Here is a 55,237-nt window from a genome sequence, read left to right as displayed (position 1 = left end):
CGGCCGCCGTCACCGTCGCCCTCGCCGCCCTCGCGGTCGTCCCCTTCGTCTGGCTGCTGCTGCGCGACCACCCGGCCGACGTGGGCCAGAAGCCGTACGGCGCCACCGAGTTCGTACCGAAGCCGGCACCGGTCACCGGGGCCGCCCGCCGTACCCTCTCGGTCCTGTCCTCCGCCGTCCGCACCGGGCCGTTCTGGCTGCTCGCCGGCACCTTCGCGATCTGCGGGGCCTCCACCAACGGCCTGGTCCAGACCCACTTCGTGCCGGCCGCCCACGACCACGGGCTGCCGGTCACCACGGCGGCCTCGCTGCTGGCGGTCATCGGCGTCTTCGACGTCGTCGGCACGATCGCCTCCGGCTGGTTCACCGACCGCTTCGAACCGCGCCGCCTGCTCGCCGTCTACTACGCCCTGCGCGGCATCTCGTTGCTGTTCCTGCCGATGCTCCTTGGCCCGTCGGTCCACCCCTCGATGATCTTCTTCATCATCTTCTACGGCCTCGACTGGGTCGCCACCGTCCCGCCCACCCTGGCCCTGTGCCGGGAGCGGTACGGCGACGACAGCGCCATCGTCTTCGGCTGGGTCCTCGCCTCCCACCAGGTCGGCGCGGCTCTCGTCGCCTACCTCGGCGGCGTCGCCCGTGACGTCTTCGGCACCTACGACATGGTCTGGTACGCCTCCGGCACCCTGTGCGCGGCGGCGGCCCTGATGGCCCTGCTGATCCGGCGACGGCCGGTGACCGCGGTGCCCGCCCTGGCCGTCTAGGGTCGAACAGGCCCTAGGGGCCCAGCGTGCCGAACCGCCCCCGGTGGAACAGCAACGGTCCGCCGGGGGTCTCGCCCGTGCCCAGTGCGGTCACCCGGCCGACCACGATCAGGTGGTCGCCGCCCGTGTGCACCGCGTGGACCGTGCAGTCGATCCAGGCGGCGGCGCCCGCCAGCCGGGGGGAGCCGGAGGCCGGGGCCGCGTCGTGCGGGACGCCGGCGAACTTGTCCGCGCCGCTCACCGCGAAGGCGCGGCACAGCTCGCCCTGGCCCGCGCCGAGGACGTTGACGCAGAAGACGCCGGCGCGGGCGATCCGCGGCCAGGTGGCCGACGTACGGCCGACCATGAAGCAGACCAGGGGCGGGTCGAGGGAGAGGGAGGAGAAGGACTGGCAGGCGAAACCGGCGGGGGAGGACTCGCCCTCGGCGGCCGGTGCGGTGATCACGGTGACCCCGGTCGCGAAGGAGCCGAGCACGCGCCGGAACTCCGTCGGGTCGACCGGCACCCGCTCGTCCGCGCGCACGCACCGCAACTCCGGGCGCGGCAGCGCCTCCACGGGCCCCGCCGCGGGGACCGACCTCAGATAGCGGACGGCGGCCGCGGCCGCCCCTGCGTGTCCCATCACCCCTTCATTGAAAGTGACGGGGCGTCAGATGGGAAGGGGTGGGGGCCCGGTATCGACGTCATCGGTCCTGGGATTCCTCTTATCGGCCCTGGAAACCGGGGCTTCTGCGCTCCACGAAGGCCCGTACGCCCTCCTGGGCGTCCCGGGTCGTCATGTTGATCTCCTGGGCGGCCGCCTCGGCGGCGAAGGCAGCCGCCCGGTCGGTGTCCAGGGACGCGTTGACCAGCTGCTTGGTGAGGGCGAGGGCACGGGTGGGGCCGGCGGCCAGGCGGGCGGCCCAGTCGCGGGCCGTCTTGGGCAGGTCCGCGTCCGGGACGACCCGGTTGACCAGGCCGAGGCGTTCGGCCTCCGGTGCGGAGAGGGCGTCGCCGAAGAACATCAGCTCCTTCGCGCGGTGCGGGCCGATCAGGCGGGGGAGCAGGTAGGCGCCGCCGCCGTCGGGGACCAGGCCGCGCCGGACGAACACCTCGATGAACCGGGCCGATTCGGCGGCCAGGACCAGGTCGCAGGCGAGCGCGAGGTGGACGCCGAGACCGGCGGCGGTGCCGTTGACCGCCGCGATCACCGGCTTCTCGCAGTCGAGGACGGCGGCGACCAGGCGTTGGGCGCCGAGGCGGATGGTGCGGGCCACGTCACCCGGCACCCGCTCGGCCGTGGCGCCGTCGGCGCCGTCGGCCGTACCGCTGCCGCCGCGCAGGTCGGCGCCCGCGCAGAAGCCGCGGCCGGTGCCCGTGATGACCACCGCGCCGACCCCCGGGTCCGCGGAGGCCTCGCCGAGGAGGTGGATGACGTGGTCGCGCTGGTCGGGGGTGAGGGCGTTGAGGGCGTCGGGGCGGTCGAGGGTGAGGTGGGCGACCCGCTCCGCCGTCACGTACCGGACGGTGTCCATCAGCGGCACACCGCCAGCGCGTCCAGCGCCACCGCGCCCTGGCCCTGCTCCAGCACCATCAGCGGGTTGATGTCGAGTTCGGCGAGCTGGCCGCCGAGTTCCAGGGCCATCCGCTCCACGCGCAGGATCACTTCGACGAGCGCGTCCAGGTCGGCCGGCGGGCGGCCCCGGACCCCGTCCAGCAGGGCCCGCCCGCGCAGTTCGGCGAGCATGTCCCGGGCCTGGTCCTCGCCGAACGGCGGCACGCGTACGGCGGTGTCCCGAAGGACCTCGACCAGGACGCCGCCGAGCCCCACGGTCACCGTCGGGCCGAAGAGGTCGTCGTGGGTGACGCCGACGACCATCTCCACGCCCCACTCCACCATCTGGCAGACGAGTACGCCGTCCAGGGCGACCCCCTCGTAACGCGCGATGTCGGTCAGCTCGCGGTACGCGTCCCGGACCTGGCTGGCCGAGGTCAGGCCGATCTTCACCAGGCCCAGCTCCGTCTTGTGGGCGATCTGGCCGCCGGACGCCTTCATCACCACCGGGTAGCCGACCAGCCCGGCCGCGCGCACGGCCGCCGCCGCGCTGGTCACCAGCTGCTCGCGCGGCACCCGGATGCCGTACGCCCGCAGCAGCTGCTTCGCCGCGTGCTCGCTCAGCTGCTGTCCCGGCCGCATCAGCGCGAGCGCCTTGCGGTAGGAGGGCGAGGGGGTGCGCGGGGCCTCGTCGAAGGGGGAGCGGTAGGTGCTCACGAAGCGGTGGTGGTCGAGGTAGGCGCGGACCGCGGTGAGGCAGTTGCCGACCGTGCGGAAGGTGGCCACCCGGGAGGAGCCGAGCAGGACCTCGCGGTAGGCGGCCTCGGTGCCGACCGGCGAGCCCCACACCACGCACACCAGCTTGTCGGTCGCCTCGGCCGCGTCCACCAGGTCCTGGACGAGCTTGTCGCTGAGCGGCGGGAAGGGGCCGGTGATCGGGCAGATCAGCACCCCGACCTCCGGATCGGCCAGGATCGAGTCGATGATCTTCCGGCCGCGCCAGTCGCCCACCGGGTGCCCGCCGTTGTCTACCGGGTTGGCCACGCTCAGGTACTCCGGTATCCACTGGTGCAGCTCGGCCTGCCGGGCCTCCGACAGCACCGGCAGCCGCAGCCCCAGGCCGGCGGCCAGGTCGGCGGCGTGCGCGCCGGTGCCGCCCGAGATCGAGTAGACGACCACCCCGTCGGCGCGCGGCGCCCGCGCCCGGGCCAGCAGGGCGGCGGTGTCCTGGAGTTCGTCGAGGCCGTCGACGCGGATCACCCCGTACTGCCGCAGCGCCGCGTCCACCACGTCGTCCGCGCCGGTCAGCTTGCCGGTGTGGGAGGCGGCGGTGCGGGCGCCGGCCTCGGTGCGGCCGACCTTCACGGCGACCACCGGCACCCCGCGGCGGGCCGCGCGGTCGGCGGCCAGCAGGAAGGCGCGGCCGTCCTTGAGGCCCTCGACGTAGCAGGCGATGGCGCCGACCTCGGGCCGCTCGGCGAAGTAGGAGATGAAGTCGGCGGTCTCCAGGTCGGCCTCGTTGCCGGTCGGCGCCCAGTGCGAGAGCCGGATGCCGAGTTCCTGCGCGGCGAAGACCGGCCTCCCCTGGTGGCCGGACTGGGTGATCAGCGCGATCGCCGGGCCGTCCAGGTCGTCGCGGAAGCGTTCGAAGGCGTTCAGGTTGGTGTTCGGGCCGAGCAGCCGGAGCCCGGACCGCCGTACGGCCGCCGCGAGCCGGGTCTGGGCCGCCGCGCCCTCCTCGCCGGTCTCCGCGAATCCGGAGGCGAAGGCGACCGCGAACTTCACCTTGGCCTCGGCCAGTTCCTCGATCACCGGCAACGGGTCGGCGACCAGCAGGACGGCGAGGTCGACCTGCTCGGGCAGGTCGGCGATGGAGGGCACGCAGGCGATGCCGAACACCGACGGCCGGGTCGGATGCACCGGGTGCACCCGGGCCCCGACCCGCCCGGCCCAGTCGAGCAGCTGCCGGGTGATGCCGGTGTTGGGCCGCCCCTCGGCGTCCGAGGCGCCGATCACGGCGACGGACTCGGGGCGGAAGAACCTGTCCAGATCCGGTACGTCCGCATACAGCGGCCGTCCGCTGACGTCCAGCTCCTCCGTGTCGGCCGCGCGGCCGTGGACGGCCGGCCCGGGACGCTGCTCACCGCAGGCGATGACCCGGGCCCGGCGGGAGTCGGTGGTGAGGGTGCCGTGGGTTGATCCAAGCATCGTTCCGCCCGCTCCTGTGTGGACAGCACAATTAACTGACGCAGTGTCAGATTACTGAACTGACACTGCGTCAGGAACTGGTCTGCACGCAAAGTTGAGCGCCGAAACAGCTCTTCTTCTCAGCCGAGGGCGGCGAGCACCTCACCCGAGGGCGGCCAGCACCTCCTTCGCCACCCGTTCGCCCGACCGCACCGCCCCGTCCATGAACCCGGTCCAGAACGTCGACGTCTCCGTACCGGCCCAGTGGATGCCGCCCGCCGGCGCGCGCAGCGCGGCCCCGTACCCGGTCAGCACCCCGGGCGGCGCGAAGGCCACCGGGCCGCCCCGCGAGAAGCCCTCATTGTCCCAGCGCTGCAGCACGAAGGAGGTGGGCGATTTGGCCTTGTCGCCGAAGTAGTTGACGTAGTCGGCCAGGACGGCCGTCTTCACGTCGGCCTCGCTCGCCGCGTCGTACGCCCGCATCTCGTCGGCCTCGATGAAGCCCATCAGGGCGCCGTAGGAGCCGTCCGGCGGGGAGTTGTCGAAGGTCGAGCGGACCACGCCGGAGTCGCTGACCGCCTGGCCGTTGAGGCCGTCGGCCCGCCAGAACGGGGTGTCGTAGACGGCGATGGCCTTGCCGATCGAGCCCATCGGCATCCGCTGGGTGAGCTGGTCGCGGGCGGCCGGCAGGAGCGGGTCGTAGGTGATGCGGGCGGCCAGTGGGGGCGGCAGGGCGACGACCACCCGGGTGGCGTTGACCGTGATGCCGTCGGCCGTGACGACGTACGTGCTCCCGGACTTGACGACGGAGCGCACCGGCGCGCTCAGCACCACCCGGTCGCCGAGGGTCGCGGCGAGCTTGATCGGGACCTGCTGGGAGCCGCCGACGAAGCGGGACTCCTGGGCGCCGCCCGCGGTGTCGGTGAGGCGTTCCAGGGTGCCGGCGTGGGACTCGTCGCCGGCCGCGGCGATGTAGTAGAGGACGTAGAGCAGGGAGAGTTCGCGGGGCTGGGCCGAGAAGATCGACGTGCAGGCCAGGTCCAGCAGGAACTTGGCGGACGGGATGACCGCGTTGGCGTTCAGCCAGCTCTCGAAGGTCTGCTTGTCCCACTCGGCGGCCTTGGCGGCCGTCCAGGGTGCGTCCACCGGGACCTGCGCGGCCATGCTGTCCAGCTCCGACTGCACGATCGCCGCGTTGGCGAGGCCGGCCGCGTCCACCGGCGGGACCGAGCCGAGCAGGCCGCTGGTGTCGTACGGGGTGCGCTTGCCGTCCTTGTAGAGGAGGTTGTTCCCCGTGTTGTAGGTGGTGAAGGTGGCCACGCCCAGGGAGTCGGCGAGCGCCTTGATGCGGTTCTGGGTGGGGCCGATGAACTCGCCGCCGCCCTCGGTGAAACCCCCGTTGGCCAGCTTCAGGTTCACCACCCGGCCGCCGACCCGGTCCCGGGCCTCCAGGACGGCGACGGTCCTGCCGCCGGCCACCAGGTCGCGGGCCGCGGTGAGCCCGGCGATGCCGCCGCCGACGATCGCGACGTCGACGGTCCGGGAACTCGCCGCGGCGGCCGTGCCGGCGGTGACCGCGGTGAGGCCGACGGCCCCGGCGGCGGCCCCGCCGAGGAGGGAACGGCGGGAGAGCCGGGAGGAGGTCCCGGGGGAGGTCCGGGGGGTGAGCTGTCTTTCACGTGCCACGTGCGTCCTCCGTGCTGAGCGAGAGGGTGGAGCCGGAAAGTTGAGCAGGGCTCACATTCTGAACTCGCGCACGGGTGCAGGGCTACCGCCGGTAACAAACAACTGCCGTCGCATCGGTCACATGCGTAACAGAGTTTGTACGTAAGGAGGTTGAGGCTTTCTACGCCACCCGCCGACGCTTGGCGACCGCCCTCGCGATCTTCTCCGCGTCGATCGCCATCTCGCGGATGTTGCCGCTGATGGGGTTGGTGTAGCCGGTGAAGTAGAGGCCGGGGGCGTTCTTCGGGGTGCGGCCGCCGTGGGTGACGGGGCGGCCGCGGTCGTCGAGGACGTCGAGGTGGCCGACCAGGCCCTCCAGGGCGCGGACGTACCCGGTCGCGGCGATCACCGCGTCGGGGGAGATGCGGGTGCCGTCGGCGAGGAGGACCTTGCCGTCCTCGAATCCGTCGACCGCGGCCACGATCTCGACCTTCCCCTGCCGCACCGCGTCGATGAGGCCGACGTCCAGGATCGGGATCGCGCCCTCCTTCACCCGGCTGTAGAGACCGCTGACGGGGCGGGGCAGGCCGTGCGCGGCCAGATCGGGCACGCTGACCTTGGCCATCGTGCGGGCCAGCCGGTCCACGAGGGCCGTCGGCAGCCGTCGTACCAGGATGGAGTTGTACTGCGCGGCCCAGCCGGCGGCGGATCGGCGCACGATGTGCGGGACCGTGCGGACCGCCAGCCGCACCCGCCCGGCGCCGCCCTCGGTCAGGTCGACGGCGATCTCGGCGCCGGTGTTGCCGGGGCCGACGACGAGGACGTCGCGGCCGGCGAACGGCTCGGCGTTCCGGTACGCGCCGGCGTGCAGGAACTCGCCGCCGAAGCCGTCCCGGCCCGGCCAGTCCGGGATGCGCGGGGTGTGGTTGAAGCCGGTGGCGACCACCACCGCGGAACCGGTCAGCTCCCGCCCGCCGGAGGCGTGCAGCAGCCAGCCCTCGCCGTCGGGGGAGCGTTCCACCCGGGAGACCTCGACGCCGGTGACGATCTCCAGTTCGTGGTGCTCGGCGTACTTCTCCAGATAGCGCACCACGTCGGCGCGGGAGACCCAGCGGCCGAAGCGGCGCGGCATGGGCAGCCCGGGGAGCGCGGACAGGCGCCGGGTGGTGTGCAGGTGGAGACGGTCGTAGTGGCGGCGCCAGGACGCGCCGACGTCGTCGGACTTCTCCAGGATCACGGCACGGATGCCCCGGGCCCGCAGCGCGTACGCGACGGCGAGACCTCCGGGGCCGGCGCCGATGACGTAGACGGGCGTAACGGTGGGGGAGAACACGGCCATGAGCGGGAGCGTAATCACGCTTCACGTTGTTGGGTCTCGGTCAAGACCGGAATTGGTTGCGGATTGATCACACCCGTAGGGGAAGTGCGTGGGACTTGTGGCGTAGCTCACCTCATCTGCCGGGAAACCGGCCGGAAACCGGTACGGAAACCGGCTGGAAACCGGTACGGAAACCGGTCCGGAAAGCGAAAGGCCCGTGACGTCGGGCCCCGGTGCGCTGGGGCCCGACGTCACGGGTGGGCGGTGTCCTTAGACAGACGGGAAAAAGGACACCGCGTTCGGGGAGGCTATCGCGGCTTCGAGAGCCCCATCACGATTGTGAGAGCTTCTTACTCACGCGGGGACCTGTCGGTTCCGCGGGGGCCTGTTCGTTCCGCGGCAACCCCTCAATTCCGCTTGCCCTTCTTGCCCTTGCCATAGCTCGTCACCGTGGCGATCCAGGTGATGAAGTCACCCGGGTCGGTGTTGGCGCCATGGCCCTCGTCCCAGTAGTAGAGGTGGTTGACGTCGTCGCCGAGGTTGTCCAGGCGGGCCGCCAGGTTCGCGGAGATGACGTGCGAGGTGTCGGAGTCGCTGGTGCCGAGGCGGATCCACCAGTGCTTGGAGCGGCGGTCGTTGACCTTCTCCACCAGGTGGAACATCGGGTTCATCAGGTTCAGCTTCTCGGGGATGTCGGCGGCGACCCGCTTGGTGCTGAGTCCGGTGGAGTCATTCTTCGCGCCGTACGCCGTGAAGTGGCGGGTTTCGGTGGTACCCGCTCCGAATTCATTGTTCTCGCCGGCCGACAGGTCGAAGGCGTCGAAGGCCGGGGTGTCCTTCTTGCGGGCGCCGACGTGGGTGAGGAAGTCGTCCCAGGCGAAGGTGGCCCTGCCGCCGGACCAGGTGATGAAGGTGTTCTTCGCCAGGTACGTCTCGCGGTCCGAGTCGGAGAGCGCGGCGAGGTACTTGGTGGCCGACGGCTGGAGGTACTGCTCGACCAGGTAGTCGTCGTAGTTGCGGGCGGTCAGCGGGCCGAAGCCGTCCAGGCCGCGCAGCTTCAGGCCCGCCTGGTACTCGGCGAACTGGGCCTTGAGGTCCTTGGAGACGGACTGGTCGACCTGCTTGCCGGTGGAGAGGTCGTTGGTGCCCCAGTTCCACTCGTAGGCGCCGTCGGCGTGCTCCAGGTCGGTGATCGGGCACCAGGCGCCGACCGCGAAGATCGCGTCGGAGGCGTCGGCCGCGCCGAGCTCCTTGAGGTACTTGTCGTAGATCGGGCTGTCGCCGGACGCGCCGAGCAGCGAGGAGAGGGCGCCGCCCGCGCTGGTGCCTGCAGAAACGATTCGCTCGACATTGCCGGGGATCAAGCCCTTGTTCGCCCTGATGTACCGGACGGCGGCCTTGAGGTCGACGATCGCGGCGGGGGCGGTGCCGTAGTACTCGCCGTCGGAGTTCTTGAGGGTGCGGCCGCGGGCGCCGGGCTCGATCACGACGTACCCGGCGGCCAGCGCGAGCAACTGGTTGCTGGAGGTGGCGCCGCCGGTGGCGTTGGTGTTGCTGTTGGCGTTGGAGGTCGTGCCGGTGGAGGAGCTGGGCGCCGCGCCGCTCGGGGCCGCACCGCTCGGCGGGGTGCCGCCGCCCGCCGCGGAACCGCCGCCGCCGACCGCGGTGGCGTCGGCCACCGAGGAGGGCATGTAGCCGCCGATCGAGTTGGCGAGCAGGATCGGGGCGTTCGTCGGGTCGACCGCGGTGCCGTCGATCTCCACCGGGGCGCTGACGATCAGGGACTGGTAGGTGGCGTCCACCGGGTTGGCGACGTAGGTGATCGCCTTCCAGAAGTGGTATGTCACATTGTGCTCGGTGCCCTCGGTGTCCGTGACCGTCGTCGTCAGCTTCGAGTAGCCGTCCACGTCGAACTTCAGGGAATCCGAGGACGAGGAGGAGCTGCTCGACGCCTGCGCGCTGAGAGCGATACCGCCGACTGCCGCGACACCGGCCGTGGCGCCGATCCCCATGACCACGGTCCTGCGCTTCACTGCCCTGTGCTTCACCTTGCTGCTCCTCGTATCCGGGCTCCTTGGCCTTGCGGCTGCGAACGTAATCTCGGTCCGACAAAATCGTCAACAATTCGCCGGAATCTCATGGGGGACCCACAGGGCCATGGGAAATGCACAGGTTTTCCGCAACCGGCTCTAGGCTGCACTTCAGGTTCTGACGTAACGTCAGATTCATGGATGCGACGAATTCCGACGGGATACGCGCACAGTCCCCGCGCTACGACCGCCCCGAGCCGGACGCCTTCACCCGCCCCTACTGGGAGGCGGCGGCCGAGGGCCGGCTGCTGCTCCGCCGCTGCGGCTCCTGCGGCCGGGCCCACCACTACCCCCGGGAGTTCTGCCCGCACTGCTGGAGCGAGGACGTCACCTGGGAGCGGGCGACCGGCCGCGCGACGCTGTACACGTGGTCCGTCGTCCACCGCAACGACCTCCCGCCGTTCGGCGACCGCGTCCCGTACGTGGCCGCCGTGGTCGACCTCGCGGAGGGCCCGCGCATGATGACGGAACTGGTGACCGCGGACCCGGAGACCCTGCGCGCCGGACTGGAACTGGAGGTCGCCTTCCGGGAGGGGGCACCGGTGTTCCGCCCGGCGCCGGCGCACTGAGTCCGGCCGGGCGCCGCAGAGGAACCCCACCGGACGGCCGCCCGGTGCCGCACGGGAGCCCGCCGGACGGCTGTCCGGTGCCGCTGGGGAGTCTCCCTCCACGGCTGCCCGGTGCCGCTGGGGGAGTCTCCCTCCACGGCTGCCCGGCGCGCCTCCCTCGACCGCTGCCCGCCGGATACGCGGAGACCTGCTGGGTCCTCGCCCGGCGGGCACGTTTCAATGGCCGCATGGCCCTCACCGACGAACAGCCCGCCGCCCCCCGCCCCGACTCCGCCCCGCGCGGTCACGGTCTGCGGCTCGACCGCTGGGACCCGGACGCCGAGGCGCAGGTCGAGGCGTGGCTGCGGGCCCGTAGCGACCCGGAGTTCCGCCGCTGGAACACCCCGCTCACCGTGGTGACCGACCCCGCGGGAGCCCGCGACGTGCTGCGCAGGCAGGCGGCGGACGAGACGTGCGAGCCGTTCCGGATCACGGACGCGGAGAGCGGTACGACCCTCGGCCACGTCGGCATCAACATGATCGACCGGACGTTCCGGACGGCCCGGGTCGGTTACTGGGTCCTCCCTGAGGCACGGGGCCGCCGGGTGGCCACGCACGCCCTGGCCCTGGCGGCGGACCGGGCCTTCGCCGAACTGGGCCTCCACCGCCTGGAGCTGGGCCATGCCCTGGGCCACGACGCGTCCTGCCGCATAGCCCGGACCTGCGGTTTCGCGTACGAGGGCACCCTGCGCGGCGCGATGTTCGAGGCGGGCCGCAAGGACGCCTTCCGGGACGTACACCTGCACGCCCGCCTCGCGACGGACCCCGGAACCGCCCTGGGCGCCTAGACGCCTGGACGCCAGGACACCTGGATCGAATCCCAGGGGGCCACGTTCGATACGGCGCCATGCTGCCCCAGGCGCCCTAAATCGGGTGCCCGGCGGGGTGGTCGGGCGGGATCATCGACCATGGACCCCGAAACCCCGCCCGCCGCCTGGCACTTCACCCCCGACCTCGACGAATTCCTCACCCACGCACACGACTTCCTCCGCTCCCGCCCGGCCCTGCACACCGTCCAGCTCACCGTGACGGAGCAGCTCCGGCGGCGGGGCCCGCGGGCCTACGGCGACCAGCCCCCGTTCTTCGGATTCCTGGCCCGGAGCGACGGCGAGGTCGTCGCGGCGCTGTTCCACACGCCCCCGTACGCCCTCAACTCCACCCGCCTCACGGCCGCCGAGACCGAGGTGCTGGTCGACCGTCTCCTCGCGCACGGCCGTCCGGTGCCCGCGTTCTCCGCCGAGCGTGCCACGGCGGAGGCGTTCGTGGCGGAGTGGGAACGCCGGACGGGGGTGCCGGGCAAGCTGCACGAGCAGCAACGCCTCTACCGGCTGGCCGAGTTGACGCCCACTTCCCCGGCGCCGGAGGGGCGGGCGAGGGTGGCGGACGCGTCCGACCGGGACCTGCTGGTCCGCTGGTACGAGGGGTTCGTCGCGGATGCGGGCACGCGGGACGGCCGGGACGGCGGGGACTGGGCCGACTTCCGGCTCTCCTACGGCGGCGTCACCCTCTGGGAGACCCCCGACGGCACCCCCGTCTCCATGGCCGGGGTGACCCTGGCGGCCGGCGGCCAGGTCCGGGTCGCGCCCGTCTACACCCCGCGGGAACTGCGCGGCCGTGGCTACGCGGGCGCGGTGACGACCGAGGTGGGCCGGGCGGCGCTGGCCGCGGGCGCCGCCGAGGTGCTGCTCTTCACGGACCTGGCGAACCCGACGAGCAACGCGCTCTACCAGCGCATCGGTTACCGGCGGGTGGCCGACTGGGCGGTGTACGACCTCGCGGAGAGGGCGCTGTGAGGACGGCTGCTCACGGCCACAGCAGTTCCTTCCGCCACCCGTCGTCCGCCTCCGCGACGTACCGGAGCCGGACGTGCCGGCGGTCCGGGTCGCCCTGGAAGAACTCCGCCTCCTGCGGGCGCAGCCGGTAGAGGGTCCAGGTCGGGGAGGGGGCGGCCGGGTCGGCGCGGGCCCGTTCCCAGGCCGCCTCCGACTCCTCCCGCAGCTCCTCCAGCGAGGACAGGAGTCCGCTCTGGCGGCCGGTGAGCGCCGCCGCCAGGGCGCCCGTCGAGCGGGCGTGCAGGTCGGCCTGGCTCTCCCGGGCCGGAGCCGCCGTGACGGGGCCCCGGAGCCGGACCTGGCGGCCCAGCACCGGCCAGTAGAAGGCGAGGGCCGCGTACGGGCGGGCGCTCAGCTGATGCCCCTTGCGGCTGGTCACGTGGGACGCGAAGGACCAGCCGTGGGCGTCCGCGCCGTGCAGCATCACGATCCGTACGTCCGCCCGGCCCGCCTCGTCCGACGTGGCCAGCGACACGGTGTGCGGCTCCGGCTGCCCGGCCGCCACCGCCTCCGCGAACCACGTGGTGAACAGGGGGAGCGGGGCGTCGGGCGCCGCCTCCGGGTCGAACGGCCGTAGCTCCGTGGTCCCGGGGGACCAGACGCGGAGCGACTTCAGGAGCGCGTGAAGATCCGTTGCTGCCATGTGCCGAGTATCACTCGGTACCTCCCGCACCCGTGTCATCAGCGGCCTCGTGCGGCGCACGACCGGCCCCGCGGCCGAACACCGGGGCACAACCGAGCAAACCGCTGCGAACACCTGTGCCCCACCCCCACACTGTCCGGCATGAGGGGACCGAAGACCGTGAAAGTGGCTGTACGCCACGTAAGCGGTGATGCCGGACGGCGCAGGACACGGGCCGTCACCTGGGCCGCCCGCGACTTCCGGCTGGTCCGGCCGCCCGCGGGCCGGGACCGGGTCGAGCTGGAGTGCCCGGTCTGCGCGGCGTCCGTCCTCGCCGAGGTCGCCGACCACGCGCGCACCCGGCGGGTGCGGAACGTCTGGGCGGCCGTGTCGGCGGTCTCCCTCCTCGTCACCGTCGCCGCCGTCGGCTACGCCGTCCAGGAGGGCGGCAGGGCCCTGCCCGGGGGGCAGTCCCCGCCGGTCCTCCTCCCGGTCAGCGTGATCGTCGCCGTCGCCGGGCTCGTCATGGCGCCCACGGCGTGGGTGCGCGGCCGCCACCACATCGGCGTCGTCCTGCTCGACGGCCCCGCGCCGCGCCGCGGCCACCGGATCGTGCCGGTACGCCAGACGCTTCGCTGAGGGGCGCCGCGATGGAGCGGGGCGCCGACCGTCAGTGCCGGGCGAACTGCACCCCGGTCCGCTGCACCACGTCCGGGCGTACGGCGAGGGCCGGCACCGTGAGCTGCTCCCCGTAGATGTCGGTGAGGCGGATCTCGGCGCCGCAGCCGGTGCCCTGCTCGGAGAGGAAGTAGTTGTAGTCGGTGCGGGCCAGCGCCAGCCAGCCGCCGCTCGTGCGGACCTCCAGGCGGGCCAGCGGGTTGCGGTGGCCGATCGCCTGGATGCCGCACCAGTACTGGGTGGAACCGGTCTTGTAGCGGATCGACACCGTGTCGGAGGTGGCCGGGCTCAGCAGGCTCCAGGTGATCGTGATCCGGCCCGCGGAGAGGGGCGCGAGCTTCGCGAACGCCTGCCTGCTGAGGTCGAGTTGGCCGGCCGTGCAGGGCGCCGGGCACTCGTTGGTGATCCGTACGGTGATGGCCGCACCGCTCGCCGCGCGGACGGAGACGTACGCTCCGCAGGCCTTCGCCGTCTCGTAGTCGGCGGTGTTCATCGCCGCGGTCATCACGTCGGAGGTCGGGCCGTAGGAGCAGGCGCCGTCGCCGTTGCCGACGTCGTAGGAGGTGGCGACCCCCTGGTAGGTGGTGCCGGGGCGGATCCGGCCGGCCGCGGGGGCCGTGGTGGTGGCGGAGGAGGCCCGGGCCGCGCCGCTCGCCGTGCGCTTGGCCGGGGTGGCGGACGGGGTCGCCGACGCGGACGCCGACGGGGTGGTCCGCGTGCTCGCCGACGGCTTCGGTGACGCGGTCGACGGCTTCGGTGACGCCGGCGCGGCCGGGTCCGCCGTCGAGCCCGGTGCGGATGCGGACGCGGCCACCGCCCGGTCCTGTCCGGCGGCGCCGGCTGCGGAGCCGGGGCGGAAGGCCACGACCAGGGTCACGGCCAGGGCGACGACGGCCACGGCGGCCACCGCGACCAACGGGCCGCGCACCGGGCGCCATTCGAAGTCGCGGTCCGGCTTCGGCTGCTGGCGGCGGCGATGTGAGGAGGAGGCCACGGAGGGATCCTTACGCGATTCGGCGGTGCACGTCCTTCGAACATCGAAGCTTCCGTACGACAGTTGCCGCCGGTTCCCGGGAGGTTGCCGCCGTCCCGCGAATTTCTCCGGCCCCTCGCGGACCACGCGGCCCCTCGCGGACCCCGGGTCACCCCCGCCCCAGCACCACCGTCCCCGACGAGCAGAACCAGCCGCCCGTTCCCGACGCCACCCCCAGCTCCGGCAGCCCCCCGCCGGCCCGCCGCACCTGCCGCTCCCCGGCCTCCCCGCGCAGCTGCCGTACCGCCTCCACGAGGAGGAACAGGCCCCGCATGCCCGGGTGCTGGGCCGACAGGCCGCCGCCGTCCGTGTTCACCGGCAGCTCCCCGCCCGCGACCCGCAGCCGCCCCTTCTCCACGAACGCCCCGCCCTCGCCCTTGGCGCAGAAGCCCAGGTCCTCCAGGGTGACCAGGGTCATGTAGGTGAACGCGTCGTAGATTTCGGCGAAGTCGATGTCGGAGGGGGTGACTCCCGCCCGCCGGAAGGCCAGTTGCCCGCTCACCGCCGCCGGGGACACCGTGAAGTCCGCCCACTCCGACATCGTGGCGTGGGAGAGGCACTCGCCCGTGCCGAGGACCCACACCGGGGCGGTACGGCAGTCCCGTACGTACTCCTCGGCCGCCAGCAGGACCGCCGCGCCGCCGTCCGAGCGGATGCAGCAGTGCAGTTTGGTGAAGGGGTCGGCGATCATCGGTCCGGACAGGACCTCGTCGACCGTGATCGGGTCGCGGAACATGGCCTCCGGGTTCAGCGCCGCGTTGGCCCGGGCCTGGACCGCCACCTCCGCCAACTGCTCGACGGTCGTACCGTGTTCGATCATGTGGCGGCGGGCGGCCATCGCGTACTTGGCGACGAGGGTGTGGCCGTAGGGGACCTCGAACTGCAGGGGGCCGCGGGCGCCGAAGGAGAGGTTCCCGGTGCGCCGCCCCGCCCGGATGTCGGCGCGGGCCGTCGAGCCGTACACGAGCAGGACCGCGTTGGCGTGGCCGGCGGCGATCGCGTCCGCCGCGTGGGCCGCCATCACCTCCCAGGTCGAGCCGCCGACGGAGGTGGAGTCGGCCCAGGTGGGGCGCAGGCCCAGGTACTCGGCGACCTCCACGGGGGCGAGGGTGCCGAGGCCGGCCGACGCGAAGCCGTCGACCAGCTCACGGGCGAGGCCAGCGTCGGCCAGCGCGCGGCGGGCCGCCTGGGCGTGCAGGGCGTAGGGGGTGGCCTCGTCCACCCGGCCGCAGTCGGACAGGGCCACGCCGACCACGGCGACCTTGCGGGGACCAGTCATGAATCTGACGGTACATCAGATACGCTGGACTCCACCCCTGTGCATCTGCATCCGACACCCCTAGCATGACGGGCCGTCAGATCGTCAGGAGGTCCGGTCATGGACACCCGCTTCACCGACGAGCAGGACGAGATCCGGCGCGCCCTGCGTGAACTGCTCCACAAACGCTGCGGTACGGAGGACGTGCGGGCCGCCGTCGACAGGCCCGAGGGGTACGACCCCGGCCTGTGGACCGCCCTCGGCGAACAACTCGGCCTGCCCGGCCTCGCCCTCCCCGAGCAGTACGGCGGCGCCGGCTGCACCCGCACCGAAGTCGCCCTGGCCGCCGAGGAGCTGGGGCGGACCCTGGCCCCCACCCCGTTCCTGGCCACCGCCGTGCTCGCCGCCCCGCTGCTGCTCGCCCTCGGCACCGACGCCCAGCGCGCCGAACTGCTCCCGCGGATCGCCGACGGCAGCCGCACCGCCGCCCTCGCCGTCCCCGGCACCCGGCTCGGCACCGCCCTCGCGCTCACCGGGCCGGGCGCCGCCGACTGGGCGGGCGGCGGGCGGGCCGGGGGCGTCCAGGCGCGGCGCACGGCGGGCCGGTGGCGGCTGTACGGCGAGGCCGACCAGGTGCTGGACGGGCACCGCGCCGGGCTGCTGCTCGTCCCCGCGCACACCGGCGGGTACGCCCGCTCGCGCGTCCTGCTCTTCCTGGTGGCGGGGGACGCCGCCGGGGCCGTACGGACCCGGCGGACCGGCCTCGACGCCACCCGCAGCCAGGGCCGTGTGCAACTGCGGGATGTGCAGGCCGAGTTGCTCGGCTCCGACGAGGACACCGACGTCCGGGCCGCCCTCGCCGGCCTCGGCGACTTCGCGGCCGCCGTGCTCGCGGCCGAGGCCGTGGGAGCCGCCGACCGGGCGCTGGAGCGGACCGTGGAGTACGTGAAGCAGCGGCAGCAGTTCGGGCGGGCGATCGGGTCCTTCCAGGCGGTCAAGCACCGGCTGGCCGACGTGTACGTGGCGGTGCGGGCGGCCCGGTCGGCGGCCTACTACGCGGCCTGGGCGACCGCCCACGGGGAACAGGTGGGCGGGCTGGCGCTCGCGCAGGCGCTGGAGGCGCTGCGGACCGCCGCCGGGGAGGGCATCCAGCTGCACGGCGGGATCGGGTTCACCTGGGAGCACGAGGCGCATCTGTACTTCAAGCGGGCCGCCGGGGACGAGCTGCTGTTCGGGCCGGGGCACCGGCTCCGCGCGCACGCGGCCGAGACGGCCGGGCTGTTCGCGGGCCGGGAGGTGGCGGTGTGATCGGCGAACGACTGGTGCAGAAGGTGTCCGCCACCCGGGGGTTCGCCAAGGTGGCCCCGCACGTGGTCCCGGCCCTGGACCGGGCCGTGCACCGGCTCAGCCGCGGCCGGGTGCTGCTCAGCGCGCAGATGCTGCCCGGGGTGATCCTCACCTCCACCGGCGCGCGCAGCGGGCAGCCCCGCCGTACGCCGCTGGCGTGCATGCCCGAGGGCGACGGCTGGTTCCTCGTCGGGTCCAACTTCGGGCGCACCGGCCATCCCGCCTGGACGTACAACCTCCTCCACCGTCCCGCCGCCGAGATCAGCTGGAAGGGGCAGGACATCCCGGTCACCGCCCGGCTGCTGGAGGGGGCGGAGCGGGCGGACGCCTGGCGGCTGCTGCTGGTGTTCTGGCCGCCGTACGCCGCCTACCAGGAGCGGGTGGACCGGGAGATCCGGATCTTCCGGCTCACCCGCAGTACGTCATAGCGCGTGCTGGGCGAGGAGCAGTGCTCCGATGCCCAGCATCGCCGCCCCGGAGGTGCGGGTGACCGCGCGGGCCGCCTTCGGGCGGGCGGAGAGGAGGCGGCGGGCGAGGACGCCGACGGTCAGGTAGACGGCGGTGCAGCAGGCCATGTGGAGGGTGCCGAGGACGGCCGTCTGGAGGGCTATGGGCGGATGGCCGCCCTTCGTGACCAGGAACTGGGGGAGCACGGAGAGGTAGAGCAGCAGCGCCTTGGGGTTCAGGCCGCTGATCGCCGCGCCCCGCCAGAAGCCGTCCGCCCCGGCCGCCGCCTCCTGCGGTACCGCCGGGCTGCGCAGCACGCTCCAGCCCAGCCACAGCAGGTATCCGGCGCCGGCCACGGTCAGGGCCGTGAGCAGCCCCGGGGAGCTCGCCACCAGCACCGCGAGCCCGGCCACCGCCAGCGCGGTGTGCAGCGTGTACCCCGCCATCAGGCCGGCCACCGCACGTCCGACCGAGCGGCCGCGCACCCCGGCGGCGATCACGTACGCCCAGTCGGCGCCCGGCACGCAGACCAGCAGCAGGTCGACGGCGAGGAAGGAAAACAGGTGTCCGGTGTCCATGAGGGGGACATTAGGCGCGTTCTGCCCGAAAGTGTTCCCGAAATTTGCTCGTCACCGGGGTGTTCGGGGGAGAATCTTCCCCATGGACGACGTGGACCGGAAAATCCTTGCCGAGCTCCAGCAGGACGGGCGGCTGACCGTGACCGAGCTGGCCGGGCGGGTGCGGCTGAGCGTCTCGCCGTGCCACCGGCGGCTGCGCGAGCTGGAGCGGTCGGGGGCGATCAGCGGGTACCGGGCGGTGGTGGACCCGGCCGCCGTGGGCCTGACCTTCGAGGCGCTGGTCTTCGTGTCCATGCGGCAGGAGGACCGGGACACGGTTGCCGACTTCGAGCGGGCGCTCGCGGAGATCCCCCATGTGCTGGACGCACAGCGGCTGTTCGGCGAGCCCGACTACCTGCTGCGGGTGGCCACCGCCGACCTCGCCGCCTTCCAGCGGCTCTACGACGAACGGCTCGCGACCCTGCCGGGCGTGCAGCGCCTCACCTCGACGCTGGTGATGAAGCACGTGGTCCGGGACCGGCCGCTGCCCGCGTGAGGGAACGCGCAACGGAACGCGCAAGGCAACGCGTGACGGAACGCGCAAGGCAACGCGTAGCGGAACAGGCGGTGGCCCACCTCGGGGTGAACCACCGCCTGCCAGACAGGACCCAGGGCGCGGGCTACTTCGTGGGCTTCTTCCCGGTCACGCCCAGATGCACCAACAGCGCGAGGTTCGGCTTGAGTTCGGCCTGCTTCACACCCCAGGTCTGGAAACCCTTCTGGTGCGCGGCGACGGCCGCGAGCATGGCGACCAGCGAACCGGCGACGGCCGCCGGGTTCACGTCCTTGTCGACCTTGCCCTTGGACTGCAACTCCGCGATGGAGTCGGTCAGGGAGTTGTTCACCGAGTTCAGGATCTTCATACGGATCTTGTAGAACCGTTTGTCCCCCTCGGCCGCCCCCAGATCGACCACGCGCAGGATCGCGTCGTTCCTGCGCCAGAACTCCAGGAAACCGTCCACGAGTTCCTGCGCGGTCGCCCAGCCGGCCTTGCCGACCCAGGAGCGCCCCGCCAGCAACTCGGTCAACTGGCCGCCCTCGGTGGCCATTTGCTCGGCGATCTCCAGGACGGCGCCCTCGACGTCCGGGAAGTACTGGTAGAAGGTCGCGGGCGAAGTGCCCGCCTTCCGGGCGACATCGATGACCTTGACGTCCCGGTAAGGGGAGGAGCTGAGCATCTCGCTGAGGCAGTCGAGCAGCTTCTGCCGGGTCGCCTGCCCACGCCGGCCGGCCACGCGGCCGTCGACGGTACGCACTTGTCCTGTCATGCCGTCAGCTTACCGAGGGGTGATCGGAGCGCGATTCGGCCGACTGCAAATGGGGTGCACGGGTGGACGGAGTGGCTGCACGGAAGGGAAACGGAGGAGAAACCGCCGGTCACTCCGGGCGGGTGCGGCTGGTCTGCACGGTGCGGGCCGGGCGGTTACTTTGACGACATGGCCGAAAACAGGGCATCCGGATACGCGGAGGGCGTCCCGTGCTGGGTGGACGTGCAGCTCCCCGACGTCGAGGCGGGCAAGCGGTTCTACGGCGGGCTCTTCGGGTGGACCTTCGAGGACGCCGGCCCGGGGGCCGTGTGGGCCCGGCTGGACGGCGCGGCCGTGGCCAGACTGGCCCGGAAGCGGGACGGCCGGATGCCCACCGTCTGGACGGTGTACTTCGCGACCCCGGACGCCCGGGACCTCGCCCGCCGGGTCCTCGCCGCCGGAGGACAGATCGTCAACGACCCGGCGCCCGTCCGTGACCTCGGCACCGCCGCCCTGGCCGCCGACCCCACGGGCGCCGTCTTCGGCCTCTGGCAGGCCGCGGCCCACCCCGGCTTCGGCGTCCGGCACGCCCCCGGCACCTTTGCCTGGGCGCAGCTCTACACCAACGACACCGACGCGGCGAACACCTTCTACGGCCACCTCTTCACCGACGCCCTCTTCGGCGCCGACGCCGACCCGGACTTCGGCCGCGCCCCCGTGACCGAGGTGTTCGCGGCCGGGATGCCGTCCCAGTTCGTCGTCCACTTCCGCACCGGGGACGTGGCGGCCGCGGTCGGGGCCGTGCGGCAGCTCGGCGGCCGGGTCCAGGCGCCGCCCTTCGACACGTCGTACGGAAAAGTGGCCGTCGTGACCGACAATCAAGGGGCGTCCTTCGCGTTGCTGGAACGCTGAGGCCGGAAACTGGCGGATCTCGGCAGATAAATGTCTCACTTTGTCACGTGACACCCCGATTGGTCTCCGGGTTCGCAACCTGTGCCCGGGCCAGGAAGAATCGGGGTGCGTGCCGCCACGGCGGTGCGGTGGTGAGACGCTGCACGGGGTCGCGTACATATGTGGGTGGACGAGGCCCGTACGGGGAGGTGGCAGGCAAGTGGTGGATCAGCTGACGCAGCACGATCCGCGGCGGATCGGGCCGTTCGAGGTGCTGGGACGGCTGGGGGCCGGCGGCATGGGGCTGGTCTATCTGGCGCGCTCGGCGTCCGGCCGGCGCGTGGCGATCAAGACCGTCCGGACCGAGCTCGCCGAGGACCAGCTGTTCCGGGTCCGCTTCACCCGCGAGGTGGAGGCGGCCCGCGCGGTCTCCGGTTTCTACACGGCCGCCGTCGTCGACGCCGACCCGCGCGCGGCCGTGCCGTGGCTCGCGACCGCGTACGTCCCGGCGCCCTCCCTCGAAGAGATAGTGAACGACTGCGGGCCGCTCCCGGCCCAGGCGGTCCGCTGGCTCGCTGCGGGCGTCGCCGAGGCGCTCCAGTCGATCCACGGCGCCGGACTCGTCCACCGCGACCTCAAGCCGTCCAACGTCCTCGTCGTCGAGGACGGCCCCCGCGTCATCGACTTCGGCATCGCCTCCGGTGTCTCCAACACCCGCCTGACCATGACGAACGTCGCGGTCGGCACCCCCGCCTACATGTCCCCGGAGCAGGCGAAGGACTCCCGTAGCGTCACCGGCGCCAGCGACGTCTTCTCGCTCGGCTCCATGCTCGTCTTCGCCGCCACCGGCCACCCGCCCTTCCACGGCGCCAACCCGGTCGAGACCGTCTTCATGCTGCTGCGCGAGGGCCCCGACCTCGAAGGCCTCCCGGACGAGCTGCGCCCCCTCATCGAGTCCTGCATGCAGATGGAGGCCGCGGGCCGCCCCAACCCCGCCGACCTCCAGGCCCAGCTCGCCCCTCACCTGTTCGGCTCCGGCTCCGACGACAGCGGTACGGCGTCCGCCTGGCTGCCCGAGAAGGCGGTCGGCCTGATCGAGTCCCGGCGCGGCGGCCGTCCGGCCGTCAAACCCTCCGCCAGCCCCTCCGGCGGCCGCGGTGCCGGCCGCCTCCCGGTCCCCCCGCCGCCCTCCTACGACCCCGCGGTCCCGGCCCCGGTCCCCGTCGGCGCCCCCGGCCCCGGCCCCGACACCGGGCCGGTCCGCCTCGCCGGCGCCCAGGTGCCGATCGGCCCCGGCCCGCGCGTCGCCGACGCCCGCGCCGCCGCCGTGAAGGCGCCGCCGCCCGAGGCCGGCCTGGTCGCCAGCTGGTCCCGCCCGCACCCCGGCGTCAACGGCGCCGACCCCGCCGTACCGCCGGTCCCCGGCCTGCCCCCGGAGACCGCGTCCGGCTGGCGGCCCTGGCGGTTCCGGATGTCCAACGACGTGTGGGGCACCCCGTCCGTCGACGGCGACCTCGTCTACGTCACCTCCTTCGAGGTGCACGCCCTCGACGTCGCCACCGGCCGCCGCCGCTTCAAGACCCGCGACGTCGCCTGGTCCATGGCGGTCGCGGACGGCCGTATCCACGCCTCCGACGGCCCCACCCTGTTCGCCCTGGAGGCCCGCGAGGGCGGCGACCTGTGGCGGCTGTCCACCGACGCCTGGGTGTACTCGCTCAAGGCCGGCCGCGGCACCCTCGTCACCGGCACCCGGGGCGGCGGCGTCCAGGGCTGGGAGGCCTCCAACGGGCAGAAGCTCTGGGAGCTGTCCGGTGCCCAGACCGACTTCGAGACCCCCGAGTCCGGGCCCTCCCTCCACGACGGCACGGTCTACGTCTGGCAGGACGCGCGCCTGCGCGCCCTCGACGCCCGCACCGGCGACGAACGCTGGTCCTACCCCATCGGCGACGCGGCCTCCTGCGGCGGCGTCCCGGTCCGCCTCACCCACGCCGACGACGGCTTCGTGTACGCCTCCGCGGGCACCCGTGTGATCGCCCTCGACACCGCGACCGGCCGGGTCCGCTGGCACTTCGAGGCCCCGGCGGTCTTCCTCTCCCCGCCCGCCTACGTACCCGGCCCCGCCGTCACCGGCGGTGGCATCTACCTCGCCGACTACCTCGGCACCGTCTACGCCCTCGACGCCACCGACGGCCGCGACCGCTGGCGCATCGCGACGGAGGCCCGCGCCTCGATCGAGCCGGTCCTCGTCGCCGCCGGCCACGTCCACGTCGGCAGCGGCAAGGGCCTGTACACGCTGGACGCGGTCACCGGCACCCCCAAGTGGCGCTTCCAGGCGGGCGGCGACGTGGTGGGCGCACCGGCGGTCGCCGAGGGCCGCATCCACTTCGGCTCCACCGACCACCTCCTCTACACCCTGAAGGCCGACGACGGCAGGCTCCGCTGGAAGCTGGCGACCGGCGGCGAGATCACCGGGTCGCCGGTGGTGCGGGACGGGGTGGTGTACGCGTGCAGCAAGGACCGGTGCGTGTACGCGCTGGACGCGGAGAAGGGGACGGGGACGGCGCGCACGGCGTGAGTGCCGCGATCGGCTGACAGGCGGCCGCGGCGCCGCGGGGGCTGATCGCGCCCGCGCGGCGGAGCCGCAAATCGGATACGGCCCCGCGCCCCTGGGTTGGCTGTCGTTCCGTCGTTCGGGATGTGCTGGTCGCGCCCGCGCGGCGGAGCCGCAAATCGAGTACAGCCCCGCGCCCCTAAGAGAAGGGGCGCCGCACCGGCGCCCCTTTAGGGGCGCGGGGAACTGCGCGAACGGCCACGACGTACCCGCAGTCGCCCGGCGGCAGCAAGTGGCACTCTCTTCGGCGCTCAGGGGCTGCCCGGGACGGCCGTCGTACCAGTTGGTCGCACGGAAGGGCTGTGCACGGCGGCCGTCGCTCGGGGTGGGAGTCGGCTCCCAAAGCGAACGCTACGCCCGGGCGCCCCGCGCCGCCACGCGGTGCCTCAGCGGATCCGGGGGGTCGTGCGTGGCCGGCCGGCGAACAGCTCCGCCTGCCGCTCGCCGGGCAGGTTGCCCAGCGAGATCAGGTGCGGCGCCTGGGCGAAGCCCCGCTCCCGGCCCGCCTCCTTCGCCGCCCACAGCGCCCGCACGCTGCCCTGCACCCCCTCGGTCGGATACCCGGCGACGACGGCGGCGCACCGCACGGCGGCGTCCAACGCCTCCCCCGCGGCCGTCACTTCCGACACCAGCCCCACCTCGTACGCCCGCCGGACGGAGACCCGCTCGGCGTTGCCCATCAGCACCATCCGCGCCACCTCCCCGTACGGCATCCGCTGTGCCATCAGCACCGACTCGTACGCGCTGACCATGCCGTAGGAGGTGTGCGGGTCGAAGAAGGCCGCGGTCTCGTCGGCGATGACGAAGTCGCACTCGCCGAGGAGGTAGAAGGCACCTCCGCAGGCCATCCCGGCCACCGCGGCGATCACCGGCTTCCACAGGTCGTTCGACTTCGGCCCGATCGCGATCAGCGGATCGTCCTGGCTGTAAGGGGAGGACGGCTGCGGCACGACGGCGTCCCGGTCCAGGCCGGTGCTGAAGGCCCGCCCGCCGGCGCCGGTGAGGACGACGGCCCGTACGGTGTCGTCGAAGCGCAACGCCCGCCAGGCAGAGGTGAGTTCGGTGGCGGTCGCGAGGTCGATGGCGTTGAGCCGCTCGGGGCGGTCGAGGGTGAGGACGGCGACCCCGCTCTCCTTGTCCGTGTCCAGACGCAGGCTCACGGCCGCTCCAGGACCCACTGCGGCAGACCGTCCGCGAAGACCGCCTGCACCCGGGCGCCGATCCGGATCCGGTCCGGGGGAAGGGAGTCGAGGGGAGCGCCCGCCCCGCTCACCACGTTCCCCACCATCCGCACCCGGGGCGCGTCGTCCAGCTCCACGACCACGACGTTGTACGGCGCCTGCGCCGCGTACTCGGGGAGCAGCGGCGGGTGCGGGACGACGTACGACCAGATCCGCCCCCGCCCGCTCGTCGGCCGCCACTCGCTCGCGAAGGACTGGCAGTGCGGGCAGCACGGGCGGGGCGGGAAGCGGGGTTCCCCGCACTCGCCGCAGGCCTGTACGCGGAGTTCGCCGCGGGCCGCGTACTCCCAGAAGGGGGCGCCGTCGGTGTCGGTGACCGGTCGCAGCATCTCAGCTCCGGTTGGTGAGGAGGAGGGCGGAGGTCGGGACGCCCTCGCCGGCGGTGACCAGGCAGGTGGCGGCGCCGGGAACCTGGGCGGTGCTGGTGCCGCGCAGCTGCTTGACGCCCTCGGTGATGAGGTTGAACCCGTGCACGTAGGCCTCGCTGAGCCCGCCGCCCCCGGTGTTGAGCGGCAGCCGCCCGCCGATCTCCAGCGCGCCCCCCTCCGTGAACGCCCCGCCCTCCCCACGACCGCAGAAGCCATAGCCCTCAAGGGAGAGGGGGATCAGGGCGGTGAAGGCGTCGTAGATCTGGGCGACGTCGACGTCCTCCGGGGTGAGGTCGGCGTGCTTCCACAGGTGGCGGGCGGCGGTCCAGGCGGGGCCGGTGAGGGGGTCGTCGTTCCAGTAGTTGACCATGCCGTGGTGCTGGGCGGGGAGGCCCTGGGCGGCGGAGTGGACGTAGACGGGGGTCCGCCGGCAGTCCCGGGCACGCTCGCTGCTCACGACCACACAGGCCAGCGCGCCGTCCGTCTCCAGGCAGTTGTCGAAGAGGCAGAGGGGCTTGCTGATCCACCGGGAGGTCATGTACATCTCGCGGGTGAGGGGCCGTTCGTACATCACCGCCGCCGGGTTCTGGTTGGCCCGGTTGCGGCAGGCGAGGGCGACGTTGAACAGGTGATCCCGGGTGGCGCCGTACTCGTGCATGTAGCGGCGCGTGAGCATGGCTATCTCGTCGGCGGGCCGGAGGAGGCCGAAGGGGCGGGTCCACTGGGCGGGGGTCGGGAGCTGGACGGCGGTGTTGGTCCACGGCCGGGGCCCGCTGCCCCGCTTCCGCGACCGCCACGCCACCCCCACCGTCGCCTGCCCGCTCGCGATCGCGGCGGCGAGGTGCGCGACGGTGGCACAGGAGCCGCCCCCGCCGTACCCCACCTTGCTGAAGAAGGTCAGGTCACCGAAGCCGACCGCCTTCGCCAGCTCCACCTCGTCGGTCTCCTCCATGGTGAAGGAGGCGAGCGCGTCGACCTCGCCGGGCGCGATGCCGGCGTCGTCGAGGGCGGCGAGGACGGCCCGGCAGGCGAGGGTCTTCTCGTCCTCGTCGAGCCGTTTGGCGAAGGGTGTCTGCCCGATCCCGACGACGGCGGTGGCGTCCTTGATGCCCTTGATCCCCCTGAGACCGGCCATGCACCCGCACCTCCACGGCTGTCGCGGCTTGCTGACAGGGCGTCAGGCTACAGCTAATCTGACGGACAGTCAGCTATGCGTCCGGGGAGGCCGGTTGTGCGCGGTGACATGGAGTGGGGGACCGTTCCGGGGCTGGTGCGGTCGGCGGCGAAGCGGTACGCGGACGTCGAGGCGGTGGTGGACGGCCGGACCCGGATCACGTACGCGGAACTGGGCGCCCGGGTGGAACGGGCGGCGGCCGCGTGCATCGCCTCCGGCGTCGGGACGGGCGACCGGGTCGGCATCTGGGCGCCGAACTCCCTGGACTGGATCGTCGCGGCGCTGGGCGCGGTGTCGGCGGGCGGGGTGCTGGTCCCGCTGAACACCCGCTTCAAGGGGACGGAGGCGGCGGACGTGCTGCGCCGCAGCGGGGCCCGGCTGCTGTTCGTGACGGGCACCTTCCTGGGGACCTCGTACGTGGCGTCGCTGCGGAGGGCGGCGGGGGAGGGGGGCGGCCGGGGCCCGCTGCCGGGGCTGCCCTCCCTCCGGGACGTGGTGGTGCTGTCGGACGACGCCCCGGCGGACTTCCGCACCTGGAAGGACTTCCTGGCGTCCGGGGAGGGGGTGGGGGCGGGCGAGGTCGCGGCCCGGGCGGGCGGGCTGGACGGTTCCTGCCTCTCCGACATCGTCTTCACGTCCGGTACGACGGGCCGCCCGAAGGGCGCGATGATCACGCATGCCCAGACCCTCCGCGGGTACGAGATCTGGGCCGACCTGGCGGGCCTGCGCACCGGCGACCGCTACCTGATCGTCAACCCCTTCTTCCACACCTTCGGCTACAAGGCCGGGGTGATCGCCTGCCTGATGCGCGGGGCGACGATGATCCCGCAGCCGGTGTTCAACGTGGCGACGGTCCTCGCGAACGTCGCGTCGGAACGGGTGTCGGTCCTCCCCGGCCCCCCGACCCTCCACCAGTCCCTCCTCGACCACCCGGCCCGCGACACCCACGACCTCTCCGCCCTGCGCCTGGTGGTGACGGGCGCGGCCGTCGTACCCCTGCTCCTCGTGGAGCGCCTGCGCGGCGAACTCGGCGTCGAGACGGTCCTGACGGCGTACGGCCTCTCGGAGGCGAGCGGGATCGTGACGATGTGCCGCCGGGGCGACGACCCGACGGTGATCGCGGCCACGTCGGGCCGGGCGATCCCCGGCACGGAGGTACGGGTGGACGCACCGCCCGGCGAACCCGGGGAGGTCCTGGTCCGCGGCTTCAACGTCATGCGCGGCTACTACGAGGACCCGGCGGCGACGGCCGGCACCCTGACGGCGGACGGCTGGCTGCGCACCGGAGACATCGGCGTCCTCGACCCGGCCGGCAACCTCCGCATCACCGACCGCCTGAAGGACATGTTCATCGTCGGCGGCTTCAACGCCTACCCGGCGGAGATAGAGCAACTCCTGGGCCTGCACCCCGATGTGGCCGACGTGGCCGTGATCGGCGTCCCGGACGGCCGCCTGGGCGAGGTCGGCAAGGCGTTCGTGGTCCGCCGCCCGGGCGCGGTCCTGACAGCCGACGACCTCATCGCCTGGTCCCGCCGCGAGATGGCGAACTACAAGGTCCCGAGGACGGTGGCCTTCGTGACGGAACTCCCGCGGAACGCGAGCGGGAAGGTGGTGAAGGGGGAGCTGCGGGGCGGCGGGCCGAGGCCGTAGCCCATCGGGCGGGCCGGACGGTGGAGCATGCCGCCGGGAACACGGGTGGTCCGGACTCCTGCGCCGGACACACCGAGGCCGCGGCGGCTCCCCCTCCGCGCCGCCGCGGCCTTCCCCGTCTCGGTGTGGTCCGGTCAGGCGGTCTCGTCCGTGGCGTGCGAGTTGTCCGGCGTGACCGCGGTGTCCTCGGCGTCCGCCTTGAGGATCGTGGCGCTGAGCGGCTCGCTGGTGGCGTGGCTGTTCAGCGTGGTGATCTCGGTGTCCTCGATGGTCGCGGCCTCGGCCTCGGCCGTCGTCGTCTCGTCGCTCATGATTCGCTCCCCTGGATGTTCTTGACGCTGTGGGTGGGAAGGCCCGCCCGGCGACTCCCCCGTAGGGTCGCCGGGCGGACGCTTCCGGGCCGCTACACCTTAAGACGCGGCCCCTGGCCGAACCGTCTGCCCCCCGACGCGACGGATCGACACGACGAGAGTGCCGGGTGGCGATAAACGAATGATGAACGCCCGCCGGGCGCCGGTGCCCGCTCTCCGGGGGCGCCCGGGCTCAGGCAACGGCACTCGGCCTGAGCAGGGACTTCACCTCTTCGGCCTCGGCGGACCCGAGCCCTTCGAAGATGGTGAGCGCCTCCCGCCAGCACACCTGCGCCCGGCCCGGGTGCCCGATCAGGCTCAGGGCCCGGCCGAGTACCGTCAGCACGTTCCCGCGCCGCCACTCGCCGCCGATCCCGCGCAGCAGGGTGAGGGCCGTCTCGGCGTTGGTCGCGGCCTGCGCGGGCCGCTCCGCCGCGAGGTCGAGTTCGGCGAGCCGGAACAGGGACATCCCCTCCCAGAGCCGCATCCGGCTGTCCCGGAACACCTCCAGGGCCTCCTGGAGACGCTCGGCGGCCTGGTCGTACTGACCGCCCTGGGTGAGCGCGAGACCCAGCGCGTACCGGCCGTTGGCACCCTTCAGCGCGTGCCCCATGGCGTCGTACATGCGGGTCCCCTGCTGCGCCAGGGAGACCGCGCTCGCGGTCCGCCCCATCGCCAGGTGGATCCGGGAGAGGTTGCAGAGCGCGCTGGCCTCGCCGGGTCCGTCGCCGCAGGCGCGGAAGCTGTCGATGGCGCGGGTGAGGTGGGCCTCGCCGTCCTCCAGCCTGTTGTGGTACAGCGCGATGATGCCCAGCATGTTGGACGCCCAGCAGCCGGGCAGCGGGTCGCCCGCCGCGTCCGCGAGCCGGACCGCCTCGCTCGCCTGCTCGTTGGCGAGTTCGAAGCGGCCGATCAGGTGGTGCCCGTTGGCCAGGGTGACGAGCGCGCGGCCCTCCGTCCGCACGTCCGCCGCGGCGTGCGCCGCGTCCCGCATGGCGGCGGCCGTCGCCTCGTACTCCCGGGAGTTGGCACCGGACTCGGTGAGGTCCACGGCTGCCCACAACAGGTCCACGGCCCGCCTCAGCAGGCCGGGCGCCGTCGACTGCCGGACGCAGGCCAGCAGAGTCATCGCCTCCGCGTAGAGCCAGTCCTGCGCACGGTGGCGGTCCTGGAACGCCAGCCCCGGGTACTCGGTGGTCTCGAGGTGCTCCACCAGCCGGTCCCCCGGCCGCTCGATCGCGTACACCGCCGCCGCCGTCGCCAGATAGAAGTCCAGGAGCCGGGACATCGCCGACTCCCGCTCGCCGGGCGGCTGTTCGTCCCGTTCGGCGCAGGCACGCGCGTAGAGCCGTACGAGGTCGTGGAAGCGGTAGCGGCCCGGAGCCGCCGATTCCAGGAGCGAGGTGTCGACGAGGGACTCCAGCAGGTCCTCGGTCGTCTCCACCGGCAGAGCGAGTGCGGCCGCGGCGGCGGCCAGCGAGATGTCCGGCCCGTCCGCCAGCCCGAGCAGGCGGAACGCCCGTGCCTGGGCCGGGTCCAGGGCGCCGTAGCCCAGTTCGAAGGTCGCCTTCACCGCGAGGTCGCCGGCCTGGAGTTCGTCCAGGCGCCGGCGCTCGTCGGCGAGCTTCGCCGCCAGCACCGAGACCGTCCAGGTGCGGCGGGCCGCGAGACGGGACGCGGCGATCCGGATGGCGAGGGGGAGGAACCCGCACGCGGCGACCACGTCCAGGGCCGCCTCCCGCTCCGCGGCCACCCGCTCCGCACCGACGATCTTCGTGAACAGCTGCAGGGCCTCGTCCGGGGACATCACGTCCAGGTCCACCAGATGGGCCCCGGCGAGGTCGACCATCCGGACGCGCGAGGTGACCAGCGCCGCGCAGCCCTCCGTGCCGGGGAGCAGGGGGCGCACCTGGGCCGCGTCCTTCGCGTTGTCGAGCAGGACGAGGACGCGGCGGCCGTCCAGGACCGAGCGGTACAGGGCCGCCCGGTCCTCCAGCGAGTCGGGGACGGACGAGTCCGGCGTGCCCAGGGCGCGCAGGAAGGAGCCCAGGACCGTTTCCGGTTCCGCTGCCCGGGGGCCCGCGCCCTGGAGGTCCACGTACAACTGGCCGTCGGGGAAGGCCGACCGGGCCTGGTGGGCGACGTGCACGGCGAGGGTCGTCTTGCCGACGCCGCCGATGCCCGCCAGCGCCGACACGGCCATCACCCGGCCCTCGGCCGAGGCCAGCACCTCGCCCAGCTCGGTGACGAAGCCGGCGCGGCCGGTGAAGTCGGGCACGGTGGCGGGGAGTTGGGCGGGGCGGACCTGGACGGCGGCGGGCTCCGCCGCCGGGGCCGAGGGCTCCGCCAGGGCCGGGTCGGCCTGCAGGATCCGCTGCTGCAGGTCCCGCAGGCCCGGGCGCGGGTCGACGCCGAGCTCCTCGGCGAGCAGCCGGCGGGTGTCCGCGTACACCGCGAGGGCCTCCGCCTGGCGGCCGCTGCGGTACAGGGCGAGCATGAGGAGTTCACGGAGGCGTTCGCGCAGGGGATGCGCCGCCGTGAGGGCCGTCAGCTCCGACACCGCCTCCGCGTGGCAGCCCTGCTCCAGGTCCATGTCGAGCCGGGATTCCAGGAGTTGGAGCCGCAGCTCCTCCAGGCGGACTCGCTGGGTCTCCGCGTACGGCCCCGGCACCCCGGCCAGCGGCTCGCCGTCCCACTGGGCCAGCGCCCGCCCGAGCACCTCCCGTGCCTGGTGCAGATCGCCGCCGTTCTTCGCCTTCTCCGCCTCCGCCGCCAGGTTCTGCGCCGTCGTCAGGTCCAGGGCGTCCTCGCCGAGGCCGCGCACCGCGTATCCGCCGGACTCGCTCACCAGGACGCCGGGGTCCAGGACCTTCCGCAGCCGGGACGCGTACGTCCGTACCGCCGCCAGCGCCTGCGAGGGCGGCTCCGGGCCCCACAGGGCGTCGATCAGCTCGGCTGCGGTGGCCGTGCGGCCCTCGCGCAGCAACAGGGCCGCGAGCAGGGCGCGTTGCTGGGGGGAGCCGGTGTTGAGCGGCTCCTCGGCCCGCCAGGCGCGCACCGGACCGAGCACACTGAAGCGCAACGCCGCCGCCTCCGCCGGGGAGGGGGCGCGCCGCTGCTCCGGCACCCGTGGTCCACCGTCCATGCCCGTCCCCCTAGACATCCCGCTTCACCCCGTCAGTCTGCCTTGTCCGGGCGGCTTGCGTCAGCCGGGGGAGATACCGATTGCAAGGCGACACGCAATCCTCACCCGCCGGACTCCGCGAGCAGGACCAGCTCGTGCCGGAACGACTCCGCGAGCAGGTCCGCGTCCTCGGCACCGGAGTTGGTGAACACGCTCACGGTGTGGCCGCGGGCGCAGCCGCCCAGGGCGAAGGTGACCGTGTCGTCCGGCGGGATCATGGGGACCAGGCTGATCCGGTGCAGCGGGCGGCCCGCCAGGGTGCGGCCGGTCTCGCGCAGGTGGACGTAGGTGCAGGCGGCGGGGGCGTAGGCGGGGGCGAAGAGGCGGCCGCGGGCGAGTGCCTGGGCGGGGCCGGGGAGAGCGGTGACGGCCGACTCGAGCAGTTTCTCCGCCCTGCCGAGGGGGCGGGTGACGGTGGTGAGGAGTCCGGCGCAGGCCCGGAGCCGGGCGGTGGGGTCGGGCAGGGTGACGGGTGCGGGCAGCCGGACGTTGCAGAACGCGTTGCCGAGGAAGTCGCCGCGGTCGGCGGGGCGTTGGTCCACCGGGACCGACAGCCACACCGGTCCGGCGGCTTCGGCGGCCTCGGCGCCCTGGGTGAGGTCGACGGGGCCGGCGGTCAGCAGGCAGGAGCGCAGCACGCCGGAGACGGCCGCCAGGAACACGGTGTTGGTGGTCGCCCCGGGGTGCCGCCGCGCGGCCCGCACCAGCTCCGCGGGCAGGTCCAGGACCGCGTACGCGGTCCGCCGCTCGCCCTTCCCGGGCAGTGGCACCGCCAGGCCGGCGGCCAGCAGGCCCGGTTGGCCGCCGGCCGCGGGGGCCCGGCGCAGCTCGCCCGGACCGGCCGCCGCGGCGCCGGCGTCCACCGGGCCGCAGCCGTCCAGGAGGGCGCGCAGCAGGGTGGTCAGCGACCGGCCGTCGAGCAGGCTGTGGTGCATGCGGAAGAGGAGGGTGAACCCGGCTGCCGAGGGGTCGTGGAGGAGATGGAGGTTCCAGGGCGGTTCGCCGCCGGGGAACGGGCGGTGGAACCAGTCCCGTACGGCGTCCTGGAGCGTCGCCGTGCCCGTGTCGCGGACCTGCCCGGCGGGGTCGTGGCCGGCGGCCGGCGTCTCCCAGCGGTGCCGGCGCGACCATCCCGACAGCGGCCGCCGCTCGTCCCGTACCAACTGCCCGGCCAGCCGCGGCAGCCCGGCCCACCGTTCCCGCACCAGCGTGTGCAGTTCGGCGAGTTGGGGAGGCGGCCCGGTGAAGTCCAGCGCGATCCCGGCGTTGGGCGGGCCGAACGGCCAGCGGGCCATCCCCTCCTCCATGAAGGGCAGATGCGGTCCGGGCATGAGGCGGCTCCTGTCGTGGCGGACGGCGGTCCCTGCGCCGCTCGTGGCGGACGGCGGTCCCTACGCCGCCCAACGCCCGCCCACGACCCCCGGTCACGCCCGCCGCGGCCCGCGCCCGGCAGCCGCCCACGCCCCCGGTCACGTCAGCCCACCGTCTGCGTCCGCGCAACCCCTGCCCACGCCCCCGGTCCCGCCCGTCCGCCCGCCCCACACCCCCTGCTCCCACCCCCACCCGGTCAACCCGTCGCCCCGTAAGTCACCACGAAGGGGTTGTTTCCCGCCCGTTGCCAGTCGCGTGAGGCGGGGCGGCGTCGTTGTACCGATGCCCGTCTCCCCACACCCACGGTCCCCGCCAACCGACGGGCGCCCCGACGCCGCTCAGGAACAGGAAACGCTCATCGTGCCTGGCACCAGCTCCGCCGCCCCCTCCTCCGCGCCCCCGCACCGCCGTGCGCGGCCGGCGCACATCGCCCTGGTGAACCTGCCGATGCAGGGGCATGTGAACCCGACCCTGGGAGTGGTGGAGGAGCTGGTGCGCCGGGGCCACCGGGTCACGTACGCCATCACCGAGGAGTTCACGCACGCGGTGAAGGCGGCCGGCGCCGAGCCCGTCGTCTACCCGGTGGAGAGCGACGGCTCGGACGCGCCCGAGCGCCTCGCGGAGGGCTTCGCCCGCGCCGTCCACGCCTCGCTCGGCTCCCTCCCCGCGCTGACCAGGGCGTACGAACACGACCGCCCCGACCTGGTCCTGTACGACGTCTACGGCTTCGCGGGCCTGCTGCTCGGCGCCCGCTGGGGCGTGCCGACGGTCCTGTGCTCACCCACGCACATGGCCTACGACGGCCTGTTCCCCGAGTTCTTCGACGGCGCCGGCGGCCTCGCCGAACTCCCCGGGTACGACGCCCTGGCCGCCGCCTTCACCGAGCACGGTCTCGACCCCGCCCGCATCCACGAGGTCGAGCGGCCCGAGCAGGCGATCGCCTTCCTGCCCCGCGCCTTCCAGCGCCGGGCCGACACGGTTGCCGCCGGCCGTGTCGCCTACGTCGGCCCCGCCCTCGGCGACCGCTCCTACCAGGGCTCCTGGCAGCCGCCCCGCCCCGACGTGCCGGTGCTGCTGGTCTCCCTGGGCTCCCAGTTCACCCGGCGCCCGGAGTTCTACCGGGCGTGCGTCGAGGCCTTCGGCGACCTCCCGCTGCACGTCGTGATGGCCGTCGGCCCGGACGTCACCTCGGAGGTGCTCGGCCCGCTGCCGGCCCACTTCGAGGTGCACGCGCACGTGCCGCAACTGGCCGTGCTCGCGCACGCGTCCGTCTTCGTCACCCACGCCGGGATGGGCGGCACGATGGAGGCCGTCGAGCACGGGGTGCCGATGGTGGCGATCCCGCAGATGGCCGAGCAGCGCGTCAACGCCGGCCGGATCGAGGAGCTCGGGCTGGGCGTGCACCTGCCGCGCGAGCAGGTGACCGCGCGGGCGCTGCGGGAGGCGGTGCTGCGGGTGGCCGAGGACCCGGCGGTGCGCGCCGGGGTCGACGCCCTGCGTACGGAGCTCGGACGGGCGGGCGGCGCACCGGCCGCCGCCGACCTCGTCGAGGACGCTCTCGCCGCCGACCTCGTCGAGGACGCCCCCGGAGCGGACCTCGTCGAGGACGCCCCCGGAGCGCTGGGAGCGGGCCGGTGAGTCACGCGACCCTGAGGGCCCTGGCCGCCCCGACGGCCCCGGCCCAGACGGCCCCCGCCGCGGCGCCGTCGCACCACCACCGCCCCCACCTCTACAGCCGCCCGGTCCGGATGAGCGACCTGGACCCGATGAACCACGTGAACAACGTCCGGCTCCTGGAGATGATCCAGGACGCCCACGTGGACTTCTTCTACCTCCAGCGCGGGCACCCCGGGCAGCCCGGCCAGGCCGTGAGCGTCCGGGTGATCTACGCCCGCCACGAACTCGACTACACCGAGGCCCTCGACCTCCGCCCGGAACCGGCCGTCATCAGCACCACCGTGGGTACCGTCCGCCGCACCTCCTTCGAGCTGACCAGCCGGATCACCCGGGGCGACCGGGTGTTCTGCACCTGCGTGAGCACCTGCGTCGCCTACGACCCGGTGGCCCGGCGCACCCGCAGGCTGGAGGAGGACGAGCTGGCCGTGCTGGCGAGGCACGCGGCCTGCGACTGCCGCCCGTCCGCCTGACGAACCGTCACTCCGAGAGCTGACGGTTCGTCAGATCGGCGCTACCGTGAGCGCCATGGACACCCAGGACGGCACCTTCCCGCTGATCATCTCCGTCGACGACCACACCGTGGAGCCGCCGGACGTCTGGCAGTCCCGCCTCCCGAAGAAGTACCTGGACACCGGGCCCCGCATAGTCCGGGCCCCGCTGAGGGAGATGAGCTTCCTCGGCGGCCGCTTCAAGCCGGTCATGGGCAGGCCGGGCGAGGACGGCCCGACGGGCGACTGGTGGATCTACGAGGACCTGCACCGCCCCCTCACCCGCCTCGACACCGCCGTCGGCTACTCCCGCGACGAGATCAAGCTCGAAGTGATCACGTACGAGCAGATGCGGGCGGGGTCGTACGACGTGCCGCAGCGGCTCGCCGACATGGACGTCAACCACGTCCAGTCCGCGCTCTGCTTCCCGACCTTCCCGCGCTTCTGCGGGCAGACCTTCACCGAGGCCAAGGACCGCGAACTCGCCCTGCTCTGCGTGCAGGCGTACAACGACTGGATGGTCGAGGAGTGGTGCGGCCCGCTGGCGCAGGGCCGTCAGATCCCCCTCGCCCTCATCCCGCTCTGGGATGCCGAACTGGCCGCCGCCGAGGTCCGCCGCAACGCCGCCCGCGGCGTCCGCGCCGTCGCCTTCTCCGAGATACCCCCGCACCTCGGGCTCCCCTCCGTCCACACCGACGACTGGGACCCCTTCCTCGCCGCCTGCGACGAGACCGGCACGGTCGTCGCCATGCACATCGGCTCCAGCAGCCGGATGCCCTCCACCTCCGCCGACGCCCCGCCCGCCGTCGGTTCCACCATCACCTTCGCCAACTGCTGCTTCTCGATGGTCGACTGGCTGATGAGCGGCAAGTTCGAGCGCTTCCCCCACCTCAAGGTGATGTACGCGGAGGGCCAGATCGGCTGGATCCCCTACATCCTGGAACGCGCCGACGTCGTCTGGGAGGAGAACCGCGCCTGGGGCGGCGTCGCCGACAAGGTCACCCGCCCGCCCTCCGAGCTGTTCGCCGAGCACGTCTACGGCTGCTTCTTCGACGACGCCTTCGGCCTGCGCAACCTCGACGCGATCGGCGTCGGCAACGTGCTCTACGAGACCGACTACCCGCACTCCGACTCCACCTGGCCGAAGTCCCGGGAGGTCGGAGAGGCCCAGATGGGCCACCTGGCCCCGGACGCGGTGGAGCGGATCGTACGGGGCAACGCGATCGACCTGCTGGGGCTGACGGCGGACGGACTGTGGGCGGGACCGGGCACGGCCTCGTGAGGACCGTGCCCGGCCCTGCACCGCACCGCACGGGGAGGGCCCGGCCGTGACCGTCCCGCACCCGGGTTCGCGACCGCGGGCGCGGGACGGCCCTGTCCTGCCTGCCGGCGTCAGCCGAAGAACACCGAGGAGATCTTGTTGTCGAAGCCGATTGACGCCAGGTCGGCGATGTCGCCCTGGACCACCTTGGACTCGCCCTTGCAGTCCTTCTCCGACCAGATCTTCAGGGTTCCGGACGCCCGGAGGGAGGAGGCGGCGTCGTCGCGGGCCACGTTCTGGCAGCCGGAGCCGGCCAGGCCCTCGGAGGGGTCGCCGAAGTTCGTCTCGTCGGAGAGGACGACGCTGCTCGCGGCGGCCGAACCGGTCCCGGTGCCCCCGGTGTCTCCCTGGTTCTGGTCCTGGACGCCCGCCTTCCTGCCGTCCGGCGTCACGCCGAACCAGGTGCCGCCCACGCCCTGCCCGTTGGTGTCGCCGGGCTTGAGGTCCTTGCTGAAGCGGTAGACCGGCCAGCCGCCGATCGTCACCTGGAGGTTGCCGTCGGCGCGCTTGACCACGCCGACGGCGGACTTCTTCACACCGTCGATGAAGATCTTGCCGCCGGGGGCGACGACGACGGGCGGCCAGGTGGTCGCGCACGCGTCGTTGCAGTTGGACCTGGACGGGTTCGGGGTGTCCTTGTCGAAGCGGTAGAGGGTGAAGCCCGCACCGTTGACGACGACCGGGTTCAGGTTCCCCGCCTTGGCCGCGCTCAGCTGCACCCACTTCTTGGCGGCCGGGGTCACCGCCGGCTTGCCGGCGGCGGGGGCCCAGTCCCCCGTCTTCGGGGTGGCGTTGTGCTGCTTCGCGGTGCCGCTGCCGAAGTGCAGGCTCTGCAGCGCGGCGCCGACGCCGTTCCCGGCCGCCGAGGCGGCGTCGGCGGCCTGGTCGGTGCCGTTGCACGCGGTCAGCAGCAGGGACGCGGCGACCGCGGTGGCGGCCAGCGCGGCGATGCGGTTGCGGATCATTTCGGTCTCCCCGTGTCCGATGCGACCCGGAACTCCCGGGTCGTCACCGGCCAGTACGAGGCCCGGTCGGGCCGCCCTCACCCGGTGACGCGCCTGAGACACGACCACGACGACTCCGGGTCAATCAGTCAGAGAGGCGGACATTCTTCACCGTACGATCAACGCCCCCGGCTCTTGTCTGACGGAGCGTCAGGCAAGACGATGGCTCCGGCAGAGCTGATGTGACGGTCCATCAGATTCCATGAGCTGCAGGAGGGCGTGTGTCCATCCAGGGCCCGCCGGACGGGCGTCCGGCGTACGGGATACAACTCCCCGTCCAGTCCCAGTCCACCATCTACGCCGAGGGCTGGGAGGCCGGGGCCGGGGTCGAGGACCTCGTCGCGATCGCCCGGGCCGTCGAGGCCGCGGGCTTCGCGTACCTCGCCGTCTGCGACCACGTGGCGATCCCGCACCGGCTCGCCGAGGCCATGAGTACGGTCTGGTACGACCCGGTGGCCACCCTCGCCCATCTGGCCGCCGTCACCGAGCGGGTACGGCTGCTCAGCCATGTCGCCGTCGTGGCCCTGCGCCACCCCCTGCTCTCCGCCAAGCAGTACGCGACCCTCGACCACCTCTCCGGCGGGCGGCTGATCCTCGGGGTCGGGGCCGGGCACGTGGCGGAGGAGTTCGAGGTGCTCGGGGTGGACTTCGGGCAGCGGGGGGCGGTGCTCGACGAGGCGATCGACGCGTTGCGCGCCGCGCTCGGGCCGGATGAGTTCCCCACCCACCACGGCAAGTTCTACGACTTCGAGGGGCTCGGGCAGCGGCCCCGGCCCGCGCAGGAGCGGGTGCCGGTATGGGTCGGCGGGTCCTCGCCGGCCGCGGTGCGGCGGGCCGCGCTCAAGGGTGACGGCTGGCTCCCGCAGGGCGACCCGAGGGACCGGCTTCCGGCGCAGATCGCCCGGCTGCGGCGCCTGCGCGAGGAGGCGGGCATCGGGGAGCCGATCACCGTCGGCGCGATCGCCGAACCGCTGTACGTCGGCACCCCGGACTGGGCGGTCGGCCGCCGCACCCTCAGCGGTGCCCCCGAGGCCCTCGCCGAGTCGCTGCGGGCCTACGGCGAGATGGGCGTGCACCAGATCCAGGTGCGGTTCCGCAGCCGGAGCCGGGCCGAACTCATCGACCAGATCGAGGCGTTCGGGGCGGATGTCGCGCCCCTTCTCACCTGAGGGAGGCAGTGGCATGGGCAAGCTGGACGGGCGGGTCGTCATCGTCACCGGGGCGGCGCGCGGACAGGGCGAGCAGGAGGCGCGGCTCTTCGTCGCGGAGGGCGCGAGAGTCGTCGTCGCCGATGTGCTGGACGACCAGGGCGAGGCCCTCGCCAAGGAGATCGGGGCGGCCTACGTCCACCTGGACGTGGGCGTGGAGGCGGAGTGGCAGGCCGCCGTCGCCGCCGCGAAGAAGGCGTACGGCCGCCTCGACGGGCTGGTGAACAACGCGGGCATCCTGCGCTTCAACGCGCTCGTGGACACGCCCCTGGCCGAGTTCATGCAGGTCGTGCAGGTCAACCAGGTGGGCTGCTTCCTGGGCATGAAGACGGTCGCGCCCGAGCTGGACGACGGCGGGACCATCGTCAACACGGCCTCCTACACCGCGCTGACCGGGATGGCGGCGGTAGGCACCTACGCCGCCACCAAGCACGCGGTGCTCGGGCTCACCCGGGTCGCCGCACTGGAGCTCGCCGACCGGCGGATCCGCGTCAACGCGATCTGCCCCGGCGCCATCGACACCGCGATGTCCAACCCGGCGCGCCTCGACCCCACCGCCGACCCGGCGGAGATGAGCCGGGCGCTGGACGAGCTGTACCGCAAGCTCGTGCCGCTGGGCCGGATCGGGCGGGCCGAGGAGGTGGCCAGGCTGGCGCTCTTCCTGACCTCGGACGACTCGTCGTACATCACCGGGCAGCCGTTCGTGATCGACGGGGGCTGGCTGGCCGGGGTCAGCGTCATCTGACGGAGATCTGACGGACCGTCATCTCTTGACGTTTCTGACGCAACGTCAGAAAGTCGTAGCACTCATAAGGACCACAGGGACAACCTGGACTTGGGACGGTGAACCGCCTTGGAATTCGGGCTCTTTGTACAGGGATACGTGGGCAAGCGAGCCGAGACCGACCCGCTGGCCGAGCACAAGGCACTGATGGAGGAGACCGAGTACGTCATCCAGGCGGACCAGTCCGGCTTCAAGTACGCCTGGGCCTCCGAGCACCACTTCCTCGACGAGTACTCGCACCTGTCCGCCAACGACGTGTACCTGGGCTACCTCGCCCACGCCACCGAGCGGATCCACCTCGGCTCCGGGATCTTCAACCCCCTCGCCCAGGTCAACCACCCCGTGAAGGTCGCCGAGAAGGTCGCCATGCTCGACCATCTCACCGGCAACCGCTTCGAGTTCGGCAGCGGACGGGGGGCCGGCTCCCACGAGATCCTCGGATTCATCCCCGGTGTGACCGACATGAACTACACCAAGGAGATCTGGGAGGAGACCATCGCCGAGTTCCCCAAGATGTGGCTCCAGGACGAGTACGTCGGCTTCCAGGGCAAGCACTGGCAGCTGCCGCCGCGGAAGGTGCTGCCGAAGCCGTACGGCAAGTCGCACCCCGCGATGTGGTACGCGGCCGGGTCGCCGCCGTCGTACGCCATGGCCGCGAGGAAGGGGCTCGGCGTGCTGGGGTTCAGCATCCAGAAGGTCTCCGACATGGAGTGGGTGCTGGAGCAGTACAAGACGGCGATCGTGAACGCCGAGCCGGTCGGGGACTTCGTCAACGACAACGTCATGGTGACGACGACGGCGATCTGCGCGCCGACCCACGACGAGGCGATCCGGATCGCGGCCTCCGGCGGACTGCACTACCTGCCGTCCCTGGTGTTCCGGTACCACGACACCTTCCCGCGGCCCGAGGGCTTCCCGGTGTGGCCGGAGACGCTGCCGGAGTACACGCCGGAGTTCGTGGAGCTCCTGGTCGAGGAGGAGCTGCTGATCTGCGGCGACCCGGACGAGGTGCTGCGGCAGTGCAAGCGGTGGGAGCAGGCGGGGGCGGACCAGCTGAGCTTCGGGCTGCCGGTGGGGGTGCCGAAGGAGGAGACGCTGCAGACGATCCGGTTGATCGGGGAGCACGTGATTCCGAAGATCGACACGGATCCGGTGCACCGGACTACGCGGTTCCGTCAGGGGGCTTGAGGTCTCGTCGGCGGGTGCGGGTGCGTTGTGGCTGGTCGCGCAGTTCCCCGCGCCCCCAAAGAAACAGGTCGGTCACCGCAGCGCTTGCCGAGGAGGCAAGGTTCATGCTCGATCACGTCATAAAGGGGGCGACGGTCGTCGACGGGACCGGGGCACCCGGCTTCGTCGCCGACGTCGGTATCCGTGACGGCCGTGTCGCCGTCATCGGCGCTGTCGCCGAGGAATCCCGTACCAGCGAGGACGCCGCCGGGCTGGTGCTGGCGCCTGGGTTTGTCGACCCCCACACGCACTACGACGCCCAGCTCTTCTGGGACCCCTACGCCACCCCTTCCCTCAACCACGGGGTGACGACCGTCGCCGCCGGCAACTGCGGTTTCACGCTCGCCCCGCTGAATCCCGCCCGGCCCGCCGACGCCGACTACACCCGCCGCATGATGTCCAAGGTCGAGGGCATGTCGCTGGTCGCGCTGGAGGAGGGGGCGCCCTGGAGCTGGAGCGGTTTCGGGGAGTACCTGGACGCCCTCGAAGGGCGGATCGCCGTCAACGCCGGGTTCATGGTGGGGCACTGTGCGCTGCGCCGGTACGTGATGGGGGCGGACGCGGTCGGCGGGCAGCCCAGTGAGGAGCAACTGGCCGAGATCGTACGGCTGTTGCACGAGGCGATGGACGCCGGCGCGTGGGGGTTCTCCACCACGCAGTCCAGCACCCACTCCGACGGGGACGGGCAGCCGGTGGCCTCCCGGCACGCGCTCCCCGCCGAGCTGCTGGCCCTCTCGAAGGCCGTCGGGGAGCACGAGGGGACGCAGATCGAGGCGATCGTCGCCGGGTGCCTCGACCAGTTCAGCGACGCCGAGATCGAGCTGTTCGCCGAGATGAGCGCGGTGGCCGGGCGGCCCCTGAACTGGAACGTGCTGACGGTCGACGCCGCCGTGCCGGAGCGGGTGCCGCGGCAGCTCCAGGCCAGCGAGCGGGCCCGGAAGGCGGGCGGCAGGGTGGTCGCGCTGACCATGCCGATCCTCACGCCCATGAACATGTCGCTCGGGACCTTCTGCGCGCTGAACCTCATCCCCGGATGGGGTCCGATCCTCGGGCTGCCGGTTCCGGATCGGATCGAGAAGCTGCGCGACGCGGACGTACGGGCCGAGATGACGGAGCGCGCGAACAGCAAGGAGGCCGGGGTCTTCCGGCGGCTCGCCGACTTCGGGCGGTACGTCGTCGGGGACACGTACAGCGAGGCGAACGCCGGGCTGTCGGGCCGGGTGGTACGTGACATAGCACAGGAGCGAGGCCAGGACCCCTTCCACGCCCTGGTCGAGATCTGCGCCGCCGACGACCTCCGTACCGTCCTGTGGCCCATGCCCACCGACAACGACCCCGCCTCCTGGGCACTGCGCGCCGAGACCTGGCAGCACGAGGACGTGATGCTGGGCGGGTCGGACGCGGGGGCGCATCTGGACCGGATGTGCGGGGCGCCGTACACCACCCGGTTCATCGGGGACTGTCTGCGCGGCCGGAAGCTGCTCGGGCTCGAACAGGCCGTGAAGATGCTGACCGACGATCCCGCCCGGCTCTTCGGGCTGCGGGAGCGAGGGCGGATCGCGGAGGGCTGGCATGCGGACCTCGTGCTCTTCGACCCGGAGCGGATCGCCGCCGGCCAGGCCACCCTGGTGCACGACCTGCCGGGAGACAGTCCGCGCCTGGACTCGAAGGCGATCGGGGTGCGGGCGGTCTGGGTCAACGGCGTCGAGGCGATCCGGGACGACGTGGTGAGCGGTGCCGTACCGGGGAGGGTGCTGCGGTCCGGGCGGGACACCAGGACGGTGAGCACCCGGTGAATGCGGGGGCGGACGGGCAGCGGCTGTTCGTCGGGGGGCGGTGGGTGGACCCCGACGACGGGCACTACGAGGTCGTCGACCCGGCGACCGAGGGGACCGTGGGCTGGGCGCCGGAGGCCTCCCGGGAGCAGGTGCTGGCCGCCTGTGCGGCCGCCCGGGAGGCGTTCGGGGCCTGGTCGCGGACGCCCGCGGGGGAGCGGGCGGCGGTGCTCGGCCGGGCCGCCGACATCATCCGCGGGCGGCTGGGCGCGTACGCGGACCTCGCCCGCGCCGAGACGGGCGCGACCACCGGCACCGCCCGGGCGATGCAGGTGGGGGTGGCCGCGGCCCGGTTCCGGCGGTACGCGACCGTCGAACCGGCCGAGTGGGCGATCCCGCCGCAGATCAACGAGGCCGGGCCGATGGGGAAGGCCGGGGTCATGGGGGCGCTGGCCGTGCGCCAGCCGGTCGGGGTGGTCAGCTGCATCACCTCGTACAACAACCCGTGGGCCAACCCGGCGGGCAAGGTCGCGCCGGCGCTGGCGATGGGCAACACGGTGGTCGTGAAGCCCGCCCCGCAGGACCCCCTCTCCGTCTACCGGATGGCGGAGGCGCTGGAGGCGGCGGGCGCCCCGCCGGGCGTGGTGAACGTCGTCTCCGGGCGGGACGTCGGGGTCGGCGAGGCCGTCGTGGCCTCCCCGGACGTCGACATGGTGAGCTTCACCGGCTCCACGGCCGTCGGGCAGCGCATCGCCGAGGTGTGCGGGCGGGACATGAAAAGGCAGTTGATGGAGCTCGGCGGGAAGGGCGCGGCGGTCGTCCTCGACGACGCGGACGTCGGTTCGGCGGTGGCGGGGATCGGCACCACCTTCTCCTTCTACAGCGGGCAGATCTGTACGGCGCCCACCCGGGTGCTGGTGCAACGGGGCCTGTACGAACGGCTGGTGGACGGACTGGCCGGGTACGCGGGCCGGTTGACGGTGGGCGACCCGGCCGCGCCGGACACGGTGGTCGGGCCGGTGATCAGCGCGGAGCACCGGGCGCGCGTCGAGTCGTACGTCGAACTCGGCAGGAAGGAGGGCGCGACGGTGGTGGCCGGCGGCGAACGACCGCCGCTGGAGCGGGGGTTCTACGTCTCGCCCACCGTCCTCGCCGACTGCACCAACGACATGCGCGCGGCCCGTGAGGAGATCTTCGGCCCGGTGGTCTCCGTCGTCCCCTTCGACGACGAGGAGGAGGGCATCGCCCTCGCCAACGACTCCGACTACGGCCTCATCGACTACGTCTGGTCGGGCGACGTGGCCCGTGCCTTCCGGGTGGCCCGGCGGCTGCGGGCGGGCGGCGTCGGGATCAACACCGTCGGCCGGAACATGGAGGCGCCGTTCGGCGGGTTCAAGAAGAGCGGGGTCGGCCGTGACGTGGGCTCCTACGCCCTGCACGCCTACAGCGAGGTGCAGGCGATCGTCTGGCCGGGGTGACGTTATGTCAAAAGGTGCGCGACGACTGCCCGTTGGGGCCGTAAGGGGTATTACGGGAGGGCAAAGAAGGCGAAAGGTGTTTCGCTCGCGGGGGACGAGTCCGTAGCGTCCGGGGTGCAGGGGGGACGGCAGGTTTCCGGTTGCCGGCCCTGACCGCCCCCTTCCCTGAACACGCACGGATCCCGTTCGGAGACCCCCCTTCATGAAGCACGTCAAGAGACTCGTCCTGACCACCACGGCCGTCGCCGCCGCGGCGGCCGCCACCCTGCTCGGCACGACGGCCGTCCAGGCCGCGTCCGCGAAGCCCGCCGCCCTCCCGGCCGTCCACGCCCCCGCCGCGCTCGCCGTGCCCGACGGCAACAAGCTGACCGGCGTCTACTCCGCGCACGGCGTGCAGACCTACACCTGCACCGACGGTGCCTGGAAGCTCCTGGAGCCCGCCGCCACCCTCTCCGACAAGAGGGACCGCGCCCACCGCCCGGTCGCCCTGCACTCCCGTGGCCCGGTCTGGGTCTCCACGGTCGACGGCAGCGCCGTCAACGCCTCCGCGATCGCCACGTCCGCGAAGGACGGCGCCGTCCCCGAGCTGCTCCTGAAGGCCACGGCCACCCGCGGCGCCGGGACCTTCGAGGGCGTCACCTACGTCCAGCGCCTGGACACGGAGGGCGGCGTGGCCCCGGCGGCCGCGTGCACGGGCACGGACCAGATCTCGGTGCCGTACTCGGCGACGTACGCCTTCTACAAGGCGGCCTGACCCCCCTCAGTCCGTGAGGTCGACCCGGATCGTCAGCAGCTGCGTCCCCAGCGCCTTCACGGCCATGCTGTTGCCCTTGGGCAGGGTGCGCAGCCGGGCGACCGGGTCGTCGTCGGGCAGCAGGTGGGCGGTGCCGTGGTGCCACCGCCCGCCGATCCGCACCCGCACCCGCGGGTCGGCCTGGATGTTCCGCACGTACTGGGACTTCGTCCCGAACTCCGACACCAGCCAGAAACTCTCCCCGACCCGCCGCCCGCCGAGCGGCGTCCGCCGCGGCTGCCCGGAGACGCGTCCGGTGGTCTCCAGCAGGGTCTGGAAGGGCATCAGCCGGGTCAAGGGGTTGGCGATGTACCGCTGGAAGGCGGTGGTGGCACGGAATCTGCGCTCGGACATGGTTCCTCGGTCTCCCGTTCTGCCGTACTCCGGTGACGACGATGCCCTTCAATGTCTCTCACGCTTGTCCGACGAGAGACGGTGGGCCCGTGCGGATCGTGACCTGGAACCTGTGGTGGCGCTTCGGGCCCTGGGCCGAACGGCAGAAGGCGATCCTCGCCGTGCTGCGCGAGCTGCGGCCGGACGTGGTCGGCCTCCAGGAGGTGTGGGCCACGGACGGCGAGAACCTCGCCGAGTGGCTCGCCGGTGAACTCGGCCTGCACTGGGCCTGGGCCGCCTCCCCGGCCTCCGAGCGCTGGCAGCGGCGGATCGGGGAGCCGGGCACCGAGATCGGCAACGCGGTGCTCAGCCGCTGGCCGGTGGTGGAGACCGAGGTGCTGCGCCTGCCGGCGCCACCGGAACTCGACGACGGCCGCCTCGCGCTCTACGCCCGCCTCGCGGCCCCCGCCCACCCCGTCCCCTTCTTCACCGTCCACCTGACCTCCCAACTGCACCTGTCGGCCGTACGCGTCCAACAGGTCACCGCCCTGGCCGAGTTCGTCGCCGCCCACCGCGCGGGCACCGGCTTCCCGCCCGTCGTCACCGGTGACTTCAACGCCTGGCCGGACTCCGACGAGATCCGCCGCTTCTGCGGGACCCGCACCGCGCCCCTGGTCCCCGGCCAGGTCTTCTTCGACGCCTGGGAGTACGCCGACCCGGCCGCCCCCTCCGCCACCTGGGACAACACCAACCCGTACGTCGCGCCGGGCCTCGGCCCCAGCGTCCGCGTCGACTACATCCACGTCGGCGCCCCGGCCGGCCCCGGCGGCCTCGGCACGGTGCTGGCCGTACGGCGGGCCGGGGACGGCCCGGTCGACGGGGTGTGGCCGTCGGACCACGCGGCGGTCGTCGCGGACCTGGCGGACGGGGGAACGGCGGGGTCAGTGTCCGGCGGGTGACTTCAGCAGGTCGATGAGGGCGTTGAAGGCCTCGGCGCGGACGGTGACCACGGCTCGGGGCGGGTCGGCGTCGGCGAGTCGGATGGCGGTGGAGGTAGCGGATATGTGGACGCAAGCCTCGCCTTCTTGGCAGTACGACGACTTCCGCCAGCGGCGCGTGGACATACCGGCTCCTTTACAGGTTCTGGATGATGGCGTGGATCAGGTCCCGGGACTTCGGAGGGCTGAGGGCGGTGACTTCGACGACGTCCAGGAGGCGTCGGTACTTCTCCAAGTGGGCCTCGGCGTCGAGCAGTACAGGACCGTGGAACTGGTCGAGTTGCACGGTGTCCAGCTCCGCCACGGGTCCGCAGAGGTAGTTGATGGACTGGCCTGATCCCGGGAAGGCCCCGACGTCGAATGGAAGCACCCGAAGGGTGACGTGATCCCGCAGGCTCATGTCGATCAGGTGTCTGAGCTGCTGCCGGGCAACCTGTCGACCACCGACCCGCATGTGCAGGGCCGCTTCGTGGATCACGGTGCTGTACGGATTCGGGTCTTCCCGAAACACCACGTCCTGGCGCTTGATGCGGTGTGAGACCCGGTGCTCTACCTCCGGCGGAGTGGGAGTCGGGATCGCCCGGCTGAAGATCTCCCGGGCGTGCTCACTGATCTGGAGCATGCCCGGAACGTGTGAGGTGAAGGCGGTGCGGATGGCCGTCGCGTGGTGCTCCAGTTCGGCGAGGGTGAGCAGCCCCGACGGAAGTACCTCGCGGTAGGCGTCCCACCACCAGCCACGCGTCTTCTCCGCGGCCATGCCCGCCAAGGCGTCGATGTAGGGCTGGTTCGTGCACGAGTAGATGTGGGCCATCGCCCGGATGCGGTCGGGGCTCACTCCGAACCTGGCTGACTCCACATTGCTGAGTTGACCCGAACTGGTACCGAGCATCTGTGCGGCCTCGGTGGAGGTCAGTCCTGCCCGTTCACGGAGTTTGCGCAGCTCGGTGGCGAGTCGGACGCGTCGGGCCGTCGGCGCGGGCCTTGGCGTCATGAGTGTTCCTCCTGGCGGACGTACAGCGAGCTTGTCACTCACACGAGGGAGATGAGGCCGAGATCCTTCGAAAGCTCGCAAAGCTGCTTTGCGGTACCTCTGTCGTCATTCCTGGGCGCCCCACCTGGAAGCGCACCGTGGGACGCCACGGCACAGACACCAGGCACCTGTCGAACTCCCCTCAGCGACCGGAGACTTCCGATGGTCACCGTATCCCCGTCCTGGAACTGCACCCTGCACCTTCCGCACGATCCACGCGCACCGGGTATCGCACGGGGCACCCTGAGACTGATTCTCGCCGCGCATGAGATGCCTGAGCTCACCCCCCACCGCTGAACTCGTGGCGGCGGAACTGCTGGCCAGCGCGCACTGTCATACACAAGGGCCCTATGCCCTCCGCCTCCGCTCGGCCGAGCCCGGTCGTCTCCGCGTGGCCGTCTGGGACACGGACCCGCACGTTCCGCCCGGCTTCTCGAACGCGCCCGCGCCGCCGCCCCCACCCGACGCCGAGCACGGCCGCGGACTCCCACTGGTGCGGGCCTGCGCGGACACCTGGGGTGCGTCGGAACTCCGTGAGCTCGGCAAGCTGCTGTGGGCCGAGTGCGGAGGCGGGGCGGCGGCGTGGTGACCAGGGCCATACTGGGAGGTGGAGCGATGTCCGTCCGTCAGGAGCTGATCATGAGCGCACAGCCCGAGCACGGCTGGGGAGCGATGCCCCTCCCGGAGATCCGGACCGTGGACGACCTGCGCAGTGCGCTCAGCCGCTATGGCTTCCCGGGCGACCGCGAGCGCTTCGAGGAGGAACTGGCGGCCGCCATAGGAGCATCTCCGACCAACGACTTCGCCGGCGCCGCAGCCGTGGTCCGGGCCTACCGGCACCGGGTCCTGATCAGAAACTCGCCCGAGATCATGACGGCGCTGGAAGACGCGCGAGCCGGAGGCGGCGGCGCGTGAGCGAAGTCCCGTTGGAAGAGAGCCCGCCAGGAAGGCGTTCGGCGACCTGACGGAAGGGGAGCGGGAACTGGTCCGGGAGGCGCTCGCCGCAATCGCCCGCGATCCGGCGGTGGGCCGCGAGATCCCTGGGTGGCGGCCTCCGTCCGTGGAGTACACGTACACCACGCCACTCGTCCGTGACTCGGCCGAGGCGATCACGGTCGTATACACGCACACCCCAGGCATGGGGGTGACCGTCGTGTACTACTTCCGTGATCCACAGGTGGTGGACTGAGCAGTTCTTCCGCCCGCTCACCGCTCCCAACCGGGAAAGGCGGCCCGTTTTCGTGTCCCGGGCTCATCACCAGAGGCCGTTGGGCTCCCGTCCGGCCGCCCGGAGCAGGATGTGGCGCGTGGAACCCATCCCGTACTTGTCGACGTCACTGGAGAGTCCGGCCACGTCCAGGAGAAGCGGCCGGATGTCGACCCCGGCGTCCATGGCCTGCCCGCACAGATCGTTCAGGGCGACCATCATGTCCCGGGTGTCCAGGCCCTGGTCCTCGACCGACATCTCCAGCAGCCGCCGCCGGAAGCCCTGGGGGGTCGGTTCCAAGGGCAGCGTCGTCGCCCAGCCGAACCAGCGACACCGCTCCAGGAGGGCTCGCAGGTCGGCCCGGACGCCGTCGTCGCCCTCCTCGTAGCGGGAGAGCACCTCCCTCAGGGCCGCCTCGGCCTCCGGCCGGATCCCCGCCTCGTCCAGCGGATGCGGGCCCTCCCGCATCGTCCGCACCCAGTCGGGGTCGGTGACATCCACCGGCCCCCTCGCGATGGGCTCGACGCACGCGTCGATCAGTGCGACCCGTTCCGCAAGCTCCGCCAGTTCCCCCATGGCAGCCCCTTCCCCCTCCACCCGTCAGGCGAGGTGTTCCACCGGGGCCGGCCAAAGGCCCTGCTCAGAGAGGTGCAGCACGAGGGCCGCGATGTTCCAGGCGTCGTCCTCGCCCCGATGGTGCCGGCCTTCGAGCCGCCGTCCGGCGATCTCCAGGGCCTGTGCCATGCCGGGGCGCTTGCGCAGACCGTACGCCTCGGTGAAGACCGCCTTGGCGTTGGTGTGACGGCGGCCGAAAGGGTAGGGCGTCCGCGTGGCCTGACACTGCCGGGTGAACTGGTGGCGGTCGTAGTCGCCCCAGCTCACCCACGGCCGGGCGCCCGCGCGGTGGTCGGCCGCCAGCAGCCGGCACGCTTCGGCGAAGGCGACCCCCTGGTCGACCTCGGGCTGGGTGAGGCCGGTCAGCTCCGTGCAGAACTCGCCGACCGTGGACCGGGCGGGCCGCACCAGGATCCGGTGCCGGGCGAGGCGCTCGCCGGCCGCCAGGTCGACGACGGTCAGCCCGATCTCGATGATCTCGCTGACCTCGCCGGGCGGCGGGGAACCGGCCCAGCAGGTCGCTTCGACGTCCACGACGTTGACGAGACCCGTGGCCCCGGTGCTGTCCATGGCGGGAAGCGTAGGGAGGCGCAGCGGTTGCGGCACCTGGTTTTCGCGGCAGTTCACCGCATACCCGCACCCTGGTGAGGGAGTGCGCGAATGGGACGATGCCCCGGTGAGCTACTTCTTGTACGAGCCCGTCGGTCCTGGTCGGCACCGGCAGCCTCTCCCGGAGCCCCGGCCGGCCGAGCCCGGAGAGTGGCCGAAGCTGGAGGCCGCGCTCGCCGTGGTCAACCGCGACGTGACGGCGACCTTGCCGGGGCAGGACGCGCTGATACTGATGGCCGAACCGCCTCAGCAGTCCCCGTCCACGGGTGGAACGGGTGGAGTCGACAGGGGACGGGTCTACGTGGCGATGCCCGACGGCCGTTGGCACGGCAACCAGGTGAACGCGCACGACCCGGAGGAGGGCGACCCGCTGGAGCCGGACGACGCGGACACGGTCCTGACCGTGGTCGCGGACGCCGCGCAGGAGACCGTCATGGAGCTGCTCTGGCAGGTCTGGCCGGTCTGCTGGGTACACAAGACCGGAGTGCACGTGCGTCCCGCGGGAACCGCCGCCGACTGGTACCCGGGTGCGACGGACGCGGAGGGCCCGCCGGTTTGGTGGTGCCGGGGCGGCCGGGAGGGCAACGGCCACGACGTGGCCCCGGTGGGCGAGCTGGCCGCCTCCTTGCCGGGCAAGGAGCGTCGCGCACTGCGGCGCAGCGAGCGCTGACAGGACGGCCGCCGGTAGCCGCGGGAGCACCCACCCGGGCCACTCGGGCGCCGGCCGGGGCGGGGTCGGCGGAACACGTATGCGGCTGCCCCGTTCACCAGGTGTCCCAGTGCAGCACCTCCTCCCTCGGGATGCGGCGGGCCGCGCGGAAGTCGGTGCCGAGAGTGAACGCCACCGGGATGAAGGCCGCCTGCATGACGTCGTCGTAGGGGATGCCGAGGACGCGGGCCGACTCCTTCTCGTGGACGAGGTTGCCGGTGGTCCAGCAGCTGCCGAGGCCGCGGGCGCGGGCGGCGAGCATGAAGCTCCAGACGGCGGGGAGGATGGAGCCCCAGGTGCCGGCCTGCTGCAGGACGGACGCGTCGTCGGTACGGCCCTCCACGCACGGCACGACGATCGCCGGGACCTCGTGGATGTGCTCGTAGAGATGGGCGGCGCCGGAGTACACCCGCTCCATGTGCGCCACGTCGGCCCGGCGCACGTCCCGTTCGGGGACGGGGGCGGAGACGCCCGGCATGCGCACCCCGTCGCGCCACACCTCGGCCAGCGCGGCCCGCCGCTCGGGGTCGGTCACGATCACGAAGTGCCACCGCTGGCGGTTGCGGCCGGTCGGGGCCTGGACCGCCAGGTCCACGCATTCCTCAAGTAGTCGGCGAGGTACGGGCCGGGTGAGGTCGAGGCGGTGACGGACCGCCCGGGTGGTGGAGAGGAGCTCGTCGGAAGAGAGGTCGAGAGTCATGCGTTGACCTTCGCGGAGCGTGCGGTGCGGCGACAACGCCGGACTTTCACTGGATGAAAACGCGGGGGCGAAATGGCCGAGAGCGTTGCCGGGCGGGTCTTCTCGGTGCTGGACGCGTTCGTGGGCGCGCCGGCCACGCTGCGCCTGACGGAGATCGCCCGCCGGACCGGGCTGCCGGTGCCGACGGCGCTGCGGATGGTGCGGGAGCTGGTCGCGTGGGGCGGGCTGGAGCGGGCGGCCGACGGCTCCTACCGCCTGGGCACCCGCATCCGCGCCCTCGGTGCCGCGGCTCCCTGCCCGCGCGGCCTGCTCGGCCTCTCGCTCCCCGCCCTGCGCACGCTCACCTCCCGCACCGGCGGCCACGCGGACATCGCCGTCCCCTCCGACGGCGCGGCCCTGTGCCTGGTCAGCGGCGAACGCCTGCCCCTGCACGCCACGGCGGCCGGCAAGATCCTCCTCGCCCACGGCCACGGCCCGCCGGCGGACGTACGGCGCCACACCCGCCACACGGTCACTGCCCCGGGCACCCTCGGCTCCCAGCTGATCCGCATCAGGGAGACCGGCCTGGCCACGGCCCACGAGGAGTACGTACTGGGCGAACTCTCCTTCGCCGCACCGGTGCTGCGGGACGGCCTGACGGTGGCGGCGGTCTTCGTCACCCTGCCCAGCAGCACGCCGTACGACCGCGTCGACGGCGCCCTCCGCGGGGCGGCCCGCACCATCGGCCGAGGACTCGCCGGCCCGCCACGATAGCCGCACAGCCGGTGCGCCCGGCTGGAGCCGTTGTCGCCCGGGGGCGTCAGGCCGGGTCGTCCCGCGGTGTGGACGAGGCGCGGCCGACGGACGGCATTCGGTGCCGGACGAACGCTCCCGCCCGTTCCCGACAAGTAAGGGGTGTGGTCGCGAGAGCGTGGCCGCGGAAGGGGACCCGATGGAACCGGACGACTCGGACGACGAGGATCTGCTCACCCGCTCGGCCCGGGATCCGGCGGCCTTCGAGCCGCTGGTCGAGCGGCACGCCGGTGTACTGCACGGCTATCTGACCCGCCGCGCGCCCGCCGTCGCCGACGATCTGCTGGCGGAGGTCTGGTTGCAGGCCTACGCGAGCCGCCGCACCTTCGACGCCGCCCGCGGTACGGCCCGTACCTGGCTGTTCGGGGTGGCCAGGAACGTACTCGCCGCGCACTGGCGGCAGGGCGGGAGGGAACAGCCGGGGCCGGGCACGCCCGGCGACCGTGCCGACACCGACCCGTGGCAGGGGGTCGACGAACGGCTGGACGCGGCGGCGGTCGCGCCGTTCCTGCGGCACAGCATCGCCGGACTGCCCCATGTGGAGCGCGAGTTGCTGCTTCTCGTCGCCTGGGAACGGCTCACCCCGACCGAGGCCGCGGCCGTGGTCGGCATTCCCCCGGGCACCGCGAGATCCCGCCTGCACCGCGCCCGCGCCCGGCTGCGCGAGGCACTCGCGGCGACCGGCCCCAGCCCCAGCTCGCTCGACCGGACGGGAGACTTCGCATGACCACGACCGAGTTCGACCTCCTCGACTTCCCCGGCGCGGACGCCCTGACGGCCGCCGGACGGGTGGAGCCGCCGACTGCATCGGCCGTCGCCGCGGCGCGGGCCGCCGTGGCGGAGGCGGTGGCCCGCGACACGGCGGACGCCGTCCCGCTGCCGCCGCGCGGACGGGTCCGGCGAAGGTTCGTCGGAGCGGCCCTGGCCGTCGCGGCGGTCACGGCCACCGTCCTCGTCTACCCGACGGTCTCGGTCGACGGCGGTACCCCGGCCGCGAGCGCCAACGCGGCGGCCTTCCTGAACCGCGTCGCGGCCATGGCGGCGGACGGCGACAAGTCCGCCGCGGACGCCCCGTACTGGAAGGTGCGCGTGCGTACCACCGGCATGGTCAATGGCAGGGGGAGCCAGGTCCAGACGACCTGGTACAGCCGGACGGCCACCTACCTCCCGGGTGTCCCGGGGAAGGAGACGAAGATCTGCCACAACAGCATCTGCAAGTTCCCCGGTGGGATGGTCTGGACGATCGGGAAGACCAGGCTGACCTGGGACGATCTCGACAAACTGCCCACCGATCCGGCGGCCCTGAAGACCCGCCTGCTCGGGGACGCGGGAAGCGGCTCCGGCTCGACCGGTTCCCTCTACAACAGGATCGTGAACCTGATCGCCGGCTCACCGGCGAGCCCCGCGTTGCGCGCGGCGCTGTTCGAGATCCTGGCCGGGATGGACGATGTGCACCTCGTCGGCCCGGTGAAGGACAGTGTGGGACGGCAGGGTACGGCTGTGGAGTGGCAGGGCCCGAAGATGCGCAGCCGCCTGATCGTCGACCCCGGCACCAGCACCGTCCTGGAATTCCGGCAGGCGGGCTTCCCGAAGCCGGACACGCGGTGGGCCACGACCTACCTGTCCGTGGGGCCGGCCCAGAAGCTCGGCTGACCACCACCCGAAGCCGGATCCAGGTACCGCCCGACGGGGCGGTACCTGGCCGGAGTCACCGCTCCGCCGTCCCCAGGAAGATCGGGTTCGTCAGTGCCGCCAGGGCGCCGGGGACGGGGCCGGCCGCCGTCTCGTGGCGGACCTCCGCGCGGACGTACGCCGCGTACGACGGCGTCGTCCGCCACTCCACCGCCCCCGAGCCGGCCACCGGCAGCGGGTCGCTGGTGAGGAGGACGCCCTGGTCGGTGACGAAGCGGACCGTGCAGCGCGGGACGCCGGATGCCTCCAGGCGGACGGTCACCGGGGTGTCGGGGGCGACGGCGAGGCGCTCGCCGATGCCCGCCTGTTCGCCGCGGCCGCCCGTCGCCGTGAAGCCCAGCGTCACGTTCTTCGACTCCGCGATGTAGGAACGGCCCGCGCGCAGGCCGTCCTGGACGGCCTCGCGGGACAGGTCGTCGGCGAGGACGACCGTCTGGGGCGAGCCGACGACGTCCGGGTCCCGGTGCGCGTCGCTGCTGCCCATGCCCGGCAGCCACTGCCGGTTGTCCCGCACCGAGGCGACCAGCGCCGCGTCCCAGGCGGCGAGGGCCACCTCGTCGTCGGGGGTGTAGGGGCCGTTCCACACCTCGACCGCGTCCGCCTCCCCGAAGCCGAACTTCCAGGCGCAGCCGACGCACGTGGCGTGCGGGTGGGCCGGTACGACGAGACCGCCGGCCTTGTGGATCTGGTGGGCGAAGTGACCGAAGCGGTTGTCGCGGGCCCGGTAGCGCCAGTCGACGAAGGTCCCGGGGTCCGTGCCAAGGGCGACGACATGGCCGTTGCGGGTGGTGACCTCCTCGCCGAGCATGATCAGCAGGTCGTCGCCGGCCTGGTCCGCCCAGTGGGCGTGCGACGAGTGCGTGTTGTGCTCGGAGGAGTTGATGAAGTCCAGGCCGGCGGCGCGGGCGAGGGCCGCGATCTCCGCGGGGGTGCGGCGGCCGTCGGAGTACCAGGAGTGGAGGTGGCAGTCGCCCCGGTACCAGTCCCGGCCGCGGCCCTTCGCGCGGGACGGCGGGTAGACCGGGCGGACGGGGGTGCCGGGTTCGCCGTAGGTGAGGGTGATCGTGAGCTCGTACGACAGGCCCTGCGGGGCCACCGTGTACGGGCCGAGGGCGATGTGCCAGGTGCCGGCTCCGACCGGGCCGGGGAGGTAGCCGGGGGTCGCGTCGTCGGCGCGCACGAAGAACTCCGTGCGCGCGCCGCCCGACCAGCCCCGGAAGCCCTTGCCGCCCAGCTCGGTGCCGTGCTGGTCGAAGATGCCGATGTCGAGCGCGTTGCCCGTGGTGCCGGCCGGGACGCTCGGCCTGTCGTAGGTGTAGGAGACCTTGATCTCCCGTACGCCGGTGGGCACTTCGACCGGTACGTACACGAAGTCGGGGGAGCCGGGCGGCAGGGTGCCGCGCACGGTCGTCGTCTCCTGGGTCCCGTCGTCCTTGCCGTCCGCCGCTGCGAAGCTCACGGGTCCCAACGTAAGGGCTGCCGCGGCGCCCGTCACGAACAGTGCGCGTCTGCCGATGCCGTGCGTGTCCTCACACATGCCGCTCACTCTCCCCTTCCGACGTGAACTCCCCCGGAAGGACAGGGAATCCACAGGCGTCCGTATGTCATGTGCATAGCCGTGTGATAGGCGGGGCGTGTGATGCCGACCGGTCGGTATGGACAGATCGAGCCACTCCCGGTACAGATGGGGCATGCGCATAGCCGTCACGATCTTCCTCACCGACGAGACCGTCGCCCCGGTCCGGCTCGCCCGTGAGCTGGAGGCCCGCGGGTTCGCCGGGCTGTACCTGCCCGAGCACACGCACATCCCGGTCGAGCGGACCACCCCGTACCCGGCGGGCGGCGACCTGCCCCGCGAGTACGGCCGTACCCTCGACCCCTTCGTCGCCCTCGGCCAGGCCGCCGCCGTCACCGAGAGCCTCGGCCTCGGCACCGGCATCACCCTGGTCGCCCAGCACGACCCGATCGACCTCGCCAAGCAGATCGCCACCCTCGACCACCTGTCCGGCGGCCGCTTCACCCTCGGCGTCGGCTTCGGCTGGAACGTCGAGGAGGCCGCGGACCACGGGGTGCGGTGGCGCGACCGGCGTGAGCTCGGCCGGGACCGGATGGCGTTGATGCGGGCGCTGTGGGCGGAGGAACCGACCGCCTACGAGGGGGAGTTCGGGAGCGTACGGGCGTCGTCCGCGTATCCCAAGCCGGTCCAGAAGCCGCGTGGGCCGGTCGCCGGTCCCCGCACGCTGGTCGGCGGGGCCGCCGGGCCGAAGCTGTTCGCACACATCGCGGAGTATGCCGACGGGTGGCTGCCGATCGGGGGACGCGGGCTGACCGAGTCGCTGCCGGTGCTGCGGGGCGTGTGGGCGGACGCCGGGCGGGACCCGGCGGCGCTTCAGGTGGTTCCGTACGCCGTGTATCCGACGCCGGGGAAGCTCGCGCATTACGCGGAGCTGGGCATCGAGGAGGTCGTGGTGCAGTTGCCTCCGGCGGGGGAGGCGGAGGTGCTGGGGGTGCTGGACGCGTACGCGGAGTACCTCTGAGGTGGGGCGCGTCCAGTCGTCCACTCGTCTGCCGGGCTGGGGTGGTGGGCGGCTGCGGGTGCGTTGTGGCTGGTCGCGCCGTAACCCCCCCCCCCCGAGGCGCGGCCCGCGGCGGCCCCCAACCAAACCCCGCCGGGCACACCCGCCGCAAACAACCAACCCCCACACCCCCC

General features: G+C 72.9%; 53 protein-coding genes and 1 pseudogene (1 of these 54 cut by a window edge). 29 read left to right on the top strand and 25 right to left on the bottom strand.

Translation table 11 applies throughout. The annotated features are described in order from the left end of the window. A protein-coding gene (locus ACFWPQ_RS18945; RefSeq protein ID WP_384035546.1) for an MFS transporter crosses the window boundary here: on the top strand, nt 1–764 show its 3' portion. 577 nt of this gene lie to the left of the window's left edge; only the last 764 of its 1,341 coding nucleotides appear in the window; the start codon falls outside the window, past its left edge; its stop codon occupies nt 762–764. Nucleotides 765–777: 13 nt separating this feature from the next. Here ACFWPQ_RS18945 and ACFWPQ_RS18940 read toward each other — a convergent pair whose 3' ends face one another. The 6 genes from ACFWPQ_RS18940 to ACFWPQ_RS18915 all read right to left on the bottom strand — a co-directional run bounded on the left by ACFWPQ_RS18940 (nt 778) and on the right by ACFWPQ_RS18915 (nt 9,480). Next, nucleotides 778–1,386 carry a flavin reductase family protein gene (locus ACFWPQ_RS18940; protein WP_384035543.1) on the bottom strand — a complete coding sequence of 203 codons (609 nt, stop codon included), beginning with the start codon at nt 1,384–1,386 and terminating at the stop codon, nt 778–780. A gap of 82 nt (nt 1,387–1,468) precedes the next feature. Then, nucleotides 1,469–2,278, bottom strand: a complete 810-nt coding sequence (locus ACFWPQ_RS18935) for an enoyl-CoA hydratase/isomerase family protein (RefSeq protein ID WP_384035540.1) — start codon at nt 2,276–2,278, stop codon at nt 1,469–1,471. Continuing rightward, nucleotides 2,278–4,506, bottom strand: coding sequence for an acetate--CoA ligase family protein (locus tag ACFWPQ_RS18930; RefSeq protein ID WP_384035538.1), 2,229 nt, complete (start codon nt 4,504–4,506; stop codon nt 2,278–2,280). The genes ACFWPQ_RS18935 and ACFWPQ_RS18930 overlap by 1 nt, the downstream gene beginning before the upstream one ends. Before the next feature lie 141 nt (nt 4,507–4,647). Further along, entirely contained in the window at nt 4,648–6,171 is a 1,524-nt protein-coding gene (locus ACFWPQ_RS18925) for a flavin monoamine oxidase family protein (RefSeq protein WP_384035535.1), read from the bottom strand. 160 nt (nt 6,172–6,331) lie between these two features. Then, on the bottom strand, nt 6,332–7,489 hold the full coding sequence (locus ACFWPQ_RS18920) for a flavin-containing monooxygenase (RefSeq protein WP_384035532.1): 1,158 nt from the start codon (nt 7,487–7,489) through the stop codon (nt 6,332–6,334). A gap of 386 nt (nt 7,490–7,875) precedes the next feature. Continuing rightward, entirely contained in the window at nt 7,876–9,480 is a 1,605-nt protein-coding gene (locus tag ACFWPQ_RS18915) for a subtype B tannase (protein ID WP_384035914.1), read from the bottom strand. A 215-nt stretch (nt 9,481–9,695) separates the two neighbouring features. On the opposite strand from ACFWPQ_RS18915, the gene ACFWPQ_RS18910 reads away from it, so the two are divergent. The 3 genes from ACFWPQ_RS18910 to ACFWPQ_RS18900 all read left to right on the top strand — a co-directional run bounded on the left by ACFWPQ_RS18910 (nt 9,696) and on the right by ACFWPQ_RS18900 (nt 11,959). Further along, nucleotides 9,696–10,127, top strand: a complete 432-nt coding sequence (locus ACFWPQ_RS18910) for a Zn-ribbon domain-containing OB-fold protein (protein ID WP_384035529.1) — start codon at nt 9,696–9,698, stop codon at nt 10,125–10,127. Nucleotides 10,128–10,354: 227 nt separating this feature from the next. Then, nucleotides 10,355–10,954, top strand: a complete 600-nt coding sequence (locus ACFWPQ_RS18905; RefSeq protein ID WP_384035526.1) for a GNAT family N-acetyltransferase — start codon at nt 10,355–10,357, stop codon at nt 10,952–10,954. A gap of 120 nt (nt 10,955–11,074) precedes the next feature. Next, nucleotides 11,075–11,959 (top strand): GNAT family N-acetyltransferase, encoded by an 885-nt coding sequence (locus tag ACFWPQ_RS18900; RefSeq protein ID WP_384035523.1) that lies wholly within the window; start codon nt 11,075–11,077, stop codon nt 11,957–11,959. A gap of 10 nt (nt 11,960–11,969) precedes the next feature. Here ACFWPQ_RS18900 and ACFWPQ_RS18895 read toward each other — a convergent pair whose 3' ends face one another. Continuing rightward, nucleotides 11,970–12,641, bottom strand: coding sequence for a pyridoxal 5'-phosphate synthase (locus ACFWPQ_RS18895; protein WP_384035521.1), 672 nt, complete (start codon nt 12,639–12,641; stop codon nt 11,970–11,972). Nucleotides 12,642–12,782: 141 nt separating this feature from the next. On the opposite strand from ACFWPQ_RS18895, the gene ACFWPQ_RS18890 reads away from it, so the two are divergent. Continuing rightward, entirely contained in the window at nt 12,783–13,259 is a 477-nt protein-coding gene (locus tag ACFWPQ_RS18890) for a hypothetical protein (RefSeq protein WP_384035518.1), read from the top strand. Between the two features lie 31 nt (nt 13,260–13,290). Here ACFWPQ_RS18890 and ACFWPQ_RS18885 read toward each other — a convergent pair whose 3' ends face one another. Further along, complete coding sequence (locus ACFWPQ_RS18885) at nt 13,291–14,292, bottom strand: expansin EXLX1 family cellulose-binding protein (protein WP_384035515.1); 1,002 nt, start codon at nt 14,290–14,292, stop codon at nt 13,291–13,293. Between the two features lie 148 nt (nt 14,293–14,440). Continuing rightward, the gene (locus tag ACFWPQ_RS18880; protein WP_384035512.1) at nt 14,441–15,610 is read right to left on the bottom strand and encodes an acetyl-CoA acetyltransferase; all 1,170 of its coding nucleotides are present in this window, start codon (nt 15,608–15,610) and stop codon (nt 14,441–14,443) included. 99 nt (nt 15,611–15,709) lie between these two features. Here ACFWPQ_RS18880 and ACFWPQ_RS18875 point away from each other — a divergent pair, with 99 nt between their 5' ends. Both ACFWPQ_RS18875 and ACFWPQ_RS18870 read left to right on the top strand, forming a co-directional pair. Beyond that, complete coding sequence (locus ACFWPQ_RS18875; RefSeq protein ID WP_384035510.1) at nt 15,710–16,897, top strand: acyl-CoA dehydrogenase family protein; 1,188 nt, start codon at nt 15,710–15,712, stop codon at nt 16,895–16,897. Further along, on the top strand, nt 16,894–17,364 hold the full coding sequence (locus ACFWPQ_RS18870; RefSeq protein ID WP_384035507.1) for a nitroreductase/quinone reductase family protein: 471 nt from the start codon (nt 16,894–16,896) through the stop codon (nt 17,362–17,364). The genes ACFWPQ_RS18875 and ACFWPQ_RS18870 overlap by 4 nt, the downstream gene beginning before the upstream one ends. Here ACFWPQ_RS18870 and ACFWPQ_RS18865 read toward each other — a convergent pair. Beyond that, nucleotides 17,359–17,961 (bottom strand): LysE family translocator, encoded by a 603-nt coding sequence (locus ACFWPQ_RS18865; protein ID WP_384035504.1) that lies wholly within the window; start codon nt 17,959–17,961, stop codon nt 17,359–17,361. The two genes, ACFWPQ_RS18870 and ACFWPQ_RS18865, sit on opposite strands and share 6 nt — an antisense overlap. Nucleotides 17,962–18,043: 82 nt before the next feature. Between ACFWPQ_RS18865 and ACFWPQ_RS18860 the strand changes: the two genes are divergently transcribed. Further along, nucleotides 18,044–18,496, top strand: a complete 453-nt coding sequence (locus ACFWPQ_RS18860) for an Lrp/AsnC family transcriptional regulator (RefSeq protein WP_093501654.1) — start codon at nt 18,044–18,046, stop codon at nt 18,494–18,496. Between the two features lie 124 nt (nt 18,497–18,620). Here ACFWPQ_RS18860 and ACFWPQ_RS18855 read toward each other — a convergent pair whose 3' ends face one another. Then, nucleotides 18,621–19,256 carry a TetR family transcriptional regulator gene (locus ACFWPQ_RS18855; protein WP_089101959.1) on the bottom strand — a complete coding sequence of 212 codons (636 nt, stop codon included), beginning with the start codon at nt 19,254–19,256 and terminating at the stop codon, nt 18,621–18,623. 180 nt (nt 19,257–19,436) lie between these two features. Here ACFWPQ_RS18855 and ACFWPQ_RS18850 point away from each other — a divergent pair, with 180 nt between their 5' ends. Both ACFWPQ_RS18850 and ACFWPQ_RS18845 read left to right on the top strand, forming a co-directional pair. Beyond that, complete coding sequence (locus tag ACFWPQ_RS18850) at nt 19,437–20,159, top strand: VOC family protein (RefSeq protein WP_384035501.1); 723 nt, start codon at nt 19,437–19,439, stop codon at nt 20,157–20,159. 199 nt (nt 20,160–20,358) lie between these two features. Next, nucleotides 20,359–22,713 carry a PQQ-binding-like beta-propeller repeat protein gene (locus ACFWPQ_RS18845; RefSeq protein WP_384035498.1) on the top strand — a complete coding sequence of 785 codons (2,355 nt, stop codon included), beginning with the start codon at nt 20,359–20,361 and terminating at the stop codon, nt 22,711–22,713. Between the two features lie 422 nt (nt 22,714–23,135). Here the strand turns inward: ACFWPQ_RS18845 and ACFWPQ_RS18840 are convergent, their stop codons facing one another. Genes ACFWPQ_RS18840 through ACFWPQ_RS18830 form a run of 3 tightly spaced genes read right to left on the bottom strand, consistent with a single transcriptional unit; the run spans nt 23,136 to nt 25,493 of the window. Continuing rightward, complete coding sequence (locus ACFWPQ_RS18840; protein WP_384035495.1) at nt 23,136–23,909, bottom strand: enoyl-CoA hydratase/isomerase family protein; 774 nt, start codon at nt 23,907–23,909, stop codon at nt 23,136–23,138. Continuing rightward, on the bottom strand, nt 23,906–24,319 hold the full coding sequence (locus tag ACFWPQ_RS18835; protein ID WP_384035493.1) for a Zn-ribbon domain-containing OB-fold protein: 414 nt from the start codon (nt 24,317–24,319) through the stop codon (nt 23,906–23,908). The genes ACFWPQ_RS18840 and ACFWPQ_RS18835 overlap by 4 nt, the downstream gene beginning before the upstream one ends. A gap of 1 nt (nt 24,320) precedes the next feature. Then, nucleotides 24,321–25,493, bottom strand: a complete 1,173-nt coding sequence (locus tag ACFWPQ_RS18830; RefSeq protein WP_384035490.1) for a lipid-transfer protein — start codon at nt 25,491–25,493, stop codon at nt 24,321–24,323. 108 nt (nt 25,494–25,601) lie between these two features. On the opposite strand from ACFWPQ_RS18830, the gene ACFWPQ_RS18825 reads away from it, so the two are divergent. After that, on the top strand, nt 25,602–27,182 hold the full coding sequence (locus ACFWPQ_RS18825) for a FadD3 family acyl-CoA ligase (RefSeq protein ID WP_384035911.1): 1,581 nt from the start codon (nt 25,602–25,604) through the stop codon (nt 27,180–27,182). Nucleotides 27,183–27,316: 134 nt separating this feature from the next. Here ACFWPQ_RS18825 and ACFWPQ_RS18820 read toward each other — a convergent pair whose 3' ends face one another. The 3 genes from ACFWPQ_RS18820 to ACFWPQ_RS18810 all read right to left on the bottom strand — a co-directional run bounded on the left by ACFWPQ_RS18820 (nt 27,317) and on the right by ACFWPQ_RS18810 (nt 32,047). Next, a complete protein-coding gene (locus ACFWPQ_RS18820) occupies nt 27,317–27,493 on the bottom strand; it encodes a hypothetical protein (protein ID WP_384035487.1) in 177 nt (58 codons plus the stop codon). A gap of 232 nt (nt 27,494–27,725) precedes the next feature. Beyond that, a complete protein-coding gene (locus ACFWPQ_RS18815) occupies nt 27,726–30,677 on the bottom strand; it encodes a BTAD domain-containing putative transcriptional regulator (RefSeq protein ID WP_384035485.1) in 2,952 nt (983 codons plus the stop codon). 101 nt (nt 30,678–30,778) lie between these two features. Continuing rightward, nucleotides 30,779–32,047 (bottom strand): hypothetical protein, encoded by a 1,269-nt coding sequence (locus ACFWPQ_RS18810; protein ID WP_384035482.1) that lies wholly within the window; start codon nt 32,045–32,047, stop codon nt 30,779–30,781. 487 nt (nt 32,048–32,534) lie between these two features. Between ACFWPQ_RS18810 and ACFWPQ_RS18805 the strand changes: the two are divergent. The 3 genes and pseudogenes from ACFWPQ_RS18805 to ACFWPQ_RS18795 all read left to right on the top strand — a co-directional run. Then, nucleotides 32,535–33,650 (top strand): annotated as a pseudogene (locus ACFWPQ_RS18805) (macrolide family glycosyltransferase); the annotation flags it as partial. 71 nt (nt 33,651–33,721) lie between these two features. Beyond that, nucleotides 33,722–34,234: an acyl-CoA thioesterase gene (locus tag ACFWPQ_RS18800; protein ID WP_384035479.1), complete on the top strand. Its 513-nt coding sequence runs from the start codon at nt 33,722–33,724 to the stop codon at nt 34,232–34,234. A 55-nt stretch (nt 34,235–34,289) separates the two neighbouring features. Further along, on the top strand, nt 34,290–35,534 hold the full coding sequence (locus ACFWPQ_RS18795) for an amidohydrolase family protein (protein ID WP_384035477.1): 1,245 nt from the start codon (nt 34,290–34,292) through the stop codon (nt 35,532–35,534). Nucleotides 35,535–35,644: 110 nt separating this feature from the next. On the opposite strand, the gene ACFWPQ_RS18790 is transcribed toward ACFWPQ_RS18795, so the two are convergent. Beyond that, complete coding sequence (locus ACFWPQ_RS18790) at nt 35,645–36,538, bottom strand: hypothetical protein (RefSeq protein WP_384035474.1); 894 nt, start codon at nt 36,536–36,538, stop codon at nt 35,645–35,647. A gap of 266 nt (nt 36,539–36,804) precedes the next feature. Between ACFWPQ_RS18790 and ACFWPQ_RS18785 the strand changes: the two genes are divergently transcribed. From ACFWPQ_RS18785 to ACFWPQ_RS18760, 6 genes are all read left to right on the top strand, one after another. After that, nucleotides 36,805–37,746: an LLM class F420-dependent oxidoreductase gene (locus tag ACFWPQ_RS18785; RefSeq protein ID WP_384035909.1), complete on the top strand. Its 942-nt coding sequence runs from the start codon at nt 36,805–36,807 to the stop codon at nt 37,744–37,746. A 13-nt stretch (nt 37,747–37,759) separates the two neighbouring features. Further along, complete coding sequence (locus ACFWPQ_RS18780) at nt 37,760–38,530, top strand: SDR family NAD(P)-dependent oxidoreductase (RefSeq protein ID WP_384035471.1); 771 nt, start codon at nt 37,760–37,762, stop codon at nt 38,528–38,530. Nucleotides 38,531–38,638: 108 nt separating this feature from the next. After that, nucleotides 38,639–39,757 (top strand): LLM class flavin-dependent oxidoreductase, encoded by a 1,119-nt coding sequence (locus ACFWPQ_RS18775; protein ID WP_350788682.1) that lies wholly within the window; start codon nt 38,639–38,641, stop codon nt 39,755–39,757. 104 nt (nt 39,758–39,861) lie between these two features. Then, entirely contained in the window at nt 39,862–41,592 is a 1,731-nt protein-coding gene (locus ACFWPQ_RS18770; protein WP_384035467.1) for an amidohydrolase family protein, read from the top strand. Next, nucleotides 41,589–43,049, top strand: coding sequence for an aldehyde dehydrogenase family protein (locus ACFWPQ_RS18765; protein WP_384035465.1), 1,461 nt, complete (start codon nt 41,589–41,591; stop codon nt 43,047–43,049). The genes ACFWPQ_RS18770 and ACFWPQ_RS18765 overlap by 4 nt, the downstream gene beginning before the upstream one ends. A 202-nt stretch (nt 43,050–43,251) precedes the next feature. Then, complete coding sequence (locus tag ACFWPQ_RS18760) at nt 43,252–43,803, top strand: DUF3455 domain-containing protein (protein WP_384035462.1); 552 nt, start codon at nt 43,252–43,254, stop codon at nt 43,801–43,803. A gap of 6 nt (nt 43,804–43,809) precedes the next feature. Here ACFWPQ_RS18760 and ACFWPQ_RS18755 read toward each other — a convergent pair whose 3' ends face one another. Further along, nucleotides 43,810–44,196, bottom strand: coding sequence for a nitroreductase/quinone reductase family protein (locus ACFWPQ_RS18755; RefSeq protein WP_384035460.1), 387 nt, complete (start codon nt 44,194–44,196; stop codon nt 43,810–43,812). Nucleotides 44,197–44,285: 89 nt separating this feature from the next. Here ACFWPQ_RS18755 and ACFWPQ_RS18750 point away from each other — a divergent pair, with 89 nt between their 5' ends. Next, complete coding sequence (locus tag ACFWPQ_RS18750; RefSeq protein WP_384035457.1) at nt 44,286–45,134, top strand: endonuclease/exonuclease/phosphatase family protein; 849 nt, start codon at nt 44,286–44,288, stop codon at nt 45,132–45,134. Here the strand turns inward: ACFWPQ_RS18750 and ACFWPQ_RS18745 are convergent. After that, a complete protein-coding gene (locus ACFWPQ_RS18745) occupies nt 45,117–45,299 on the bottom strand; it encodes a DUF397 domain-containing protein (protein WP_384035454.1) in 183 nt (60 codons plus the stop codon). The genes ACFWPQ_RS18750 and ACFWPQ_RS18745 overlap by 18 nt on opposite strands. 10 nt (nt 45,300–45,309) lie before the next feature. Continuing rightward, nucleotides 45,310–46,164 carry a Scr1 family TA system antitoxin-like transcriptional regulator gene (locus tag ACFWPQ_RS18740; protein ID WP_384035451.1) on the bottom strand — a complete coding sequence of 285 codons (855 nt, stop codon included), beginning with the start codon at nt 46,162–46,164 and terminating at the stop codon, nt 45,310–45,312. A 430-nt stretch (nt 46,165–46,594) separates the two neighbouring features. Here ACFWPQ_RS18740 and ACFWPQ_RS18735 point away from each other — a divergent pair, with 430 nt between their 5' ends. From ACFWPQ_RS18735 to ACFWPQ_RS18725, 3 genes are all read left to right on the top strand, one after another. Then, nucleotides 46,595–46,792 (top strand): hypothetical protein, encoded by a 198-nt coding sequence (locus tag ACFWPQ_RS18735; protein ID WP_384035449.1) that lies wholly within the window; start codon nt 46,595–46,597, stop codon nt 46,790–46,792. A gap of 26 nt (nt 46,793–46,818) precedes the next feature. Beyond that, a complete protein-coding gene (locus ACFWPQ_RS18730) occupies nt 46,819–47,118 on the top strand; it encodes a hypothetical protein (protein WP_384035446.1) in 300 nt (99 codons plus the stop codon). A 145-nt stretch (nt 47,119–47,263) separates the two neighbouring features. Then, complete coding sequence (locus ACFWPQ_RS18725) at nt 47,264–47,392, top strand: hypothetical protein (protein ID WP_384035443.1); 129 nt, start codon at nt 47,264–47,266, stop codon at nt 47,390–47,392. A 66-nt stretch (nt 47,393–47,458) separates the two neighbouring features. Here the strand turns inward: ACFWPQ_RS18725 and ACFWPQ_RS18720 are convergent, their stop codons facing one another. Next, nucleotides 47,459–47,986: a hypothetical protein gene (locus ACFWPQ_RS18720; RefSeq protein WP_384035440.1), complete on the bottom strand. Its 528-nt coding sequence runs from the start codon at nt 47,984–47,986 to the stop codon at nt 47,459–47,461. A 24-nt stretch (nt 47,987–48,010) separates the two neighbouring features. Continuing rightward, entirely contained in the window at nt 48,011–48,595 is a 585-nt protein-coding gene (locus ACFWPQ_RS18715; RefSeq protein ID WP_384035438.1) for an exonuclease domain-containing protein, read from the bottom strand. Nucleotides 48,596–48,701: 106 nt separating this feature from the next. Here ACFWPQ_RS18715 and ACFWPQ_RS18710 point away from each other — a divergent pair, with 106 nt between their 5' ends. Continuing rightward, entirely contained in the window at nt 48,702–49,304 is a 603-nt protein-coding gene (locus tag ACFWPQ_RS18710) for a hypothetical protein (protein WP_384035434.1), read from the top strand. 94 nt (nt 49,305–49,398) lie between these two features. Here the strand turns inward: ACFWPQ_RS18710 and ACFWPQ_RS18705 are convergent, their stop codons facing one another. After that, nucleotides 49,399–50,043, bottom strand: a complete 645-nt coding sequence (locus ACFWPQ_RS18705) for a nitroreductase family protein (protein WP_384035431.1) — start codon at nt 50,041–50,043, stop codon at nt 49,399–49,401. A 72-nt stretch (nt 50,044–50,115) separates the two neighbouring features. On the opposite strand from ACFWPQ_RS18705, the gene ACFWPQ_RS18700 reads away from it, so the two are divergent. From ACFWPQ_RS18700 to ACFWPQ_RS18690, 3 genes are all read left to right on the top strand, one after another. After that, complete coding sequence (locus ACFWPQ_RS18700; RefSeq protein ID WP_384035428.1) at nt 50,116–50,796, top strand: IclR family transcriptional regulator; 681 nt, start codon at nt 50,116–50,118, stop codon at nt 50,794–50,796. A gap of 178 nt (nt 50,797–50,974) precedes the next feature. After that, entirely contained in the window at nt 50,975–51,562 is a 588-nt protein-coding gene (locus tag ACFWPQ_RS18695) for an RNA polymerase sigma factor (protein WP_384035425.1), read from the top strand. Then, a complete protein-coding gene (locus tag ACFWPQ_RS18690) occupies nt 51,559–52,488 on the top strand; it encodes a CU044_5270 family protein (protein ID WP_384035422.1) in 930 nt (309 codons plus the stop codon). The genes ACFWPQ_RS18695 and ACFWPQ_RS18690 overlap by 4 nt, the downstream gene beginning before the upstream one ends. A 55-nt stretch (nt 52,489–52,543) precedes the next feature. On the opposite strand, the gene ACFWPQ_RS18685 is transcribed toward ACFWPQ_RS18690, so the two are convergent. Beyond that, nucleotides 52,544–54,064, bottom strand: coding sequence for a CehA/McbA family metallohydrolase (locus ACFWPQ_RS18685; RefSeq protein ID WP_384035419.1), 1,521 nt, complete (start codon nt 54,062–54,064; stop codon nt 52,544–52,546). A gap of 154 nt (nt 54,065–54,218) precedes the next feature. Between ACFWPQ_RS18685 and ACFWPQ_RS18680 the strand changes: the two genes are divergently transcribed. Further along, a complete protein-coding gene (locus ACFWPQ_RS18680; protein ID WP_384035416.1) occupies nt 54,219–55,064 on the top strand; it encodes an LLM class F420-dependent oxidoreductase in 846 nt (281 codons plus the stop codon). Nucleotides 55,065–55,237 lie beyond the last annotated feature (173 nt).

This window comes from Streptomyces sp. NPDC058464, assembly GCF_042721035.1.
Lineage (GTDB): Bacteria > Actinomycetota > Actinomycetes > Streptomycetales > Streptomycetaceae > Streptomyces.
This window is presented reverse-complemented; position numbering and strand designations above follow the sequence as displayed.

Coding starts and splice junctions, on each gene's coding strand:
- ACFWPQ_RS18680 (WP_384035416.1), top strand. CDS start 54,219: ATGCGCATAGCCGTCACGATCTTCCTCACCGACGAGACCGTCGCCCCG.
- ACFWPQ_RS18695 (WP_384035425.1), top strand. CDS start 50,975: ATGGAACCGGACGACTCGGACGACGAGGATCTGCTCACCCGCTCGGCC.
- ACFWPQ_RS18685 (WP_384035419.1), bottom strand. CDS start 54,064: ATGTGTGAGGACACGCACGGCATCGGCAGACGCGCACTGTTCGTGACG.
- ACFWPQ_RS18780 (WP_384035471.1), top strand. CDS start 37,760: ATGGGCAAGCTGGACGGGCGGGTCGTCATCGTCACCGGGGCGGCGCGC.
- ACFWPQ_RS18690 (WP_384035422.1), top strand. CDS start 51,559: ATGACCACGACCGAGTTCGACCTCCTCGACTTCCCCGGCGCGGACGCC.
- ACFWPQ_RS18935 (WP_384035540.1), bottom strand. CDS start 2,278: ATGGACACCGTCCGGTACGTGACGGCGGAGCGGGTCGCCCACCTCACC.
- ACFWPQ_RS18835 (WP_384035493.1), bottom strand. CDS start 24,319: ATGCTGCGACCGGTCACCGACACCGACGGCGCCCCCTTCTGGGAGTAC.
- ACFWPQ_RS18755 (WP_384035460.1), bottom strand. CDS start 44,196: ATGTCCGAGCGCAGATTCCGTGCCACCACCGCCTTCCAGCGGTACATC.
- ACFWPQ_RS18795 (WP_384035477.1), top strand. CDS start 34,290: ATGGACACCCAGGACGGCACCTTCCCGCTGATCATCTCCGTCGACGAC.
- ACFWPQ_RS18705 (WP_384035431.1), bottom strand. CDS start 50,043: ATGACTCTCGACCTCTCTTCCGACGAGCTCCTCTCCACCACCCGGGCG.
- ACFWPQ_RS18730 (WP_384035446.1), top strand. CDS start 46,819: ATGTCCGTCCGTCAGGAGCTGATCATGAGCGCACAGCCCGAGCACGGC.
- ACFWPQ_RS18905 (WP_384035526.1), top strand. CDS start 10,355: ATGGCCCTCACCGACGAACAGCCCGCCGCCCCCCGCCCCGACTCCGCC.
- ACFWPQ_RS18915 (WP_384035914.1), bottom strand. CDS start 9,480: ATGGGGATCGGCGCCACGGCCGGTGTCGCGGCAGTCGGCGGTATCGCT.
- ACFWPQ_RS18850 (WP_384035501.1), top strand. CDS start 19,437: ATGGCCGAAAACAGGGCATCCGGATACGCGGAGGGCGTCCCGTGCTGG.
- ACFWPQ_RS18865 (WP_384035504.1), bottom strand. CDS start 17,961: ATGGACACCGGACACCTGTTTTCCTTCCTCGCCGTCGACCTGCTGCTG.
- ACFWPQ_RS18810 (WP_384035482.1), bottom strand. CDS start 32,047: ATGCCCGGACCGCATCTGCCCTTCATGGAGGAGGGGATGGCCCGCTGG.
- ACFWPQ_RS18860 (WP_093501654.1), top strand. CDS start 18,044: ATGGACGACGTGGACCGGAAAATCCTTGCCGAGCTCCAGCAGGACGGG.
- ACFWPQ_RS18890 (WP_384035518.1), top strand. CDS start 12,783: ATGAGGGGACCGAAGACCGTGAAAGTGGCTGTACGCCACGTAAGCGGT.
- ACFWPQ_RS18700 (WP_384035428.1), top strand. CDS start 50,116: ATGGCCGAGAGCGTTGCCGGGCGGGTCTTCTCGGTGCTGGACGCGTTC.
- ACFWPQ_RS18900 (WP_384035523.1), top strand. CDS start 11,075: ATGGACCCCGAAACCCCGCCCGCCGCCTGGCACTTCACCCCCGACCTC.
- ACFWPQ_RS18720 (WP_384035440.1), bottom strand. CDS start 47,986: ATGGGGGAACTGGCGGAGCTTGCGGAACGGGTCGCACTGATCGACGCG.
- ACFWPQ_RS18875 (WP_384035510.1), top strand. CDS start 15,710: ATGGACACCCGCTTCACCGACGAGCAGGACGAGATCCGGCGCGCCCTG.
- ACFWPQ_RS18880 (WP_384035512.1), bottom strand. CDS start 15,610: ATGACTGGTCCCCGCAAGGTCGCCGTGGTCGGCGTGGCCCTGTCCGAC.
- ACFWPQ_RS18930 (WP_384035538.1), bottom strand. CDS start 4,506: ATGCTTGGATCAACCCACGGCACCCTCACCACCGACTCCCGCCGGGCC.
- ACFWPQ_RS18790 (WP_384035474.1), bottom strand. CDS start 36,538: ATGATCCGCAACCGCATCGCCGCGCTGGCCGCCACCGCGGTCGCCGCG.
- ACFWPQ_RS18910 (WP_384035529.1), top strand. CDS start 9,696: ATGGATGCGACGAATTCCGACGGGATACGCGCACAGTCCCCGCGCTAC.
- ACFWPQ_RS18815 (WP_384035485.1), bottom strand. CDS start 30,677: ATGGACGGTGGACCACGGGTGCCGGAGCAGCGGCGCGCCCCCTCCCCG.
- ACFWPQ_RS18745 (WP_384035454.1), bottom strand. CDS start 45,299: ATGTCCACGCGCCGCTGGCGGAAGTCGTCGTACTGCCAAGAAGGCGAG.
- ACFWPQ_RS18920 (WP_384035532.1), bottom strand. CDS start 7,489: ATGGCCGTGTTCTCCCCCACCGTTACGCCCGTCTACGTCATCGGCGCC.
- ACFWPQ_RS18940 (WP_384035543.1), bottom strand. CDS start 1,386: ATGGGACACGCAGGGGCGGCCGCGGCCGCCGTCCGCTATCTGAGGTCG.
- ACFWPQ_RS18830 (WP_384035490.1), bottom strand. CDS start 25,493: ATGGCCGGTCTCAGGGGGATCAAGGGCATCAAGGACGCCACCGCCGTC.
- ACFWPQ_RS18895 (WP_384035521.1), bottom strand. CDS start 12,641: ATGGCAGCAACGGATCTTCACGCGCTCCTGAAGTCGCTCCGCGTCTGG.
- ACFWPQ_RS18820 (WP_384035487.1), bottom strand. CDS start 27,493: ATGAGCGACGAGACGACGACGGCCGAGGCCGAGGCCGCGACCATCGAG.
- ACFWPQ_RS18715 (WP_384035438.1), bottom strand. CDS start 48,595: ATGGACAGCACCGGGGCCACGGGTCTCGTCAACGTCGTGGACGTCGAA.
- ACFWPQ_RS18740 (WP_384035451.1), bottom strand. CDS start 46,164: ATGACGCCAAGGCCCGCGCCGACGGCCCGACGCGTCCGACTCGCCACC.
- ACFWPQ_RS18825 (WP_384035911.1), top strand. CDS start 25,602: ATGGAGTGGGGGACCGTTCCGGGGCTGGTGCGGTCGGCGGCGAAGCGG.
- ACFWPQ_RS18770 (WP_384035467.1), top strand. CDS start 39,862: ATGCTCGATCACGTCATAAAGGGGGCGACGGTCGTCGACGGGACCGGG.
- ACFWPQ_RS18760 (WP_384035462.1), top strand. CDS start 43,252: ATGAAGCACGTCAAGAGACTCGTCCTGACCACCACGGCCGTCGCCGCC.